Origin of the sequence: Moorena sp. SIO1G6, from assembly GCF_010672795.1 — a bacterium.
GTDB lineage: Bacteria > Cyanobacteriota > Cyanobacteriia > Cyanobacteriales > Coleofasciculaceae > Moorena > Moorena producens.
The window spans coordinates 52,867-100,426 of record NZ_JAAHFZ010000014.1 but is presented as its reverse complement, the minus strand read 5'-3'; the positions used below and the strand labels follow the sequence as shown (position 1 = coordinate 100,426).

Below are 47,560 nucleotides of genomic sequence, written 5' to 3'. Positions count from 1 at the left end.
TCCTTGTCATCGCGGAAGTATACACTTCCGGAGAATCCGGCGCCAATGATGTTAGTTTCTTCCTTAACAACTTCGAGGTGATTTAGGTCAGAAATATTCATGGTTGGTCTGCTCTTTTGTTAGTTTTGTTTTACTTAACAACTTGGTTGTTGTTAGTTTTATTCTACCGCTTCTTATTCAATTTGTCTGACTTGTCAAGCCAATTTGGCGGAAACTTTAATTAAATAAATTAGTTAGGTAGCTAAAAACAACTTGGTTGTTGTTATTTTTAACCTACCGCTCTTAATTTAATTTGTCTCACTTGTCAAGCCAATTTGGCGGAAACTTTAGCTCGATCCTTGATTAAGTTAGGTAGGTAGCTAACAACAACTTTGGTTTTTGTTGTTGTTATTTTCATCCTACCGCTCTTAATTTAATTTGTCTCACTTGTCAAGCCAATTTGGCGGAAACTTTAGATCGACCCTTGATTAAGTTAGGTAGGTAGCTAACAACAACTTTGGTTTTTGTTGTTGTTATTTTCATCCTACCGCTCTTAGTTGAATTTGTCTCACTTGTCACGCCAATTTGGCGGAAACTTTAGCTCGATCCTTGATTAAGTTAGGTAGGTAGCTAACAACAATGGTTTTGTTGTTGTTATTTTTAACCTACCGTTATTAATTTAATTTGTCTCACTTGTCAAGCCAATTTGGCGGTCAAGTTTTAGGGAGAGTTTAATGTTACAAATTGTTATGAAAAATGCCCAAGTTATGGAAAAATAACTTGGGAGTATTAATGCAATTTATGCAGTATCAAAAAATTAATAAAAAACAAAATATAGCAGTCGCCAGGGCAGTTAGGACATGACAAAAGTCTCAAACCTAAGTAAGCGCAAGAGTTTGACTTCTGACTTCTGACTTCTGACTTCTGACTTCTGACTTCTGCTATAAATTCAGCGATTGGGGGACTGTCAGCATTGAGCTATCAGCCCTGGTGAGGTGTAAGCATTCAGAATTCAGCACTCAGCACTCAGCAGTCAGCAGTCAGCCTAATCCTGAAGTAACAGAGATTAAAGCAATGCTTACCTGTTTTATTCAGATGTAACTCAGCATTATTCCAATGCTTACCTGTTGTCTTGATGCAAAGCGCGAGTGGGGGAAACCACGGCAGACCGCGAGTGGGGGAAACCACGGCAGACCGCGAGTGGGGGAAACCACGGCAGTCGCTCATGGGGGAGACCCCCAAGACCGCGCTGCCTCCCCAAGACCGCACTGCCTCCCCAAGACCGTAATGGTGCGTTTGACCCGTAATTTAATTCGCCACGGGTCGCACCTCTGCATCGCTTATTCAAAAGCATCTCAAGTAGCACCATCTGTAGGGCATTAGCTGATGACTGATAGCTGATAGCTGATGGCTGATGGCTGATGGCTGATAGCTGAATACTTACGGTGAGATTACCAGTCCCTAGAAAAACCTTACATTCCTAGTAGTTGAGTAGAATTTTTGCAATTTGTGGTTAAACCACTGTTCTTTAGAGCCCCCTTGAACTAGTTGGCTTCTGCTGTCAAGGGGCTTTGCATAGTCGAGATCTTTAATGTTCCTTAAGCACTTCTGAGCATCTTCCCTATCCTGCTTAAGGCTGTCGGTTGTAGCTGGATTGAGTGAGTCCATTTTCTCGTTATCCCGTCGCAATCGGCAGTAGGTTCGCGACGGTATGTATTCTAAGGGGTTAAGACCCAAATAACGCAGCATCAAAACACAAGCCCAGGAATACTTGCGATCGCGAATTGCTTCTTCAATCAAACTAATCTTTTCAGGATCTAGGGTTTTGCCCAGTGGGCGATTAGAACGACGAAGCATGGAGTAACTCATGATGATTTCTTTTTGATCTGAAGGTCAACGAATTGGATTTGCAGGATTTACGCTTGAACTCTACCTCTAGTTTCAATAGTCAGTGATTCTGGTTGGTCAATTAAGCGAAGAGTTAGAGTACTGATCTAACCATCTGATTTGAGTTGTGAAACCTGCGAAGATGGCTTGATCGGGTGATCGGGTGATCGGGTGATCTCGAATAATCTCTTACCAATCAATAACGATTGATAGATCAGGATTCTCTTCTTCTAAATCTCCATCAATCATCCCCATTTTGGACAACACCAGATTCTTCCCCCCTTGCCCCTAGTTGACTGACAAACCTCTAAAACTTGGAACACTCTCAGTAAAGACTATTTTGAACAAAGCTTTATGAAAATTCTGATCAGATTTCGTGAACATTTGGATCAGATTTTGTGAAAAGACTGTGAAATCCTTTATCCATAGGTAATTCAAACCGCTTTTCCCTGACCGTGCTCAATGCTACCTCTGAGCAGAAATTTCCCTAACTGGGCAAAGCCCACGACTTGTCAGTCAATCCCTTTTCCTCCCTTGTACTCCTCTTCCCTGACTGGTTGTGCCATCAGGGTTAATCGACCTGGATTTAGTACCACCCCCATTACCCTACAGACAGTATGTCGATGGCTAAATTGCGTTAGTCCTGCTATAGATTGACACCACCTTTTTGCAGCTGTCGGATCGGATCTAACAAGAAATCCACAATCCGACGGCGGCGGATAATGATGTCAGCTTTGGCTGTCTGACCAGCTTTGAATCGGATCATTTGATCGTCTTCTGTAACGTAGTCACGGTTTAGGGAAACTTCCACCTCATAAACCGAACCAAATTGTTGATCAGTTTTGGCATCGGCAGAAAGGGAAGTGACTTTCCCTTTGATGATGCCGTATTCCTGATAGGGATAGGCATCAAGCTTGATTTGCACCGGCATTCCTTCTTTGATAAAGCCTGCCTCCTGATTAGGTAAACTAGCTGATAACACCAGGGGCGCATCTTGGGGCGCTACTTCGGCAATGGTTTGACCGGGTTGAAAGACTTCACCAATATTGGCAACATTGAGGGAGGAAACTACTCCATCCACCGGTGCATAGAGAAACTTTTGTTTGAGCCTAGCTTTCGCACTAGTGAGCAGATTGCGGTTTTCAGCAATTTTGGCATTTAGTTGAGTCAGTTCGATCTCCAACTGCTGAAGTTTCTGCTTGGTCTCTAGCTGAGTCCGATGCACTTCGGCTTGCTTCTGAGTTAGACCTGCTTGAAGTCGTTGGATTTCTGCTAAGGTCTGGTTGAGATCGCTCTGAGTGAGGGTGATGGCGCTGTTGCGATCGCGTATACTCTGCTGGGCTTGATAAATCTGGTCTTGGTTACTGGCTGCTTCTTGCAGTTGGGTTTGGGTAATCACCCGCTGACTCGCTCGTAGGCTATGTTCTGCTTGAAATACTTGTTCTTTTGAGATTGCCCCTGATGCTAACAGGGGTTTGAGATTCTCTAGGCGTTCCTTAAGGGCAAATGCATCATCCTGTCGTTGCTGGAGCAGTGCTTGGGTAGTCGCCTTGAGCCGTTTTAGGCGTTCTAGTCTGTCCTGACTGGCGACGTTTGCCTGCTGATGTTGGATCAGTTGTTCTCGTAAGGCGGCTACTTTAGTCTGTGCCTGAGCGATAGCGGCCTGTTGTGCGTCAATGTCCGCTTTGGCAATTTGCTGACGGGTTTGGGCTTCTTGGTGGATGTTTTCAATCAGCCCTTGCATCTGAATTAATTTGATTTGGTCAGCATTGATCAGTTGCTCCAAACGCTCTACTTCAGTAGCGCCAAGTTCTTTATCCAGTTCCACCAAGACTTGCCCAGCGGTAACCGATTCCCCTTCTTTGACCGCAATCTTGGCGACCTTGCCGGATTGGATCGGATGAATTTTATACACTTCTCCTTTTGGCACTAACTTGCCTGTGGCTTTACCCACTTCGTCAATTTGCCCAAAGGTTGCCCAAACCCCACAGACCATACAGAAGGCGAATCCTCCCAAAAGCAGTCTCTGGGGCAGTACCGATGGTGGCTGATCCAGTAAATTTTGTAGGGCTGTTGACCAGTTTTCAGTGTTGGTAGCCCCTAGTGATGATGTTGGTGTGACCGGATTTTGAACATGATTAGCTGATTGGGGGAGTGGTGGTGCTGATACCGCTGTCCCCCCATAGATCGATCTAATCTCAGCTGAGGTTAGATTAGGGTGAGGGGTTTGTCCCTCAGGGAGTCCCTCTCTAGACGGGATAGATGGTTGTGGTTTGTTCATGGTAGTTCACCCATAATCACTGGTAGTTTTGTGTCTATTGATTTAAACTGAGAACACGAACCTTGGTGAAAGTCAATGTTGAAGACAGTGGGGGATATACTGATCACCCCTGATCACCCCGAGAGCGATTTTTTACAAAAAACATTTACAAACTTTGATAAATGCCAGGGTTAAAGATCTAGCTGCTGCTGGGCTAGGTGGTAGTACAGACCTTTCTCAGCCATGAGTTCGGAGTGGGTACCGCGCTCTGCGATCAGACCTTGGTCGAGGACCAGTATAGAGTCGGCATTGCGCACCGTAGAAAGACGGTGGGCAATGATGAAGGTAGTGCGATCGCGACTAATGCGAGCTAAATTTTGTTGAAAACGTCGCTCGGATTCTGTATCTAGGGAGCTAGTCGCTTCATCGAGAATCAGAATCTTGGGGTTACCCAGCAAGGCTCGGGCGATCGCAATCCGTTGCCGTTGTCCCCCAGACAGGTTAGACCCTCGCTCCCCAACCTTGGTGTTGTATCCCAGGGGCAGGTTTTGAATAAACACATGAGCTTCAGCCAATTTGGCAACTTCTACCCCTTGTTCGAGGCTATACTCAGGTTTGTATAAGGTGATGTTCTCTAAAATCGTCCCTGAAAACAAAAAGCATTCTTGAGGTACCACACCTAATTGAGAGCGCAAAGACTGGGGAGAAACATGTCGGATGTCGTGGCTATCAATCAAAATACGGCCTGTAGTTGGGTGATAGAGTCCTTGGAGCAGCTTGACCAAGGTACTTTTGCCCGAGCCACTGCGTCCGACAATGGCTATGGTCTTTCCAGGGGCAACCTCGAAGGAAATGTTTTGAAGGGTGTATTGTTCATCATCCTCACTATAGCGAAAGCTGACATTGTCAAACTGGACATGCCCCGCGATCGCAGGCAATGGCATCAGGGGTTTTTGGGTATTCTCTTCTGGCTGGGTGGTCAAGACATCATCGAGCCGTTCCACCGATACCAAGATTTCCTGGAACTCATCCCAAAGTCCCACCAAAGACAAAATCGGGCTAATCACCCGACCAATGAGCATATTGAATGCCACAAATTGACCAATCGTGAGCTGTTCCTGAATTACCAGACTTGCCCCGAACCACAGTAAAGCCGTGCCGCTGAGGTTATTAATCAACCCACTGACTGACCCTAAGCCGTTGGCCAAGTTCTGTCCTTTGAATACCATATTCAACTGACCCGTGAGGCGGTCTTCCCAGCGCCAGCGCACCTCTTGTTCAGAGGCTGCTGCTTTGACAGTTGCTACTCCCGACATCATTTCTACTAACAGGGAGTTTTGTGCTGCTGTTTCTTTAAAGATTTCCCTGGACACTTGGCGTAGAAATGGACTGGCAACTATGGTCAAAATCGCAATCGGTACAATCGTTGCCAGGACCAGCAAGGTTAGGTGCCAGTTGTAGTAGAGCATCAGCCCCACATAGACAAACATCATTACCACATCCAGCCAAGTAGCAATGGCTTGCTGAGTCAGGAACGCCTGAATTTTCCCAGTTTCCTGGACTCGGGTCAGGATGTCCCCCACCTGGCGGGATTCAAAAAACTTCAGGGGTAGTGTGAGGGTATGCTTAATAAAACCACTGACAAAGGTAAGACTGAGTCGATTGGAAAAGTAATCCAGCAGGTAGCGTCTGGTGACACTCAAGCCTATGCTCCAAAGGCCAAAGATGACTAGACCAATTGCAAACACATTGAGGGTAACAACACTTTTGTTAACCACCACCCGATCCAAAATGATTTGGGTAAACAGGGGGGTAATCAGACCAAAAACCTGGAGCAGTAGGGAAGCTAGGATAATTTGCAACAGGACTATGCGATGGGGCCATAGCAATCCCCAAAAGCGATTCAGAGAAATCTTTTGATTGGGAGTCCCTGCTAGCTGGGGAGTAGGATTCAACAGCAGCGCATATCCTGTCCAACCCTCTAGAAATTGTTGTCGAGAAAGCGTCCGCTTTCCCACAGCTGGATCCGCAACAAGTACCTTCTCCCCTTTGACCGAATAGACAACTATATAATGATCACCTTGCCAGTGAGCAATCCAGGGGTTACTCCGATCCGCTAGGCGAGCTAAAGACGCTCTAACTGGAGTAGCTTGAAATCCCAAGGTTTCTGATGCTCTGGCTAACCCTTTCAGGGATGACCCAGAACGCCCCACCCCTGCCAGATTCCGTAGGGAATTCAAGCTAAATCGTTTGCCCCAGTAGCGTCCAATCATTGCCAAGCAAGCAGCGCCACAATCTGAAGAGGATTGCTGTTCAATGAAGGGATAGCGTTGCCACAACCCCTGAATAAAAGGTCGCTTCGTCGGTACGGGAAATGGTATCAGTTTAGACTCAGCCTGGGTCGAGTTACTTTGTGTTTCAGCATTTCCATTGGTAGGGAGGTTGGATGGAATTAGCGGTACTCTGTGACCGGGCTGAGTACGGACTGGGTGGACTATGGCGCTAGTCGCCCCTGATTTCTGGTGTCCATTTTCAGAGGTTTGACCCGTCTGTGGACTCAACTTTGCCAGCACCGGTGCCATCATTTGGGCAGTTTCCCAATGTTCCTTTGGTAGATGGGTTACCCATAAATCGCTTTGAGCAATCCAATCTTCCGGCACTGGCTGAGGATAGCCCCAACTTTCGCCCCTTGCAATAGTTAGTGGGCAATTCTCTTGAACTCCGCCCCTTTCAATCTGACCACTACGTAGCCAGTAACGACCAACTTGGCCAGACTTAACTAAGGACTCCCCAGCGGAAATCCGTGTGTCTACCAGGTAGGGCAACAATTGCTGTAGAGTGATGCTGTCAAGCGATCGCAATGCTGTTAAGGTCTTGAAGAAAATCAAGCGTTGCCGGTGCTGAGCTTGTTGCTGTAGGTGTTCGAGCCACTCCGGTAGCTGTTCTAACCAAGGTTGCAGTTCAGCTAAGGACATCCGAGCAATCTGTCCTGAACTCGCTGCGATCGCTTGGTAAGGATAAGATAGGTTGCACAACAGTTCCTCAGCCCCAAAGGTTGCCCCCTCTTCAAGAACCTGTACGGATACGTCCCGCTGTTTTTCACCATCAAAGCTTAGCAGCCGCACCCGCCCGCAACAGACCACGTAAAAATACTTATTTGGTTCATTTTGAACATAATTTTGGCTTAACTCCCGTCTAGGATAGGGTATAATTTCATCACCTAGATCAAAGTTATGAATTTGGAAGGATTGACTAAATTCTGGTAATAGTGTATTTGATAGGGTCTTATCCAACCAGTTCGCGATTAGGTGTTCAATAACCTCGGAAGATTTCTGGGTCGGGTATTGGCCAAGGGAATCTGGTGGTTGCCCTGATTTTTCTAAACCGACCGTTTTCTGATGCATTAGGTAGAACCCCTTCTTTAGTTAGTTTTACCTTGTATTGACTAGCGCCATGGTTAGGTGGAGTCTTCGGATCCATTTGATTGGCACCAGTATTGATTGTTCAAACAGTACTCTGGGTAGTCACATAGACTCTGGTCTCCCTTTTTCCCTAGTGATAGTCCCAGTAGTGTTCCCTGGGGTTGAATTAGGATTTGACTTAGGAGTACTGTGGCATTCAACAACTGTTTGCCGTTTGATGCCACCTAAGCAATCCCAGCTAATCGAGGTAATAAGTAATAATTTGATGTTCACCCTTGCTCCGGGAGGCTGATCGCCCTTTTTTAGGTAACTTCATGAAAAGCTTGTGAAATTAATTATGAGTTTTTTCCCCTGAAAACTCAATATACTTACATATTTCTTAAAACTTCAAATCTTTTCTACATATTCCTTACCAGTAACCCCAAGGACAATCTCCGGAATCATCCTATGTGAAGTTAATCGGCGCTGTCAAGTTGTTTTCACGATCAATTCACGGTTTTGACAATAGCTTAAATAAAAGTTTATCAAATCTTATTGAAGTTAAGTGGCCAGATTGAAGTTAACCAGCTAGATAGAGTTGTCAAGTTTTCATAACATTTTCACTAAACTAACTATTCATATAATCAGTTTAGTAGTTATCAATAGTTTCACAATTACTTTACTTTCTCTTGATAAAATCTTGTTATAAACTTTAAACAAAATTCACAAGTACAGCAATGTCTCAGCTCCTAGAGAAGCTTTGTGATCCCTGATAGTGTGATCCGGTTTGTCAATTACCCTAGGGGTTATACCCCTCAATAATTCGCCAACTTAAATTCGCCAGCTTACAGACCACCATACTCCCTATCTGGTCGTCATATCATCGACCCTTAAATACTAATGATTAAAACTGATCGGGAGATGGGGAGAAGTAAGGGGAAGCAAAAACGCGGATATTGTTAATCATCACTCATCCTCAGGACTTGAGATCAATTAATCAACAGTTAACTTACCTATTTTTATGGCTCTTCCGTACTTGTTATGCTAAATTAACACTTTGCCAAAGGGACTGAGGCCGTAGGCCACGCGGGGCGCGTTCGGAGCAGGGACTTCGGAGCAGGAGGAAGAGGCAGCTATATGGGAAAAATTTATGGTTAAATAGCCTCATAACCCTTACACAGTAAGCTTTTCGGGGGGGGGGTAAACTATAAATTTAGCATAGTAGGTACTGAAGAACCGAAACTATTGAGTTAATATCTCTTTTAAAGAAAAAACAAGCAACTAATTTTTGTAACTATCTAGAAAGTCATCGAACTCGAATTATTAATTATAGTTACTATAAACTTCAGGAAATTTGCTCCATTGCCTGGGATCGTGTATGAATCTACAGTAAAGCAAATTGATCGAAGACTAAAAATTTCTGGGCGAGAGTGGAACTCGGAAAATGTTCCTCAAGTTCTTAAACATAGATGTGCTGATCTAAACAACTGTCTTTAGTGGCAGTCAAAAAGTGGCAGTCAAAAAGTAATTAAAATTCCTACCGCCTGTTTATTTTGAGGCTGGCTATTTGGGTCGCTCTCCCCTGTTTTTTGGGTTGCTCCCCCATGTTTATTTTGAGACTGGAGTTGTACTATTATATGCATTAGATTTTGGTAAGCATTCAGCAGTCAGCCGTCAGCCGTTGGCCACAGACCCAAAGCTGATAGCACCTCAAGTAGCGTGGTCACAGGCCCAAACCTGATAGCTAAATGCTTACTCAAGACAAGGTCAAAAACGGTAATTATTTTGTATAATTGATTTAGAAATGCTATAGGTAAACTACTTACTATAAGAAGCATAGCAAGAGGATGAACTTCTGCTATAAATTCTGCCACTCTAGTCTCTTTTGACAGTAACCTCTTGAATAATGGTTGCTTCATCCCCAGAGGCAGTTGCTGTACTTTCGGCTTGGACTACAACCGTACCATCTGCTGAAACTATCCATTTTCTGATTGTCTGGGAACGTCTCATGGTTACATCACTCTAGTTAGTAATTTTCGTTAGTTATTTTAGTTATGAGGTAAATTAAATTTACTTACCCCTGCTCTCTGCTCCGAAGCTCCCTGCTCTCTAAAACCATTAATAGCATTGGGATTATTCCCCAGTATTGATGGTACTAATTTCACTATGGATCATATAGTTAACTTCACTATTGAGCCACTCTTGAAACATACTCTGTAAAATTTCTTTAGACTTTTCTTCGGTTAATTCAGCTGGAATAAATTCTTCAACTAAGAAAAGATGATATCCTTGTTCGGTTTGCAGGGGATGAGTCACTTCTCCTGGCTGAACACTAAAGATAAGGGCAGCTATCTCAGGCTTAAAACTCCAACGAGGCAACTTTCCTTCATAGCCACACCGTCGCTGCCTTTCTGGGTCTATATCATAGAAATGAGCAGCTTCATAAAAACTGATTTCTCCTTCCTCAATCTGATAGAAAAGCTCCTGAGCAATTTCCTCAGAATCCACCAGAATTTGATAAACCAAAACTTGCTCAAAGTCCAGTCGATTTTGAGCAAAGCTTTTTTCCACATCTTTATAAAATAAGGACTCAGCAAGCTTTTGGGCAAGCAAGCGATCGCTAATTCCCGCTTCCCAATCCTCTGCTGTCACCATCTGATCTGCCAGCCAGGCCAATGTTTCTGCTGCCTTTTCCAAACGATTGGCATAACGGATCTCATCCGCCTGAGCTTGCACGTCTTCTGGTGTGACTGTTATCCCTCTTTCTTGAGCCGCTTTATTGATAACTCGTTGATACAAAACTTTTTGACAGATGCCCTTCAGATGCATCTCCTTTTTCAAGGAGTACATAATTTCCTCTGGAGTCACCGATGCTTTGGAAAGGTCAACCATTACACCCGATTATGAACTATAACTGGAACTACTTACAGTCTTGGTCAGAGTCAGCTGAGTTAACTGTCTGACTCTTATCATCATACAAAAAGCAATTCCTAAATTTTGCCAATTTGCCAAATTGAGGGCGGAGTATTTGCCAGCAAAAATCAAAGTTGAGACTTATCCCTCAATCAAAACACCTCGCCCCTCAATCCCCGTTTTGAAGCCAGCACACAGAAACTAGATTTTATTAAGCTGATAGCTTTAGAAGTATCTGCTAAAAAAGTTAGTCCTCGTGAAAAAAGCTTCCTGAATATCAGGTACTGAGAAGTTATCAGTACCAGCCCTAGCTTCAACAATACCCGCAGTGTTTGTGGCTTTATTAGCAGATGCTTGCACTGCACTCGTAGCCATGTTTCCCTTAGGATCCATGCTCATGGCATTACTCATAGTACTTGCTGCCTCAGAATTTACTTCCGATACAGATATAATTGCAGAATGACTACCGTTCATGGTTGTAAATGAGCCAGGTAACTCCCATAACCGAAAGTGATCAAACATAATCGTTAAACTCCTTTGTTACTAATGGAACGAGTTAAAAACATTTTAATTATTGAAAAATTCACTAATTTTTTTGCATAAATCGGGAACTTCGGATCAGGAATATTCGGATCGGGTAACTTGGAATCAGTGGACGATAATTGACAAAAACATTATCAGAAAAGCGATGGAGCCCTTAAAACCCTTGTTACTATTGCTAGCTTACCTATTGCTAGCTTGCCTATTGCCTTAAAAGGATAAGCAAAGTACCTCACCGAATTGATAACTGCTATATATTTGTTGAGTTATCCAATCAAACGATAAATCCCAAAGGGATCATGGACAGAATAACCCCAGTAATGACGATCCCTAGCCCTAGCCTCAGCTTTTGCCCTAGCTTCAGAAAAGAACTCGTCTACATGGATAAAGCTTTCTACGGAAGTATCGGTATGCTGAGCTAACGCATCGGCCTGAGCATTAGTGGCACCAATGCCAGGACCAGCGAAGGCTTCAGCAGTAGTAAAAACAAAACCACCTAAAATAGGGTGGTCTGTTGCCTGTAGCTCAAAATATTCTAATTGAGCAATTTTCATGAATGATTCTCCTGGTCAAATTAGGTAATAGTTAATTGTGATCGGGAGCATCTAAAAGCAACTAAATATAAAAGCAACTAAAAATGATAAATTGGGAGCACCGTTTTCTGTAAGTACCGAGCAAGATGCTCCCACTACCAATTACGTCCTTATTTTACTAACCACAAGCAAAATGCTTCCACTACCAATTCACAAAAATGGGATGCTCCCATTGTGATTAATGCTGCGGAAAGATGTTACTGATTTTTGCTTCATCTTTCCGCAGCATTGATAGCCTTAAGTCTCAAGGATTACTCTAAGCCGTTTTAGTAATAATGCTTCTTATTCTTAGAAGAACTAACAGATATTGTACTTAGGGTAGATTGAGAACCATGCTCAGTAGTGGTAGTACTGCCAGTGACGTTAGTGAAGGTCTTCTCACCAAAGGCTTGTGCGCGGCCATCAATCGTAGCTACGTTCTCTTCAATGTCAATACCGACGTTGATAAATTTGTTAAATCCGAAAGGGAAGTAAGGTTGGTAGTAGCCATATCCACCCACAACTTTGGGGTCTTCAGCAATAGTTTCTAAATGATTTAGATCAGAAATAATCATTATTTATTTCTCTCCTTTTTGTTTTTTAATAAAACTGCTTGTTTGACACTTCAATTAAACTATCAAAGTTCAAAATGTTTGTCTCGCTAATTTGGCAATTAACCTATTGAGTTCCGGTTTGATATAACTACTGATACTTTAGTATTTTGAAGTCATCAAAATGAATGACTTACACCTAAAAATGAGTGCAATAATCTTGATATAGAATTGAATTTAATGCATTATATTAGGATATGAATACACCCAGGTTTACAAATTACTTAATCACAAAAAGTTCCTGATTAAGTACTAACGGCTGATAGCAGAGAAGCCAATACCTACAGACTTGGAACCAGTTACTCCACCTTGCTCAATAGTGATGAAGACGCTTTCTTGCTTAGTAGCAACGTTATTACCTTTATCGCTAGAAGCTTCAGATGTAACACCACCTGAAGCGGTAATACCATTAATGTCTACACGAGAGATAATGCTGGTATTGAAAACTTCAGTTTCGGTGATGGTGCTGGTGGTGTTGAAAACGCTGGTGACATTGTTGTTGAATGTGATTCCAGCAATAGTAGTACCACCTTGAACTTGGCTAGCGTCAACGGATTCTAGATGGTTTAGATCAGAAATAAGCATTGATTTTCTCCTTTTTTATTGTTAATAATGGGCAAACCCATCTAAATTATAGAAACGTTACTCAGAAAAGATTTCAAACTTAATAAGTTAAAATACTTATCATATGAATCTCATATCCAGTAGGCATTTCAAAATAAGATGCGTTTACCCTGAATAATGAATCGAGGTTTACAAATTACTTAATTAGTAACTTGTCCTGATTAATTAATGACGGCTGATTCCAGAGAAGCCAATACCTACGGACTTGGAACCAGTTACTCCACCTTGCTCAATAGTGATGAAGACGCTTTCTTGCTTAGTAGCAACGTTATTACCTGCATCGCTAGAACCTTCAGATGTAGTACCACCTGAAGCGGTAATACCATTAATGTCTACGCTAGAGGTAATGCTGGTATCGAAAACTTCAGTTTCGGTGATGGTGCTGGTGGTGTTGAAAACGCTGGTGACATTGTTGTTGAATGTGATTCCAGCAATAGTAGTACCACCTTGAACTTGGCTAGCCTCAACGGATTCTAGATGATTTAAGTCAGAAATAAGCATTGATTTTCTCCTTGTTGGTTGTTGATGATGAATCGAGGTTTAGAAACTAATTAATCAGAAACTTTTCGTGATTAATTACTAACGGCTGATTCCAGAGAAGCCAAGACCTACAGACTTGGAACCAGTTACGCCACCTTGCTCAATAGTGATGAAGACGCTTTCTTGCTTAGTAGCAACGTTATTACCTTGATCGCTAGAACCTTCAGATGTAGTACCACCTGAAGCGGTAATACCATTAATGTCTACGCTAGAAGTAATGCTGGTATTGAAAACTTCAGTTTCGGTGATGGTGCTGGTGGTGTTGAAAACGCTGGTGACATTGTTGTCGAATTGGATTCCAGCAATAGTAGTACCACCTTGAACTTGGCTAGCCTCAACGGATTCTAGATGGTTTAAGTCAGAAATAAGCATTGATTTTCTCCTTCTTTGTTGTTGATTTTATTTCTGTGGAGCAGCTTTGTTTTAGCTGTTGATATAACTATATCCATATTCCCCTAGGCATGTCTCGCCAATTTGGCTTCAAGCTTTTATTTTTTGAAAATCACTGGATTTACTAAAAGGATGTAGTCAGCAGTAACCAATTCTGGATTAGTTCAAATAGATTGGTAATATTTCTGGGGTTTTAGTCAAGTAAATTCTTAGGAATAAACTGGTCATTATATCTAATATAAAAAAAAATGAACGCCACTTTGGCTTGAGATTGATGCTTGACTCCTCCCACAACTAAAGAGTGACTAGTAACCGATTCTGAATTAGTTCAAAGAGATGGGTAAGGTTGATGGGGTTTTAGTGAAGTAAATTATTAGTAATGAACCGGTTATTATATCAAATCTAATTAAAAATATGAACGCCACTTTGGCTTGAGATTGATGGTTGAATCCTCCCACAACTAAAGTAAGTGCTAAAGTCCGTGCTATGTCCAGTCATTAGTTAATAGCAAAGGGAACAGCGGATCACCGGAACAGGGAGCAGGGAGCAGGGAGTGTGGGAAGTGTGAGGAGAGGGGGCGTGTGGGGAGATCGGGAGATGGGGAGATGGGGAGATGGGGAGATGAAATTAATAATGTGTAGCCCTGTGAGGGCTAAGAATTGGTATAACCTGAGTTCGATATAAGCGATCGCTTGAGGAAAGACTAAGGAATACAAGGGTTGGGCAACTAGGCTAGATTAAGGCTTTCAGGGTTACGTCGAACTTAGGTTAACTAGGGATTAGCCACGCTTAAACCCTTAGATTAGGCCCGCTTAACCATTAACCGTGCCACCTAGCCCTCACCCTCAAAACTAAATTGACAGATTACTAGGGCTGTTTTTACTAGGGCTGTTTCATTCCGGTCTGTGATCAGATAAAAAAACGCCTCGTCCATCAACAGGTGCGACCCGTGGCGAATTAAATTCGCCAACGGAAAGCGCACCTAATGGACAAGGCGGTTATTAATGAATTACTTTGACCACAGGCTTAGTCTGATCTGGTGTGGTGGTAAGCAGTGGCTGGTAATGACAATGAGGATGGGTAGGAAAATGATTATACCTGCTCACCACAGGGAAACCAAACAGTCTTGCCGTAAATAATCGGTTAACTTCTTGAGGATGGATTCCTCTTCTTCCAGTTCAGTGATTAAGCACTGTTCTTGATCGCCACCGTGGACCTGTGAAGTTTTCTTGCCAAGGGTCTCTACATAAGCCAGATCTTTGATCTGGCTCAAACGCTGCCGTGCATTCAAGACTTTATTGCTATTGGTCATCATACTAGCTTGCTTCTGTAAGATCATGTCCCGGTTTTGTTTGAGCAAGCGGCTGTAGGTTCTAGAAGGCATGTAGTCTAGGGGGTTATGGCCTGCCAAGCGTAGCATTAACACACAAGCCCAAGAATATTTGCCATCAAGGATGGCTTCCTCGATCTCGCTAAACTTATCAATATCCATCATTTTGTTGAGCTTGGTATTGGCAGAAGGAATACGATAGGTCATGGTTATTTCTTATCCTGTAAGTCTAAAGGTCAATAGTTTATAAGCTGGGGTGCAGTTAACTTGCAGATTTCAAGGAATTACTAGCAAGTTGACTACTAAGCATTAACGGTTAACTGTTAACCGTCAACGGAAAACGATCAGTCAGTGATGAAAGTGATTTGAGAACAGAGCACTATAGATCGATGCCGCTTTTTTGCAGTTGTCGCATCGGATCCAATAAGAAATCGATAATCCGACGGCGGCGGATGATGATGTCAGCATTGGCGGTTTGACCAGCCTTAAACCGGATGATTTCATCCTCTTCAATCACATAGTCACGGTCGAGGGACACTTTCACCTTATAGACTGAACCCATTACTTGATCGGCTTTAGCATCGGAAGAGATGGAAATCACCGTGCCTTTGATGATGCCGTAATCCTGATAGGGATAGGCATCAAATTTCACTTGCACCGCCATTCCTTCGTTAATAAACCCTGCCTCGCGAGTAGGCAAACTTGCGGATAGCACTAAGGGGGCACCTTGAGGAGCGATTTCGGCGATGCTACGTCCCGGTTGCACGACTTCACCAGCATTACCAATGTTGAGGGAAGATATTATCCCATCCACTGGCGCTTTGAGAAACTTCTGTTTGAGCCTGGTTTTAGCAGTAGTAACCAGGGTTTCATTTTCAGAAATTCTAGCTTTGATTTGGGTCAGTTCCACTTCCAACTGTTGAATTTTCTGCTGTGCTTCCAGGCGAGTGGTGCGTCCCGTTGCTTGCCGATGCTCTAATTCTGCCTCTAGTCGCTTAATTTCTGCTAAAGTTTGTTGTAGCTCACCTCGGCTTTGGCTAGTCGCCGCTTCGCGATCGCGTATACTTTGCTGAGCTTGAAAGATCTGTTCGCGAGTACTCAAACCCTCTTGCAGTTTGCTTTCGGTAACAGCACTTTGGCTAGCACGAAAGCTTTGTTCTGCTTGAAATACCTGTTCTTTCGAGATTGCTCCTTCTGCCAACAGAGGCTTAAGGTTATCGAGTCGTTCCTTGAGAGCCACTACATTAGCCCGCCGTTGCTGGAGCAGTTCTTGGGCTGTCGCCTGCACCAGCTTCATCCGTTGTAATCGTTCGCGATTAGCAGCTTTAGCTAACTGATGTTGAATGATTTGTTGTCTAATTGCCGATGCACTAGCCTGTGCTCGTGCGATCGAAGCTTGTTGTGCTTGAACTTCTGCTTGGGTAATCTGCTCACGAGTTTCTGCTTCCAGACGGGTTCTTTCAAGCAGTCCTTGCATCTGAACTAACCTAATCCGGTCTGCATTAAGCACTTTCTCTAAACGCTCTACTTCCTGAGTGGCAAGCTCTGTATCCAGTTCCACCAAGACTTCCCCAGCTTTAACCGCTTGCCCTTCTTTGACCTTAATACTAGCAATCTTGCCTGGCTCAATCGGGTCAACTTTATAAACGTCGCCTTTTGGTACTAAGCTTCCATGAGCTTTACCGACTTCATCAATCTGCCCAAACGTTGCCCAAGCCACAAATATCGTACAGAAGCTTAACCCACCTAACATCAGCAACCGGGGAAGGTTCGCCGGAGGCTGGTCGAGGGTAGTTTGTATCGAGGTTGACCATTTGGACGTATTAGAAGCATGGGCAGTATTGGTTCCTACCTCTGTGCTAGGTGAGGCTACAGCCTCTTGGTCATAATCAGGTCTCAGGCGACCTGATGGCATTAAAACGACGTTACCCTGACGACTCGTAGCCGCCTCAGGTGGGGAGTTGATTGGTTTTGCTTGTGTCATGGTGGTAGATCACGCTAAATTAACATTTTAGGGAAATGACCAATGTTTTGGGAAAGTCAGCGACCAATTCTCTTGCTGCCCTTAGCTTAGAGGGGCGAGTTTGGTATTGTTGGGCAGACCGAAATCTTTGGCATTACCTGACTCTACTTGCCCCTTTTTGAGATAGCTTAAATGCACCCCGAGATCAGAACTTAAACCCTTCCCCTTTAAGTAGCCGTCGGTCGGTCAAACCGCTTGGCTGAGCATGCTGTGAGGTGTGGACTTGAGCAGGACTGACCCTAGAGTTAGGCTCTCCAAGTTATCTCCGTCTCACCTTTAGTGGGGTGCATGGGAATGAATTAAACAAAGGAATTGGAATTAAACTCTCCGGTGAGTGTGCGTCATGGGGGATTGTCAGGGGATTCTAAATGGTTGTTACGAAATGGGTGTGGAGCCATATCTGAACACGTTTTCATCCCCTTCTATTCACACAGGGCTTTTCCACTTTTCTGATAAAAGATCAATTTCATCTGAGTATGTTGCTAAATTGGCAGATTTTTGGCAGCTTTTTACAAAGCTTGACATAGTGATAGCTAGCTTCAAATTTCATTTGTCCTTAGTCATTAGTCCTTTTCACATCACTGTGTTGCCAAATTGGCAAATTTTCACATAGTTTGATATAGTGATAAATAGGTTCAATTTTTCTTAGTCATTAGTCCTTTGTGACTAACCAGGGTCTATGGGGATTTACAAATGACTAATGACTAAATAACTAATAACTAATAACTAATGACTAATGAGCACTTGTTAACGATCTATTAAAGATCTAGCTGCTGCTGTGCTAGATGATAGTAAAGACCTTGACGATCCATGAGTTCCTGATGGTTGCCTTTCTCGACCAGAACACCTCGGTCTAGGACAAGGATGCAGTCAGCATTGCGCACTGTAGAGAGGCGGTGGGCGATGATGAAGGTAGTGCGATCGCGACTAATGCGAGCTAAGTTTTGTTGAAAGCGGCGCTCGGATTCTGTATCTAGGGAGCTAGTCGCTTCATCCAGAATCAGAATCTTGGGGTTGCCCAATAGGGCTCGGGCTATGGCAATCCTTTGTCGCTGTCCACCAGAAAGGGTAGAGCCTCGCTCTCCTACTTTTGTATTATATCCCAAAGTCATACCTTGAATAAAAGCATGAGCTTCTGCTAGTTTGGCTACCTCTACGGCTTCATCCAGGCTGAAATCCGGTCGGTAGAGAGTGATATTTTCGACAATTGTCCCCGAGAACAAGAAACATTCTTGGGGTACCACACCCATTTGAGAACGCAAAGATTGGGGGGAAATATGGCGGATATCGTGTCCATCTATCAAAATACGACCATTAGTCGGATGATAGAGACCTTGCAGTAGCTTCACCAAGGTACTCTTGCCAGAGCCACTGCGCCCCACTAGAGCAATGGTTTCTCCAGCCCTAATCTGTAGGGAAATATTCTGTAGGATATTGCGATCCTCATCCTCGGAGTATCGGAAGGTAACATCTTCCAATATTACATCACCCTTAATCTCAGGTAGAACCAACATTGGTTCTTGAGGATTCTCCTCTGGCTTAGCAGATAAGACATCATTAAGCCGTTCTACAGACACCAAGATTTCTTGAAACTCATCCCAAAGATTCACTAGAGCCAAAATCGGACCAGTGACTCGGCCAATGAGCATATTAAACGCGACATACTGACCGATAGTAAGCTGCTCATTAATTACTAAGCTAGCGCCAAACCAAAGCAAAGCGGTGCTGCTGAGAGTATTAATTAGAGAACTAATTGACCCTAACCCGTTAGCCAGGTTTCTACCTTTAAATTGTACATTCAACTGATTGGTGAGGCGATCTTCCCAGCGCCAGCGCACTTCTTGTTCCGAAGCCGCCGTTTTCACAGTAGCAACCCCTGACATCATTTCCACTAACATAGAATTTTGTTGGGCTGCTTCTTTAAAGATTTCCCTGGACACCTGGCGTAGAAAGGGACTGGCAATCACAGTCAAGATGGCGATGGGGAAAATCGTTGCCAGCACCAGCAAGGTTAAGCGCCAATTGTAGTAGAGCATTAGTCCAATATAGACAAACACCATCACCACATCTAGCCAAGTCGCAATCGCTTGCTGAGTTATAAAACCCTGAATTTTTCCAGTTTCCTGAATTCGGGTCAGGATATCCCCCACCTGGCGGGATTCAAAAAACTTCAGGGGTAAGGTCAGGGTATGGTTAATGAAGCCACTGACGAAGGTGAGACTAAGCCGATTGGAAAAGTAGTCCAGCAAGTAGCGTCTGGTGAGACTAACCCCAATCGTCCAAAGGCCAAAGATGATTAGACCAATGGAGAAGACATTGAGAGTGACAAGGCTTCTGTTAATAATCACCCGGTCAAGAATGATCTGGGTAAATAAGGGAGTAATCAGACCAAAAACCTGAAGGATGAGGGTAGCCAAGATAATTTGCAGCAGGACTGAGCGATGGGGCCATAGCAATCCCCAAAACGGCCCTAAAGAACGTTTGTCGCTGGGAGTAATTGCTAGTTGGGGAGTTGGATCCAATAGCATGGCATACCCAGTCCAACTTTGGAGAAAGTCTTTGCGAGCAAGCGATCGCTTCCCCACTGCTGGATCGGCAACGAGTACCTTATTACCCTTTACCTGGTAGACAACAATATAGTGATCTCCTTGCCAGTGAGCAATCCAAGGATTACTCCGATCCGCTAAGCGACCTAAAGAAGCCCTGACTGGACTAGCTTGAAACCCTAAACTTTCCGCTGCTTTAGCTAAACCTTTGAGGGATGAACCAGAACGACCCACTCCCGCCAGTTCCCGCAGGGAGTTGAGAGCAAAGCGTTTGCCCCAATACTGCCCAATCATGGCTAAGCAGGCAGCACCACAATCAGAAGAAGCTTGCTGCTCAATAAAAGGATAGCGCTGCCAAAACCTTAGGAATCTCCCACCCGGCTTTGCTGGTTTGGGAAAATCAAAGCTTTCTGACTGACTGGGTTCAAGGGGCGTTTGTTGCTTAGGAGTTTCTAAAACTCGCCGAGTCGGTCGTGCTCTAGTCTGGTTTGCATGTGGTGACGGAGTATGGGTCTTGTTAACTACGCCTTGATCCGATGGAGATTTACCGTCACCATTTTTAGCACTTTGCCTGTTCTCCTGATCCGGTGACTCGGTGGAGTTAGCCAAAACTGGTGCGATCGCGCAAGCCGCTTGCCAATGCTCTTGAGGCAGCTGGTAAAGCAATACATCAGTTTGGGCAATCCAATCTGTGGGTACTGGCATCGGATATCCCCAACTTTCTCCGATGCTAGGAAATGGAGCAGAGGAATTTGCCTCTGTTCCTTCTGGCGTTCCCATTTGACCACTACGTAGCCAGCAATGACCAGCTTGGGAAGAGGACACCAGAGACTCCCCAGCCTCAATGCGTGTTTCTACGATGTAGGGCAACAGTTGATTTAGGGTAACACCGTTAAGCGATCGCAAATTGGTCAAAGTCTTGAAGAAAATTAGGCATTGCCGGTGCTGGGCTTGTTTCCCCAGGATTTCCGACCACTTTGGCAACCGTTCCAACCAAGGCAAGAGTTGATTTAGGGAAATACGAGCAACTTGTCCTGAACTCGCTGCGATCGCTCTGTAAGGATAGGATAGACTACCTAAGAGATCATAGGCACCAAAAGTTTCCCCTTCTTCGAGTACCTGTATGGAAACCTCCCGCTGTTTTTCAGCATCAAAGCCTAGTAGTCGTACCCGACCCTGACAAACTAGGTAAAGATATTGGTGATCTTGTTCAATCTCAACAGAATCTTGGGATAGCTCTGGTTTAGTATAGGCAAGGATTTTATCCCCTAGCTGGAAGTGATCAAGGTCAAATGATTGACTAAATTCGTAGTTGAGCTTTGGATCGACTGAGTCTAGGGTCAAGCTTTGAAGCACCACTGATAAATTGCTAGCAGGGTCTGGGTTGATAGAAGACGGTGGTTTACTAGGCTCTGCTGAATCCCTGATTATATTCTTCATATGTTAAACATTGAAAATTGATTTTTAACAATTAACCATTTACAATTAACCATTTATAATGAACTACATTTAGTTATCTAATAACTTAGTTTTTGTCAAGTCATTAACCGGCTAGTTACCAATAATTAACAAAAAATTCACAAATACTTTAAGTAAACTTCATCGAAACTTTAAATTCCCCCTAGAGCATCTGGTGTAAAGTAAACCCATAAGGGTTGGGGAAAGGGAGATAGGAGGTCAAGTCATCAGCCAGCTCATCAAGCCAATAGATGTCAGCTAGATCTAAGCAGATAGTGCGGTTGATGCGAGTGCAGTTCAACAGATTAAACGGGAAGACGTTGAAAACTAGGCTCTGCATCAATAATCAATCAAACTGACCTAGGCAGGTGGTTAACTTCAGACTTGATGAATCTCCCAACTTTCCCTAACCCTGACTAGACCTTACTAACAACCTGTGATTGTGAGACAGGGGTTTTGCCAACTGGATGCTTACCAGATTGACTATTTTCTTTGATTAAGCGATTGTAGGTTCGGTAAGGGATGTAATGGAGGGGGTTGTAACCAGAAAAACGCAGAACTAACACACAAGCCCAAGAATACTTGCCCGCGATGATAGCTTCTACGACCTGGTTAAGCTGCTCATTATTCATGACTTGTTCAGAGCTCGTAGAGGTTGACGTTGGTTGAGATGTTCTACTAGTTGATGGTCTACTAGTTATTGAGAGTAATTTTTTGGCCATGGTAGTCACCCAGAATTAACGACATCATGTAATGGTCTATACCCAACTGGCAAAGGGAAGTTGCCAGTTCACCGGGGTAATAATTAAGCCTTGGAACAGGTTTTGGATTATTGCAATTGAACCACGTAGCTGACTATGGGCTTTTAGCTCATAGTTGTTTGTCTAAACTTTGTATAAACACGCTTTGTATAAACACTTAAGCTACTACAAACTAGCGTGGGGGACAATAACAAACTCTCAACCCAAGGATTAATCGGTGGAATATGTTGAGGCTCACTCACTCAACATATTCCACCATGATCATTGGCCACAATCGATTTAACAACTGCTGGAGTAGAACCGACTTGAGTTTGAGATCGATTACCAATCTAAATACTTGCCAGTGGGGTTGAGTTTTCCCAATCAGCCCCATATGAGTCCCTTGTAATGTGGGCAGCTCAGTGATTGCAGTTATGTCACAAAATACTTTCAGGAGATTGAACATCCCTTGCAGTAAGCTGATTGCCCCCTTTTTTGCTCCCACCGAGACTGATACGTTTGACGATAGCACATCATTCCGGAAGCTGCTATCGTGTTCAATGCCTTCAGTGCCAACACCAGTGTCGGAGGTGTCAGATGTAAGAACCCTCAGCAATCGGTTCGAGATAGTTAACCCACAGCACTGCCAGCTATGGCTAGGGTCGTCAGTGGGATTTAAACCTACTGCTTTTAGGTTCAATTTGCTAAGCACCCCTGAAAACCTCTTAGTAAAAAGCTGGATTAGAGAACGCGGCGATGGCTTCCGCTTTCCTAATGGTATGTTCATGAGTCTGTCGGATGATTTTTTCAAAGTTGATGCTGTTGTGACACCTAATGTTACACCTAATTTTTCACAATACCAGAGGCTTGCCTACATAGAGTAAGCGCAGATGAGCGTGAAATATTGATCCTATTTCAGGCCAGTTACAACAACAAAAAATACAAACCCTCTTTAAATTCCTCTGTCTTTAGACAGAAAAATTTTATGTTGTCTGGAGTAAATCCCCAAACACCTAGACACCGAAACAGATGAGCACCTGAATTTACCAATATTATAGAGTTTTTATCTAGAGTTTCTGTGTGGCTAACTGCTGAGCTGAACGATTTGAGTATATCTACTCAGCCTTAGCTCCATAACGGCGATGGCGTCTAACCTGAAGTAGTTACAAGTTCTATTCAAAAAGCTGGCCGAGTGAGCTGAAACAATAAAATCAAGCTTCTTGAGCATAGTTACCCTCTTTGATTCTTTCAAAAAAGACAAATCCAAAATTGGATTGGTTTGGCTGTCAGGTTGATGAAGTTATATTTCACGCCGATGATCTTGAACCTGAAACTTTGTTCATCTACAAAAGGAAATCTAGTAAATTCAAGGGGTAATTGTCAAGCGAAAACTCACATTTCTTTTCTACATTCACATTTTGTTCATATTTTCTTCACAAAATTACCAAATTTACGCAAATTTCACACAATCTTCACGTAATCTTGAGTAAGCTGAGAAGGAAATCTAGGACCTATATGTCACCCTGCTCAACTTAAAGATAACTTTAATCAAATCTTTACTATATGTTTACTAAATCTTGCTCCACCCCCAATGTAAATTTTTGTGACAAATATCATGGTCAATCTGCCCCCTCTGTCCCCTCTTCGGGTCTATTCTCCCTCTAGGGTTACTGAACTAAGGAACTCCGTCAAGTGTAGTCGGGTCAGTGACCAATTCCCAATTCCCAATTCCCAATTACCCTCAATCATTGCATGAATCAGCAACGCCCTCCCTCTTGCCGATCGTCTTGGCTTTATGACGTCATAGAGATTGTGATAGTTGAACAAGGGGGGTGGCATCAGGGTAAGCGCAAGAATCAATAAGCTGTAGCTTATTGAGAAAAAACTGGGTTCATTATCAACTATTAAACTCTATTGAGAATCAAGTTCTACGAGATTATAGGGGTTTCGAGCCACGATCAACCGATATCCAGCCAATGCACATTATGGGCAATTTTTTCTGGCGCTTACCCTGGGGGTGGCATCAGGGAAAGGCAACCACAACATTGACTCATCTGTTCCGTTTATACCCCGTCGAAGTGTTAAAATCAACCATCATCTGTATTTTTACTAACCTATTCCTATGAGGCGGTTAAGACAACTCTTCCAAAAACTTAGAAATGCAGGCAAAGATGAGAATTTTTTATACGGGCTAAATCTGTTCGAGGGTTTTGTTTCCAAAGTTCTCTCTTTGGTGATGGTGGTGGTAATATTGGTTGCACTTAGAAGCCTAGTTATCTCACTAGTTAAAGAAATAACCAATCCAGAAGCAATAGTTTTGAGCAAAACACTTTTCAAAATATTTGGACTGTTTCTAAATATTCTCATTGCACTAGAAATTTTAGAGAATATAACCGCTTATCTGCGAAAACATGTTATTCAACTTGAGTTAGTTGTTGTTACGTCTTTAATTGCCGTTGCCCGTAAAATCATTATTCTTGACCTGGAAAAAACTTCTGGAAGCCAGGTAATTGGATTAGCAATTGCCATTATATCTCTATCAATTAGTTACTGGATTATCCGCAGTACTAGCACAAGAAAACTTCATTAATGAATAAGATTGAGAAGACTATGACTAATTTTTTCCAATTTGAAACGGATTTTGTGGATTCTTTACGGTGCATTCCTATGCAAGTGCGGATGAAATTAGATACTTGCGGCATCAAACTTAACCTGAGCCACTGGCATCAGTTTAATCAACACGAGCGTCAACAACTGGTAGAGATACCCTGCACTACGACTGAGTCAATCCAAAAGTATGGAGACTATGTTCAACACCTAGTTATAAACTATACAGGAAAACCGGCTTCTAATTTACCTGTTGACCCCCAAGCTCCCTGGATGAATTCTCAGGTAATTCCATCTACCGTGGCGGAAAAAGCTATGGAATTTGGAGTTGTAGTAACTACTCAACAGTGGGCAGCACTAACTCCTATCCAACGTTTTGCCCTGATTAAACTGACGCGCCCTAGTCATGAAAACAAAAACTTTTTACCAGCACTAAAGGAATTCCAATTAGTTTTTGTTAACCGTTAACCTACCCAACAAGGGACGCCTACGGCGAACACCCTTCAACAAATTCAGACCAAGTCAAATATGCCCCTTAAATCTGGATTAGCTTAACTGCTAGAAGTACCTAGCTGATCTACCAAGACCTGATCCTGACAAGACTGGTTTTGGGCTTTCTGTATTAGCTCTCGCATTTTATCAAGATTATCTAAGGCTGACTTAAGCTGGCTTTGACGTAATTCTGATGATAGGGTAGAGTGGTCAGCTAGGTTTTCTAGAATAGCTTGAATAGTGTTGAGCAGGATACACAGTTGATAATCTTGAGTGGTACCCAATTTACTTTTGGGGTATTTGAAAGCCTCACACTGTTGGGAAGTATTTAATGCTTGACCCTCTATGGGTTGTGACAAAATCACTGTTAGTTCTCTGTTTTGGTCTGTGTTTTGGTCTGTGTTGGGTGGCTCTGATTTATGATTAAACCTATCTCCTGATAAAGCGATCGCATTTTCTGCCACCTCCCCAGATTCTTCACCAGGGGGAATGGCTTTGTGGGATTTGTTCACGGATTCTTTGGCTGGGTCTAATTGCTCAACGGTTTGCTGCAATGTCTCCACAATCCCATACATTTCCATTGGGTCAAACACTCGCAGCAGGGTTGTTTGGGTGACAATACCAATTTCTTTACCCCAATTCCAAGACACCACCAATCGCCGCACACGACGCTTTTGCATTTCCTGATGAGCTGTCCATAGAGAATCCTCAGGACTCAGCAGAAATAGAGGTGTACTCATCACATCCTGAGCCTGGACTTTAGACAAATTCAGCTTCAGAGACTGAAATTGGACAATATCCCGCTCTGTGACAATCCCCACTGGCATACAGTTATCCTCTCCATGGTCGGAGGTAATGACCACACAACTAACTCGGTGCTTATTCATGAGTCGGGCTAAACTCAATACTGAGACAGTTGGAAGGGCATTAACCACCTGGGGGGTCATCACTTCTGATACCCGCCGTAACTTGAGCAGATTGGCTGGTCGCAATACCTGGCGAATTCGCTCTGGTGAGACAACACCCACTAGCTGACCATGATCATCCACAATTGGTAAGTGGCGAATCCGAAACCGACGAAATATAAATAAGGCGGCAAAGATATCCCGACAAGCAGTTTGAGGAAACGTAATCACCGGCTGTGCCATGACCTCAGCTACTGTTACCTCTTGAAAGTTAATGCCATTAGCCGTCAGCCGGACAATATCGCGCTCAGTAAAGATTCCCAGCAACTGGTCTGAGTCCATTACCAAAACGCAGCTAGACCGTGGCTCACGAATGCTGAGCTGGTCTGATGGTGAGTGGAAATTGGGCAATGAACAACTTTTGCCTCGCTCCTGACTCATCAAAGCAATTATGTCGATTAGAAGGGTGTCAGGAGCAACGATCAAAGGCTGATGGTCAATTGCTTCTTCTAGGGTTGGGGCGCAGATAAGTCGATCGTTAAGTTGCATAGTTAATTTGATGGGTGAACTTCCATGACCTACGACCGCCGCCAACCGCTTAAAACTATGGCGCTGGTGTATTTACTGAGCCTGGGTTTTTTTAGAGGGATGTTACGGAAAAATCCCGCAAATATAGAAATAATATGCACATAACTTGTATAAAGGTCTATAATAAATAGATGTTACAGCAAAATCATCTTTAACCCTTATATGACATAGCTTTTGGCTTTCAGAGGTTGCCAGGTTACCTGGGACTTTAACCATGTGGGCTTAGGGGCAAATAATTAGGCATTGCTGACCTAGCTTGGCAATTGTCCGATGGGATTGTCCGATGGAATTGTCCGATGGAATTGTCCGATGGAATTGTCCGATCAGGTTCTCTGGCTTATCTAACTTTGTGTTGAAGGTGTTCTAACTACTTTACCAGCTTGGAGCTTACTCTTTTAAGTTTCCTTGACTGGGGTTTTGAGGCAAACTAGACACCCTAGGGGTTCTACCGTATAGCCGGTCTAAAACCCGCTTAACCGAGATCCGTTTCCACTGCTGACCACGCTTGGTTGTATAGCCATGCTGATTGAGCCAGTTAGCGATTTGTTGTAATGACTTACCCGATTTATGGTGACGGCGAATTAACTCAATTACATGCTGTTCTTGGGGATCATCCACCAACTCACCATTTAGGGCCCGTTGACCGAAGGCCGGTGAACCATAACCTGCATAGCCACCCATAGTTGCCTTCGCTTGTCTACCTTGGTTTAGCCTTTCGATCAGGCTATCCCTTTCTAATTCCTCAGCAGCCATAACTTAATGCATCAAGCAACTTCATACAACTATGGTAAACCAAACTATAGCCTTAGCCATCCTGGTTATTACAGCTATTCAAACCGATTAACCGCCCCTCTTTTTAAGGGAAGATAAAAGTGGTAACTATGTTGATCATTGACCGTTGATCCTTGACTATAAGTTTGTGGTAGTTTTCAAAAATTTAAGGAGTATATCATGAGTACAGTGCCTTACATCAAAGACAGTGAATTTGATTCAATTTTAACCTATGAAGGGCCAGTAGTCGTGGATTTTACAGCCCCTTGGTGTGGTCCATGTCGTAAGATTAGTCCTTTCATGGAACAACTTGCTGAAGACTACAAAGATCGCGTTCAGGTCGTAAAAATCGATATTGATGCCGACAAAGCTACTGCCAAAAAATACAGGATACGCAGTATTCCTGCTGTGCTGATTTTTAAGGGCGGTGAGGTGGTAGAAAATATTGTAGGAGTTGTTCCCTATGAAAAATTTACTGCCGCCCTTGAAAAGCAACTTCAGGGTTAATTAAAAACAGAAAAATTTAAAAAACTTTCTGAATTATGAGTTAAATTCTGACTTATTTCCTTCAAGCAATGACATGTAAATGAGGAGAATCGGCAATGGAGACAACTCAATCAGTGCGATGTCCAAACTGTGGGAATATGGCTCAACGTCACTACTTAATCGGTTCTCAAGCATCACATTATGCTTGTGCTGGAGATCAGGTCACCAAAACTGAATGCCCAGTTTGTGACTATTTAATGGTGATGTGTGCTGTGAGCGGTAATGTGATTGAAGCTTACGCACCAGGTAGACAAGTTATGGCTAATTCCGGCAAATTTACCGAAGTAGTGAACAGAGAAAGGCCTGCTATGATAGAAGTAGGAATGAATCGCCGCAACAGGTTAGTGGCTAGTAGAAAATATCAATTAACTACTGTAGGGTAAAACAGGTAAGCTATCAGCTATTAGCTGATAGCTTAAGGCAAAAGGACACTGGGATATATCTTCTTTATTTGATTTCAATAATAGACAGTTGAAAGGCACAACAGCTTATCGAGTATATTGCTGAATTTTGGCTTGAGCTCTGGCATAGGCGGAGGTACCTTCAGGAATTTGTCTCAAATAATCCAAAGCCTTAGTGTAGTTGTTCAAAACAGCTTGATTATCAGCCATCTTTAATAGATAGTTAGCCCTAATTTCTTGCTTAGCGGTATAGTCAACAATTTTTGACTGAGCCTTAGCATAGGCATCGGTATGTTTAGGAATTTTTTTCAAATATACCAATGCACCGGTAAAGTCTTGCTGAGCGGCTCGATTGTAAGCCTGCTGAAGAAGAAAGTTCGCTTTGATGTTTCGCTTTTGAGTGTACTCAGGAACTTTTTCTTGAATTGTAGCGTAGGCTTTTGTTCCCTTTGGGATTTGTTTAAATGTGTTGAGTGCACCAGTAAAGTCTCTCTCGATAGCCTGGTTGTAAGCTTGCTCTAGTAACTGGTAAGCTTCCTTCTCAAGATTGGCTTGAGCTTGGCTGACCATAGGTTCTATTTGCTGTTGCCAGAAGACAATATTAGGAATCTGACTAGCCTGCTCAACTACCTCTAGCCACTTCTGTTGGTCAAAGGCGGTTTTGATGAGGGGGAATAGGGCTTTGGCATCTTTCCAATCCTTTTGCCACTGAGCGATCGCATTTTGAGCATCCTGATAGTCTTCACTATCTTCCGGAATCGATTTTACCAGGTTCAGTGCTGCTTCTAAATCTCCTTCCTGGTACTTTTGCTCAGCCTGTGCTAGCTTAGTTTCTGCCTGGTTGGGAGTCTTGAGTAAAAAGTAGCCTCCAGCTACGACTAATAAGGCTAGATATGTGGAAACTCCGATTGCGGTGAGATTAAGTCCACTAGCCCTTCTTTTAGGAATAGTAGGCACAGAGGGAAAATAAGTTTCCTCTGTTTCCTCTGTTTCCTCTGTTTCCTCTGTTTCCTCGGTTTGAAGAGTCTCTGGTTCAATTGGCTCAAGCAGAGTATCGTCAGTTTTTTCTTTGTAGGGGTTTGGGGATGTTGGTGGTGCTGGGGACATTGGTAAGTTTATAGATGGTTTAGAACTAGTTAAGGAATGGAGTGCCTCCAAAACCTGATCAGCAGACTGGTAACGGTCTTTGAAGTAATAGCGCACCATCTGCTGAATAATGGCAGCGAAATCTTTAGTGACTGTGGCGTAGTCCTGCCAAAGGGCTTCTCCGGTTAATGGGTCTTCTTCTAGCTGTATGGGTTTGAGTCCTGTGAGTGCCTCAATGCCAATCATCCCTACAGCATATAGGTCACTACAGGGACGAGGTTTACCCAGAACCTGCTCTGTTGGTATATACCCGAATGCGCCCAAAGCCGCTATGGCACTAAATTGAACACCAACTAATGGTGTCCGCACCTGCTTAATACCGCTAAAGTCAGTTAAAACTAACTTGCTATCGTCTGATCGTCGGATCAGATTGTCTGGCTTGATATCACCATGAATCACCCCTTGGCGATGGACAAATGCCAAAATTTCTAAAACCTCTTGTAGCAGAGTAATCAATCTGCTTTCACTCCAAGGTTGATTGAGTTCCTCACTCAGGGGTCGTCCAGGGATGAAATCTTGAACTATGTAGAAGCTATGGTCAATTTCTAGGCAATCTAAAATTTGGGCAACTTGGTCATGCTGACAGATAATCTCCAAAATTTTAGTTTCACGACGAAATATATCTTTTGCAGCTTGCCAGCAGTCAGGGTCATCACTAACAGGACGGAATTGTCTAACAATACATTGGGGATTTCCCGGTCGGTAAGTGTCTACCGCAATATAAGTTTGACCCCAGCTCACACGGTTAAGGATGTCAATAACTTGATAACGTCCATTGATTAACTGTTCTGGTCCTGCCCCTGGGCTAAACGCTAGTCTAGACATACGCTTCTTACTAACCGCTTACGTTAATGTTTCCTGTGAAAGTGTTATTCATGGTGCTTCACAGCAAGGAGAGGAATAGGCCGAAGGTGGCGAAGAATGGAACAATGGAAGAATAAAGTATTTCTGATCTCCGTGATCTGAGCTATTTCCCCTATCTGCCCATTAGACTAGATACTATTGAGCAGATTAAACAGCCCTAAGGGGGGACAGAGAGTAGAGACGGTAGAATTTGCCAATAGTTTCAGATCAGCCATCACGAATACCTCAGTACCGTTAGACACTCCTCAAGGAAAGTTACACTTAATCTATTCTTCAGCCATCAGCTGCTCGATCCGGATGCTCATAAACAAGCTCTGTGCAAAGGGGTGATGGAATAATGGAATAATGGGATAATGGGATAATAGGGTGATATGTAGTATTCTTTTTTGGATTTCATATTACTGTTGGCCCTTTTGCCTTTATGCTGGAAAAGGGGCGATAGTAAGACAAGTATGACCATTCATCAAAAACAATCAATCCAAATTGCTGTTGTTGGAGACATTCATCAACTGTGGGAAGCGGAAGATGCTATAGCTCTTGAGCAGTTGGGTGTGGATCTGGTCTTATTTGTCGGGGATTTCGGCAATGAGGCGGTGGATATAGTCCAGATGATTGCTGCTATTGACCTACCCAAGGCAGTGATTATGGGAAACCATGATGCTTGGTATACTGCCTCGGAATGGGGAAGGAAAAAGTGTCCTTATGACCATGAAGTAGAAGATAGGGTACAGCAACAGTTGAACCTACTGGGGTCAACCCATGTGGGTTATGGTTACCTTGACTTCCCAGATTTAAATCTCTCTGTAGTTGGTGCTCGCCCTTACAGTTGGGGCGGGCAGAGTTGGCGGAATAAGAAGTTTTACAGGGAACAGTATGGAATTAATAGCTTTTCTGAATCAGTGGAGCGCATTTTAGCAGCAGTGCGTAGTGCGGCTTACGAAACGGTAATCTTGATCGGTCATAATGGTCCGACGGGACTAGGTGATCAAGCAGAAGCTCCCTGTGGGAAAGACTGGTATCCTACTGGTGGTGATCATGGGGACCCGGATTTGGAAGATGCGATCGCAAAAACCTATTCCTTGGGTAAAAACATTCCCTTAGTCACCTTTGGTCATATGCACCACATCCTAAAGCACACCAAAGACCGACTACGAACAATGATTGTTACTAGTCCGGAAGGGACTGTATACTTAAATGCAGCCAGTGTGCCTCGAATTATCGAAACTGATACAGACCGATTGCGGAATTTTTCGATAGTGTCTCTCAAAGGCGGTATAGTGGATCAAGTCTCCCTGGTCTGGGTGGGTAAGGATTACTCAGTAGTATCTAAAGAATTGCTTTACCAGTCTTCTGAAGCTTTGCTGGTATAAAGCTTAGTTATATAACTTTTTTATATAACTTTGTAGATATAGTCGCCATCCGAGCCCACGGATTGTTAATATAGATTTGCCAGGAGAGGTGGCAGAGTGGTCGATTGCACTCGACTTGAAATCGAGCGAGCCGAAAGGCTCCGGGAGTTCGAATCTCCCCCTCTCCGTTTTATAGATTATATTTGTTCAAAGTTGAGACTTGAGGGTTGAGGGTCAACCCTCAAATTTTTTCTTTCTTGATGCAAAGGGCGAGTCAGAAAGTAGGTTTAAGTTGATGTAGGGTGGGCAGTGCATCAGACAGATAATGAAGCTTGCCAAGGGGGTTGGTAGGCACTGCCCACCCTAGGATTCTTGATGCAGTAGCCAATGGGGAAAGTAGGTTTAAGTTGATGTAGGGTGGGCAGTGCATCAGACAGATAATGAAGCTTGCCAAGGGGGTTGGTAGGCACTGCCCACCCTAGGATTCTACGATTCATGACAATGCTGCAAGATCTCAGTTTAAGTAGGTTTAGTTTGCTCCATTGCCAATAAATCCCATTACTAGGCTGTCCGGAGCCAGGAAATGACCCAAATGATAAGCTCGCTCTTCAGTCTTGAGCAAGATTTTCTCATAGAGATAGCGGGTGGCACGATCGCCCAGGCTTTCTGCTTGAGCGGCTTGACTGCGTACTAACTGAATGATTGACTGCTCAGCTGCTAAGTCATGCTCTACCATCTGGCGAGAGTTGTAAACTCCATCAGATTCAGGAGTGAAGCAGCACAATTCAGCTAATTTGGCAAAACTAGCGGCTGGAATTCCTCCTAGTCCATTCAAACGCTCTCCTAGGTCATGGACATGATCCTCAGCATCCTCGTAGCTTTCTTCAAAGAATTTATGCAAGGAGTAAAATTCTGATCCTTCCACAACAAAGTGGTGTTTTTGATATTGCAGATACAATCCTTGGAAGCTGGCTAACGCAATGTTTAATCCTTCACAAACTGGGGTAGTAACGTTTTTTTCCAGCAAAATTGGATTGTCAGCAATTTCACCAAAGGAGCGTAGTAGACCCTGAGTTGTAGACATAATAGTGTTCTCCTATCGTTTTCATTAAGTGTGGCTTATTGCCATGCTTTTAAGTAGGCTAACACATATCATTTTATTTAACCTAGACTCTGAAATGTCCCTAATAACACAATTTTTAACTTTTTCAGAACCTCTATTGAGGATAATTTGTGATAGATTAGTTGAGAGAGATTTTCTATTAGTCACGACTCCGTGAACGGGATTTGTCTTGGTTAAATCGGCTTAAACCCAGCAAATTATAAAGATTCAGTCCACAAAAATGGCCATTTTTAAGGTTGATTAAAGAAAAACAGTGTTCCTAGAGGTAAATAACTATGTCTAAGTTTAAAGAGCCAGTCTCAGAGTTTAGTGTAGTAGGACAGTTATTAGACTTTGTCATTAAGGATGGCTATAAAATCAAGTATTTAAGAATTAATGTTTCAAATATCGAATATTGGATTAAGTTATCTAAACCTCTGAGAAAGAGCTTGGATCCAGCCATTATCCCTGGGGCTTGGATTGAGGTGAGTGGCACCAGCAAACTAAAGCGAAAAACTGGGAAACTTAAACTGAAAGCCTATGAGGTGAGCCTTGCTGCTCACCCCCACCAGCAGCCAACAACTGTTTTGGTTCCCAAAACTCCGACCCGGAAAGCGAGTATTTTAGTTTGTCAGAAATCCAGTTGTCGGAAACGGGGGGGTCAAGCGGTCTGTAATGCGATCGCATCGAGTTTAAAGGACCATGGTTTAGAAGACCAAGTCAAAATTAAAGAAACTGGCTGTCTCAAACAGTGCAAACATGGCCCCAACCTGGTGATGATGCCAGACAAAGCTCGCTACAGCGAAGTGGCTCCCCAGCAAATTCCCACCCTGATCGAACGACACTTTGTCTGAAGTTAGCCCATCAGTGGACTGCCGTGATGATGGACCAGGTACCAAGAGCCAGCCATAAGCTCAAACATATTGCTTGCTATGGATTCTGCCTCAATCCTTCTACCCTTGCTAACTTGCAACACTTTTTCTAGCACAACAACGTAGGCAAGAGTGTCCCTGACTTCAGTAGCAATAATCTCTGGTTCAATTTCCAGGTATTGGGTATTCTTGAATATCGCTTCCCAAGATGAGCTAATGTCCCGCCAACCTTTGATTACATCACGTCCAGGGTGAATACAAAGACTACCAGTGCCTTGAGACCAGACCTTACTCATGGCTTCAATGTCCTTTTTCTCAAAAGCTCGATAAAATGCTGTGTTGGCAGCTAAAACCTCTGTGCGATCGCTACTCATAATTTTTTGTTAAGTTTCACAATTGTGAATAGATTTAATTATATATAGTTCAATAGGATTAATCACATCTAAGCATTCAGCAGTCAGTGGTCAGCATTCAGCAGTCAGCAGTCAGCAGTCAGCAGTCAGTGGTCAGTGGTCAGTGGTCAGCCGTTGGCCAATAGACATCTCCAGAAACTCGGTTTTGACCCAGGCAGTGCAAGGGTTTGAGGTTAATTTTTGGAGATGTCTATTGGCCACTCAAGTATCGTGGCACAGGCTTCTAGCCTGTGAGGTAACCCATAGGGCATAAGCTGTTCAAGTACCGTGCGCTATGGGCATAAACTCATAGCTAATAGCACCTCAAGTAGCGTGCCCGTAGGGCATTAGCTGATAACTGATAGCTGACCGCTGATAGCTGACCGCTGATAGCTGATAGCTGATAGCTGATAGCTGACGGATTACGCTCTTGGAGCCGTATCATAAATATGGGTGAGATTATCTTAATGGTGGCATGGAAACAATTTGGGAACTCGATTTTTACTCCCGCCCAATTTTGGACGACAATCAGAAGAAACTTTGGGAAGTCTTAATTTGCGAGAGTCCTTTGGACATCAATCTCTCACCTGAGACACTGTTTCAATACGCCAGTTGGTGTCCCAACCAGCAGGTGAATTCAATTTGGTTGGGGCAGGCTTTGGCAGATGCGATCGCAAAAGCTCAACAGCCACCAAGCAAGATTCGCTTCTTTCGGCGTCAGATGAACAATATGATTACCAAAGCCTGTAATGAGCTGAATATTCCAGCTCAACCCAGCCGTCGCACCTATGCTTTGGAGCGATGGTTAAAACAAAGGATAGAAGACTTTTATCCCAATCAACCAGGCTATGACCCCGCAGCCGCTGCTTCCTCATTTGTCCGTTATCAATCCCCCATCCCTAAACCATTACCCGATGCTTTGCAGGGACAAAAGTGGGCAGTTGTAAGTCTACAAGCCGCTGCCTTTGAGGAAATGAACGAGTGGGAGATTGACTTTGGTGAAGCCTTCCCAGTCTCGATCATGGACATTGCCCCAGAAACGCCCATTCCCGGTGTGATTATATTTTCCCAACGAGCCAAACCCCTAGCAGCATGGATGTCAGGTTTGGAGCTATCCTTTGTCAGACTTGACACTACTGATGATAAGCCAAAGTTGTTACTGGAAACTGGTGCCAATGATAGCTGGATTCTCGCTAACTTGACCAAATCCCAAATTCTGGCAGAGGCAAAAAGCTTTGAAGAAGCAAAGCAGAACGCTAATCTTGTCCATTTTCTGGCCGTACAATCGAGTCCAACTTCAGAACAGTTTGCTGGATTTTGGCTATGCCGGGAGTTATAAGACAAGGCAACAGGCAACAGGCAACAGGCAACAGGCAGAAGCTAAAAATAAATTGTGAGTAATTTTTCTTACCTGCTCCCGACTCCCGACTCCCGACTCCCTACTCCCTACTCCCTTGGCAATATGAGTGCTGAAACTAGACCGCAAGAGCTGCAAGCCGAACAACTGTTAGACTTAGCAGCTAAATCAGGAGCGACTAGTGCAGAGGTTTATCAGTCGCGATCGCTTTCTCGTCCTGTGTTTTTTGAAGCTAATCGACTCAAACAAATCGAAAGTAGTCAATCGGAAGGGACAGCGCTACGGTTATGGCGAGACGGACGTCCAGGACTAGCAGTTGGCTATGGAGCAGTGGCAGCACAAGATTTAGTAGACCGGGCAATGGCCATGACTGCACTCAATGAACCGGAATCTATAGAACTGGCTGATGGCCCTAGCGCTAACTATTCCGACTCACCAGAAACTATACCGATAGAAGAACTAGTAGCAATCGGCTCGGATGCGATCGCATTAATTCGCGATGCCTACCCAGAAGTATTGTGTAGCGCTGAGTCGGAATGGGAGTTAGAAACCACTAGCTTAATTAACTCTGAAGGATTACATTGCTCTTACACTGACACAACCCTCAGTTATTTCCTTGGGGTAGAGTGGGTTAGGGGTGAAGACTTTTTAAGTGTTGGTGATGGTACACAAATTCGATTAAGCCCATCTGAGCCTAAAGAAAGCCTAAACACTAACAAAGTCCTAGACCAAATCTTACAACGCCTCAACTGGGCAACGGAAAATGTCTCTACTCCCAGTGGTCGTGTGCCAATTTTGTTGACGTCTAAAGCAGCGGATTTGCTATGGGGCACTGTGGAAGCAGCCTTAAATGGAAAACGGGTACTTGAAAAAGCCACCCCCTGGAGTGATAGTCTAGGTCAGGTGGTTACCTCAAAAAACCTGACCCTGTTTCAACAACCAAATCCTGAATTTCCTTACAGTTGCCCCTTTGATGATGAAGGCACCCCTACCCAATCCCTCGTATTTATCAGTGAAGGGCAATTGCAACAGTTTTTTTGCGATCGCACTACCGGTCGCTTACTGGGAACTGGCACAACTGGCAATGGATTTCGCCCTAGCCTAGGCAGCTACCCAACCCCTGATCTCGTCAACTTACTGATTAAACCAGGCCAAGGGTCACTCAATGACTTAATTGGAAAATTAGACGAAGGATTAGTCATAGACCAGATTCTCGGCGGTAGTGCTGGCATCTCCGGTGACTTTTCCGTCAATGTTGAGTTAGGCTATCGAGTCCAACAAGGCAATATTATTGGTCGAGTCAAAGACACCATGGTAGCTGGGAATGTTTACAACACCCTTAAGCAGTTAGTAATACTGGGTGATGATGCTGAGTGGCAGGATAGCATCTACACACCCTCTCTAATTGTGGAAGGACTATCGGTAACCTCTAGTGATTAGTGGGTCAGTGCTCAGTGCTCGGTGCTTGGTGCTTATTTCTTTGTAACTACAGAAATTCTCCTGGTATTTACAAAGCACCCACGAATAATCACTAATGGAAATTAACCCATGATCAATCAATGATCAATCCCATTACCCAATGGCTGATCCCCAAAAGAAGTCTTGCCCTTGCCGAAGCCTGTCTGATTGGATTGGTCTCAGGACTTTCAGCAGTATTACTAAAACACAGTATTGGCTGGTTAGGGAGGTGGCGGCTTCAAGCCGCTCTGATACTACCCCCTAGCTTTGCCCTACCGGCTTTTGGACTCTGCTTAGGATTACTGTGCGGATTCCTGATTGAGTTTGTAGCATCAGAGGCAACAGGTAGTGGCGTACCTCAGATCAAAGGTGCCCTTGCCCGGTTTCCTATCGCGATGAATTTACGGGTGGCTGTAGTCAAGTTAGTTAGTACTATCCTATCTCTGGCGGCGGGAATGACTATGGGACGGCAAGGCCCAACCGTTCATATTGGGGCAGCTTTGGCAGCTCAATTGACTCGCTGGGTACCCACCTCTCCTGATCACCGACGTCAAATGATCGCCGCTGGGGCTGGGGCTGGATTAGCCGCTGGGTTTAATGCTCCCCTGGCTAGTGTAGCCTTTATCTTTGAGGAACTGTTACCAGATTTATCTAGTATAACTCTGGGTAGTGCTATTCTAGCATCCTTTATTGGTGCGGTGGTTTCCCGGCTCTTGGGTGGAGGTACCCTAGATCTGAATCGGGAACTAAGCAATTTTTCCAGCACCTTTTCCGCTCTTGAGATTCCCTTCTATTTGTTGTTAGGGGTGTTGGCTGGATTGCTAGCAGCTTTGTTTAATCAGGGAATTCTGTCCAGTCTGAACTTTTACGACCGTCTCAAGCTCAGCTTACCATTGCGGATTGGTATAGCTGGGATGCTGGGTGGGTGTATTGTAGCACTGCTACCGGATCAGTTCCATAACAACAGTGGTTTGCGGGAGTTGTTGCTCACTGGTGATATCGGCTGGGAATTTACTTGCCTCGCTTTTGTGGTCTACTTCTTACTGACCATAATTGCCTATGGTTCGGGAGCACCAGGGGGGTTGTTTCATCCCTCCCTAGTATTGGGTTCCGCATTAGGCTATTTAGTTGGCATCGGTGAGTATCACCTGCTCGGATTAGGTTATCCGATTACCTACGCCTTGGCAGGGATGGGAGCATTTTTTAGTGCCGTTTCCAAGGTACCGATCACAGCGATTGTGATCGTGTTTGAGATGACAACGGACTTTAATCTAGTCCTACCTTTAATGATCACCTGTGTGGTTTCCTACCTAGTTGCCGATCAATTAGCCAAAGGGTCTCTCTATCAACGTTTGTTGGAGAGGAAAGGCTACAGCTTGCCTAAAGTAAAGGTGGACAAAAGAACCTTAGCTGGTTTGAAAGCATCTGACATTATGCAGCGCCGGGTAGAAACCCTAGGGAGTCAGATGACTTTAGATCAAGCCATTCAGACCTTTAGTAACTCTAGTCATCGGGGCTTTCCAGTAGTTGCTCAGGGGAAATTGGTCGGGATTATTACTCAAGAAGACATTGCCAAGAACCGAGACCGACTGCCTGGGAATACGCCTATAAAAGAGGTGATGACTCCACAACCGATCACAGTTAGACACAATGACACCTTAAGCCACGTTCTCTACATTCTTAATCGTTATCACCTCAATCGGTTACCTGTTCTAGAAAACAGAAAGTTAGTTGGAATCATTACCTTTAGTGATATTATTCGTGCCGAAGCTAACCAACTCAGTGGGGAAAAAGAGCAACTAGGACCGAGTCCTGATCCCTCCTATGGCGTCTATTATACTCGCGCTCCAGCTACCGGCAGTGGACGGATGTTGGTTCCCTTAGCTAATCCCCAATCAGCACCAGTATTGTTGGAAATAGCTACTGCTATTGGCCAGGTACAGGACTATGAAATCGAGTGTTTGCAGGTAATACCTATCTCCCGTAGCAATAGTCCTGCTCAGACAGGAGTTGATACTACTAAAAGTCGCAGATTGCTAAGGCAAGCGGAAAGGCTAGGGCGACGGTGGGAAATGCCAGTTCACACCCAAATCAGGATATCCCACGATACCGCTCAAGCAATTCTAGAAACTATTAAACAACGACATATTAATCTAATTTTGATGGGATGGAAAGGAGCACCATCTAATAGTTCTAATCAGATTTTTGGTAATATTATCGATACCTTAATTCGACAAGCTCCCTGTGATTTAGTCTTGCTGAAATTACCCCAAGGCAAGGAAGTAGCACAAGATGTTAAATCTGCTAAATACGGTTCACTAGCTAAGACCTGGAAGCGTTGGTTAATCCCCATTGCTGGTGGACCGAATTCTAGCCGTGCCCTACAATTAATTCCGATACTAGCAACCCTTGCTAAAGCAGAGCAAATCGTAGTAACTCAGGTTTTTAACCCTCAAGCTGGAGAACCTGTAATGACTAGCTTGGAAAAAGCTACCTATTTCCTCAAACAGCAACTCAAAGGTATGTGTGATGTGGTATCAATTCCAATCCGTTCCTATTCTGTTTCTGATGCTTTGATTCGTTTAGCTAACGCTCACAAGTATGATGTAGTCGTGATCGGAGCTAGTCGAGAGGGATTATTGGAGCAGGCGATCCATGGCAATATTCCAGAAGCGATCGCACGGGGTGTTGATAGTACTGTGATTTTGGTTAGGGAAGCCCTTCATTAATTAGGGAGTAGGGAATCGGGAGTAGGGAACAGTGGTAATTCTTCAGCTGTCAGCTTATGTGCTACGCACACGCGATCGCGTTCAGCTTATGTGCTACGCACACGCGATCGCGTTCAGCTTATGTGCTACGCACACGCGATCGCGTTCAGCTATCAGCTTTTATTTATCAGCTATCAGCTAAAGGCTGACCGCTGACAGCTGACCACTGACCGCTAATAACTGACATTTTATAATTCTATCTTCATTCTAAATTCTTTTGAGCAAACTTCCGCAGTTTAGGATCGGGGTCATGCTTTGCTCTATCCTGCAATAAAGACCTGCTTTGGGAATGGTTAGGATAGTATTTGAGAATGGCTTTAAGGGCTACTTGTCTAGGATTTTCATGCCACTTTTCCTTACGCTCAAAGGGGTCATTGACAGTGCGATCGCATAAAAATTCCCATAACCAAGGCTGATCGTGCCAAACTTCAGCTAACTGTTCAATTGCTTTACCTCGCACCGACGAATTTTTATCAGAGCGAGCCGATTTTTTAAGTAGGGGCAAGGTATCTCGGTGGTCTTTGTAACCTTGAGCTAACTGTTTAATTGCTGTAATTCGCACCGACAAATCAGTATCAGAGCGAGCCGAGGCTTGAAGTAGGGGTAAAGCATCTGGGTGGTTAGGATAATATTTGAGGATAGCCTTAAGGGCTACTTGTCGAGGATTATCTATGTCTATTGGGAAAAAGAACACATCTTTTTTCTCATGCTCAAAGGGGTCATGGAGAGTGCGATCGCATAAAAATTCAAATAACCAAGGCTGATTGGCCGTAGGCCACGCTTCGCGATCGTGCCAACCTTGAACTAACTGTTCAATTGCTGTACTTCGCACCCACCAATGCTGATCAGAGCGAGCCAATTCTTGAAGTATGGCTAAGGTATTTATGTGGTATTTGTAACCTTGAGCTAACTGTTCTATTGCTATAACTCGCACCGAGCAATCTTTATCAGAGCGAGCCCATTCTTGAAGTAAGGGTAAGGTATCTGGGTGGTCTTTGTAACCTTGAGCTAACTGTTCAATTGCTATAACTCGCACCGACGAATTTTTATCAGAGCGAGCCGATTTTTTAAGTAGGGGCAAGGTATCTCGGTGGTCTTTGTAACCTTGAGCTAACTGTTTAATTGCTGTAATTCGCACCGACAAATCAGTATCAGAGCGAGCCCATGCTTGAAGTAGGGGTAAAGTATCTGGATGGTCTTGGCAATGGGTGGCTACTGCTACAACAGCTTGACTATGAATATCATCGAGTAAATTGCCCTCATATGCATACTGCTCATAATCATCATTTAGATCATCAAAAATTAAGTCTTTGAAGCGATTCAGTAATCGACTATATGTTGATTTAATTTCATACCGCTTCCTGACCTCAGATAAACAATATGCTGCCATCAATAAATGGTCAATCTCATAATTTTTCCCATTTTTTGTCATAAAATACTCAATAATCTCGCCAGCTTTCTTAGAATCAATCATGCCCACAATCAACCTGAGCACTTCATGCCAATATTCATCCTGCCAGTGTTTACCAAATACTTCGGTTTGTAACTGTTCTAGGGACATCTCCTGGGTTTTCTCAAATTTCCTGACAAATTCCCAAGCACAGAAATATTCCAAAAATGTCCGATGCACAAAAGCGTAATAATCGGCTCCCATGAAACACAAGATAAAATTGCGGGTGCGCAACTGATTAATCATTACCTTAGCAACGTCTCTGGGATTAGTAACCTCCCGTAATTTCAGCTCATCTTTGATAATCCGTTCTAAATCCTCTCCACTAATCAGATTTCCCGCTAATCCCCCTTGATTGCCCTGCATAAAATATGCCACTTTTCCTAGCATCTGTTGCTTATCTTGATAATCAATAGTCTTCGGGTCAACACGATTATCTTCTAGTAATGCTCGTTCCACATCCCATTGATGGAGCAGTAACCGAGAGGATTGGTTATAGAGTTCAGACCGGTCACGAGGCAATTCTTGATTGCGATTCAGAATTGCCATCATGGTTATTAATAGGGGATTTTGCGCCAGTTGTCGAATCGGGGAAGATGTCTCAATGGCTTTTTGTAAGCGCTCCCTTTTCCTAACTTTATCGGCTTGATCAGTATCACTAAAGGTTAGATTATGCCAGTCCTCGATAAATGTTTGAATTTGTTCCGACTCCAAGTCTTGGAGCATGACATGACGAAATTCAGCATCCCGTAGCCGTTGGGGTTTATAACCAATTACCCGAGATGTTACAATTACTCTTACTTTAGGATACTTATTGGTAAAGCGATGAATATCAGTAATTACATCTTCTCGTTTCCCTGGCTCAAACACTTCATCCAAGCCATCAAACATCACTAATGCCTTACCATCGTTTAACTGCTGATCAAGGTGATGTTGATTCAGATGACATATCGCTCCACTGCTTTGATGGCAGAATTCCAAGAAATCCTTACACTGTCCACTATCCCGATTCCGGATATAGGTGCGTAATTCAATTAGTAAGGGAATCCCTAGAGAAAGGGCAGTAGTTAGATCAGTTCTTGCCCAATCCAATGCTAAATATTGCAGCAACGTAGATTTACCAGAGCCTGGGTCTCCTAAAACCACCAAATACCGATAGTCTTGAGAGTCCTTAATTACATCCAATATTGATTTTATCGGCTGTTGATAGTAACGCTTTTTAGCTCGTTGCAACTCTTCTTGGTCAATTTCCTTGTCTAGTTGACCACTCTCGCGCAGTTTTTGATAATAATCCTTAGGCAGTTCATGAATCGCCTCTGGCATCAAGTCATGAACCTCTCGCACATTTTGGGGGATAAATATATTCCAGAGTTTTAGTTCGTTATAAGCACAGCCACTAGTATCTAAACTATCCAATTTGAGATTACCGTAGCTCTCTAGGAGTGCTTCCTGATATTCCCTTAAGTCAAAATCTGGGATAATTCCTGGTTTAGTGTTTTCTGCGATCGCTTCCAAAGTTTGGGAATCTCGGATAGGCCGTAATTCATCGGATTCCCGAATAATCGTTTTTACTTCCTTGACATACCGTTTACCAATATAGTGCCAATCAAATCCTTCCGGTAATTCTAATAAGTTAAGCTCAATCCAAGTCTGGGCTAAGGTATCGGTATCTATTCGTTTACAGCCATACTTGAAGGCACTACCCAGGATAGCTTTAATGGATTGATGTTTAATATACTGCTTGAGGGGTTTAGTATACTGTTTTACGTCTTGCTTAGATAAATCCGCATCTTCCAATTCTTCTTCCACTAAAGCCACAAATTCTTTTAAGGCTTTACCCAAGAGTTTTTTCTGGATATTTTGATCCGATAGTCCAGTATAGTCTTTGATAGACTCTTTGAAAAACTCTTTAGTGTAGTCTTCTAGAGCTTCTTTCGCCAAAGGACCAATTACTTCCTTGGCCAGATAGCCACCGGCACTAGAAATTCCCCAAACTGCTAACCAATCCAGCATGATGTTGGTAGTTGTTTTTCGGTTTATTTATCATTATATACGAAAGGCAATCAGTTTGACCTGATAGTGCGTTACGGGACGGACTTTCTCAACACTGGCTAAGGATAACATGAGGGCGAGCCTGGTGCATCTCAATGCATGCTATTTGACGCGGTGGTGCGTTACGGGCAACAACCTAACACTTGCTATGGCTTGCGTCTTGGCGAGCCCGTCCCTAACACACCCTACGCCTTAATTCTAAATTCTAAATTCTAAATTCTTCATTCTAAATTCTAAATTCTACATTCTAAATTATCCTTAGCAAACTTCCGCAGTTCAGGATCGGAGTCATGCTCTGCTCTATCCTGTAATAAGGATCGGGTTTGGGAATGGTTAGGATAATATTTGAGGATGGCCTCAAGAGCTATTTTTCGAGGATTGTATGTCCTTTGTCCCTTATGCTCAAAGGGGTCATTGACAGTGCGATCGCATAAAAATTCCCATAACCAAGGCTGGTCTTGCCCAGCTTCAGGTAACTGTTCAAATGAATAGTGATAACAGCCAGCCCATTCTTGAAGTAGGGGTAAGATATATGGGTGGTCTTTCCAACCTTGAGCTAACTGTTTAATTGCTGTAGCTCGCAGCCTCGAATCAGGATCAGAGCGAGCCCATTCTTGAAGTAGGGCTAAGGTATCGCGATGGTCTTGCCAACCTTGAATTAACTGTTCAATTACTTGATCTCGCAGATCTGAATCAGTATCAGAGCGAGCCCATTCTTGAAGTAGGGTTATGCTATCGCGATGGTTTTGCCAACCTAGAGTTAACTGTTCCAGTACTTTAAGTCGCACCCTCGAATCAGTATCAGAGCGAGCCGATTGCTGAAGTAGGCGTAAGGCATCTCGATGGTCTTGCCAAGCTTGAGCTAACTGTTCCATTGCTGTAGCTCGCATATCTGAATCAGTATCACAGCGAGCCGATTGTTGAAGTAGGGCTAAGGTAGGGTGCATCTCGCTTTTGCAAAAACACTCAGGAAAACAGAAGGCTAATGTCATGTTATGACAATTAGCCTTAATATAAATCTCCTCCATCTCCCGCTATTCTCTATCTCCTTACTCCCGACTCCCTTTACCTATAATTTGGTTAATTCCTCCTGAGCAAACTCCCGCAGTTTAGGATCGGGGTCATGCTCTGCTCTATCTTGCAATAAAGATCGGGTTTGGGAATGGTTAGGATAATATTCGAGGATGGCCTCAAGGGCTACTTGTCGAGGATTTTCTATCCAGCTTTCCTTACGCTCAAAGGGATCATGGAGAGTGCGATCGCATAAAAATTCCCATAACCAAGACTGATTGGCCGTAGGCCACGCTACGCGATCGTGCCAAACTTCAGCTAACTGTTCAATTGCTTTACCTCGCACATCCGAATAAAAAGCAGAGCAAGCCGATTGTTGAAGTAGGGCTAAGGTATCTGGGTGGTCTTTGTAAGCTTTAACTAACTGTTCAATTGCTCTACCTCGCACGAACGAATCTTTATCAGAGTGAGCCGATTGTTGAAGTAGGGCTAAGGTATCTGGGTGGTCTTTGTAACCTTGAGCTAACTGTTCAATTGCTGTATCTCGCACCTCCCAATCAAGATCAGAGCGAGCCGATTGTTGAAGTAAGGCTAAGGTATCTGGGTGGTCTTTGTAACCTTGAGCTAACTGTTCAATTGCTGTAGCTCGCACTTCCCAATTGAGATCAGAGCGAGCCGATTGTTGAAGTAGGGCTAAGGTATCTGGGTGGTCTTGGTAACCTTGAGCTAGCTGTACAATTGCTGTAACTTGCACCTCCCAATCAATATTAGAGCGAGCCGATGCTTGAAGTATGCCTAAGGTATCTCGATGGTCTTTCCAACCTTGAGCTAACTGTTCAATTGCTGTACGTCGCACCTTCAAATCAAGATCAGAGCGAGCCCATTTTTGAAGTAGGGGTAAGGTATCTCGATGGTCTTGCCAATGGGTGGCTACTGCTACAACAGCTTGCCTGCGAATATCACTGACTAAGCCTGTGAGATATCGAGACTTTTTAGAATCATAATTATGATCATAATAAATTAAGTCTTTGAAGCAATTCAATAATTCAGTATCCGTTGATTTAATTTCATACCGATTCCTAACCTCAGACAAACAATCTGCTGCCATAAATAAATTCCCAAACTTATCCGCTGCTCCATCTTGTGCCATCAAATACTCAATAATCTCTCCAGATTTCTTAGAACTAATTGCCATCAAATACTCAATAATCTCGCCAGCTTTCTTAGAATCAACCATACCCACAATCAACCTCAGCACTTCATGCCAAGATTGATCCCGCCAGTGCTTACCAAATACTTCAGTTTTCAACTGTTCCAGGTCAATATCCTGCTTTTTATCAAATTTCCTGACAAATTCCCAAGCACAGAAATATTCCAAAAATGTCCGATGCACAAAAGCGTAATAATCAGCTCCCATGAAACACAAGATAAAATTGCGGGTGCGCAACTGATTAATCATTACCTTAGCAACGTCTCTGGGATTATTAACCTCCCGTAGTTTCAGCTCATCTTTGATAATTCGTTCTAAATCCTCTCCACTAATCAGATTTCCCGCTAATCCTGCTTGATTGCCCTGCATGAAATCTGCTACTTTTGCTAGCATCTGTTGCTTATCTTGATAATCAATCGTCTTCGGGTCAACACGATTATCTTCTAGTAATGCTCGTTCGATATCCCATTGATGGAGCAGTAATCGAGAGGATTGGTTATAGAGTTCAGAGCGGTCACGAGGCAATTCTTGATTGCGATTCAGGATTGCCATCATCGTTAGTAATAGGGGATTTTGCGCCAGTTGTCTAATCGGGGAGGATGTCTCAATTGCGTTTTGTAAGCGCTCCCGTTTCCTAACTTTATCCCCTTGATCCGTAAAGGTTAATTCATGCCACTGCTCAATAAAGCTTTGAATTTGTTCCGACTCCAAGTCTTGGAGCATTACATGACGAAATTCAGCATCCCGTAGCCGTTGAGGTTTATAACCAATTACCCGAGATGTTACAATTGCTCTTACTTTAGGATAGCGATTGGTAAAGCTATGAATCTCCGTAATTACATCTATTCGTTTCCCTGGATCAAACACTTCATCCAAGCCATCAAACATAACTAACACCTTACCATCTTTTAACTCCTGATCAAGGTGATGTTGATTGAGATGACATATCGCTCCAATGCTTTGATGGCAGAATTCCAAGAAGTTATTACACTGTCCACTATCGCAATTCCGGATATAGGTGCGTAATTCAATCAGTAAGGGAATTGATAGAGAACTGTCAGTAGTTAGATCGGTTTTTGCCCACTCCAATGCTAAATATTGCAGCAACGTAGATTTACCAGAGCCTGGGTCTCCTAAAACCACCAAATACCGATAGCTTTGAGAGTCCTCAATTACATCCAATACGGATTTTATCGGTTGTTGATAATAACGCTCTTTAGCTCGTTTCAACTCCTCTTTGTCAATTTCCCTTTCTAGTTGACCACTCTCGCGCAGTTTTTGAGAATAATCCTTAGGAAGTTCATGAATCGCCTCCGGCATCAAGTCATGAACTTCTCGGACATTTTGAGGGATAAATATCTTCCAGAGTTTTAGTTCGTTATAGTAACAGCCACTAGTATCTAAAATATCTAATTTAACATTACCATAGCTCTCTATAAGTGCTTCCTGATATTCCCTTAAGTCAAAATCTGGGATAATTCCTGGTTTAGTGTTTTCTGCGATCGCTTCCAAGGTTTGGGAATCCCGAATAGGCCGTAAATCATCGGATTCCCGAATAATCGTTTTTACTTCCTTGACATACTGTTTACCAATATAGTGCCAATCAAATCCTTCCGGTAATGGTAATAAGTCAAGCTCAATCCAAGTGTGGGCTAAGGTATCGGGATCGATTCGTTTACAGCCATACTTAAAGGCACTGCCCAGGATAGCTTTAATGGATTTATCCTTAATATACTGCTTGAGGGGTTTAGTATATTGTTTTACGTCTTGCTTAGATAAATCAGCATCTTCCAATTCTTCTTCCACTAAAGCCACAAATTCTTTTAAGGCTTTACCGAAGAGTTTTTTCTGGGTATTTTGATCGGATAGTCCCGTATAATCTTTAATAGACTCTTTGAAAAACTCTTTAGTGTAGTCTTCTAGAGCTTCTTTCGCCAAAGGACCAATTACTTCCTTTGCCAGATAGCCACCGGCACTAGAAATTCCCCAAATTGCTAACCAATCCAGCATCTTATTGGTAGTTGTTTTTCGGTTTATTTATCATTATATACGAAAGGCAATCAGTTTGACCTGATAGTGCGTTACGGGACGGACTTTCTCAACACTGGCTAAGGATAACATGAGGGCGAGCCTGGTGCATCTCAATGCATGCTATTTGACGCGGTGGTGCGTTACGGGCAACAACCTAACACTTGCTATGGCTTGCGTCTTGGCGAGCCCGTCCCTAACACACCCTACGCCTTAATTCTAAATTCTAAATTCTAAATTCTTCATTCTAAATTCTAAATTCTACATTCTAAATTATCCTTAGCAAACTTCCGCAGTTCAGGATCGGAGTCATGCTCTGCTCTATCCTGTAATAAGGATCGGGTTTGGGAATGGTTAGGATAATATTTGAGGATGGC

Annotated in this window: 37 protein-coding genes, 1 tRNA gene and 3 pseudogenes; 13 read left to right on the top strand and 28 right to left on the bottom strand. The window is 43.5% G+C overall.

Features of this window, described 5'->3' with window-relative positions; all coding sequences use genetic code 11:
- Positions 1-1,179: 1,179 nt before the first annotated feature.
- A complete protein-coding gene (locus F6K63_RS15920; RefSeq protein WP_287312659.1) occupies positions 1,180-1,362 on the top strand; it encodes a hypothetical protein in 183 nt (60 codons plus the stop codon).
- 78 nt (positions 1,363-1,440) lie between these two features.
- Here the strand turns inward: F6K63_RS15920 and F6K63_RS15915 are convergent, their stop codons facing one another.
- From F6K63_RS15915 to F6K63_RS15900, 4 genes are all read right to left on the bottom strand, one after another.
- Positions 1,441-1,848: a HetP family heterocyst commitment protein gene (locus F6K63_RS15915; protein WP_287312657.1), complete on the bottom strand. Its 408-nt coding sequence runs from the start codon at positions 1,846-1,848 to the stop codon at positions 1,441-1,443.
- Positions 1,849-2,512: 664 nt separating this feature from the next.
- Positions 2,513-4,147 carry a beta-barrel domain-containing protein gene (locus tag F6K63_RS15910; RefSeq protein ID WP_287312655.1) on the bottom strand — a complete coding sequence of 545 codons (1,635 nt, stop codon included), beginning with the start codon at positions 4,145-4,147 and terminating at the stop codon, positions 2,513-2,515.
- Between the two features lie 170 nt (positions 4,148-4,317).
- The gene (locus F6K63_RS15905) at positions 4,318-7,530 is read right to left on the bottom strand and encodes an ABC transporter transmembrane domain-containing protein (protein WP_287312654.1); all 3,213 of its coding nucleotides are present in this window, start codon (positions 7,528-7,530) and stop codon (positions 4,318-4,320) included.
- A gap of 53 nt (positions 7,531-7,583) precedes the next feature.
- On the bottom strand, positions 7,584-7,772 hold the full coding sequence (locus F6K63_RS15900; RefSeq protein ID WP_131826828.1) for a hypothetical protein: 189 nt from the start codon (positions 7,770-7,772) through the stop codon (positions 7,584-7,586).
- Between the two features lie 993 nt (positions 7,773-8,765).
- On the opposite strand from F6K63_RS15900, the pseudogene F6K63_RS15895 reads away from it, so the two are divergent.
- Positions 8,766-9,024, top strand: a pseudogene (locus tag F6K63_RS15895) (ISKra4 family transposase); the annotation flags it as partial.
- Between the two features lie 378 nt (positions 9,025-9,402).
- Here the strand turns inward: F6K63_RS15895 and F6K63_RS15890 are convergent.
- The 15 genes and pseudogenes from F6K63_RS15890 to F6K63_RS15820 form a co-directional block, all read right to left on the bottom strand.
- The gene (locus tag F6K63_RS15890; protein WP_008191076.1) at positions 9,403-9,537 is read right to left on the bottom strand and encodes a hypothetical protein; all 135 of its coding nucleotides are present in this window, start codon (positions 9,535-9,537) and stop codon (positions 9,403-9,405) included.
- A gap of 123 nt (positions 9,538-9,660) precedes the next feature.
- Positions 9,661-10,419 carry a foldase protein PrsA gene (locus F6K63_RS15885; RefSeq protein ID WP_008191078.1) on the bottom strand — a complete coding sequence of 253 codons (759 nt, stop codon included), beginning with the start codon at positions 10,417-10,419 and terminating at the stop codon, positions 9,661-9,663.
- A gap of 246 nt (positions 10,420-10,665) precedes the next feature.
- Positions 10,666-10,962: a hypothetical protein gene (locus F6K63_RS15880; RefSeq protein WP_008191080.1), complete on the bottom strand. Its 297-nt coding sequence runs from the start codon at positions 10,960-10,962 to the stop codon at positions 10,666-10,668.
- 284 nt (positions 10,963-11,246) lie between these two features.
- Positions 11,247-11,534 (bottom strand): hypothetical protein, encoded by a 288-nt coding sequence (locus F6K63_RS15875; RefSeq protein ID WP_008191083.1) that lies wholly within the window; start codon positions 11,532-11,534, stop codon positions 11,247-11,249.
- Between the two features lie 305 nt (positions 11,535-11,839).
- The gene (locus tag F6K63_RS15870) at positions 11,840-12,127 is read right to left on the bottom strand and encodes a hypothetical protein (protein ID WP_008191084.1); all 288 of its coding nucleotides are present in this window, start codon (positions 12,125-12,127) and stop codon (positions 11,840-11,842) included.
- 288 nt (positions 12,128-12,415) lie between these two features.
- The gene (locus tag F6K63_RS15865) at positions 12,416-12,748 is read right to left on the bottom strand and encodes a hypothetical protein (protein ID WP_008191086.1); all 333 of its coding nucleotides are present in this window, start codon (positions 12,746-12,748) and stop codon (positions 12,416-12,418) included.
- A gap of 204 nt (positions 12,749-12,952) precedes the next feature.
- Complete coding sequence (locus F6K63_RS15860; protein ID WP_008191088.1) at positions 12,953-13,288, bottom strand: hypothetical protein; 336 nt, start codon at positions 13,286-13,288, stop codon at positions 12,953-12,955.
- 78 nt (positions 13,289-13,366) lie between these two features.
- Positions 13,367-13,699, bottom strand: a complete 333-nt coding sequence (locus tag F6K63_RS15855) for a hypothetical protein (protein WP_008191090.1) — start codon at positions 13,697-13,699, stop codon at positions 13,367-13,369.
- A gap of 850 nt (positions 13,700-14,549) precedes the next feature.
- Entirely contained in the window at positions 14,550-14,687 is a 138-nt protein-coding gene (locus tag F6K63_RS15850) for a hypothetical protein (RefSeq protein WP_287312653.1), read from the bottom strand.
- Positions 14,688-14,819: 132 nt separating this feature from the next.
- Complete coding sequence (locus F6K63_RS15845) at positions 14,820-15,254, bottom strand: HetP family heterocyst commitment protein (RefSeq protein WP_287312652.1); 435 nt, start codon at positions 15,252-15,254, stop codon at positions 14,820-14,822.
- Positions 15,255-15,426: 172 nt separating this feature from the next.
- Positions 15,427-17,031 carry a beta-barrel domain-containing protein gene (locus F6K63_RS15840; protein WP_287312651.1) on the bottom strand — a complete coding sequence of 535 codons (1,605 nt, stop codon included), beginning with the start codon at positions 17,029-17,031 and terminating at the stop codon, positions 15,427-15,429.
- Between the two features lie 797 nt (positions 17,032-17,828).
- On the bottom strand, positions 17,829-21,056 hold the full coding sequence (locus F6K63_RS15835) for a peptide cleavage/export ABC transporter (protein ID WP_287248996.1): 3,228 nt from the start codon (positions 21,054-21,056) through the stop codon (positions 17,829-17,831).
- A gap of 181 nt (positions 21,057-21,237) precedes the next feature.
- Positions 21,238-21,414 (bottom strand): hypothetical protein, encoded by a 177-nt coding sequence (locus F6K63_RS15830; protein WP_008191101.1) that lies wholly within the window; start codon positions 21,412-21,414, stop codon positions 21,238-21,240.
- Between the two features lie 139 nt (positions 21,415-21,553).
- A pseudogene (locus F6K63_RS37850) lies at positions 21,554-21,706 on the bottom strand (HetP family heterocyst commitment protein); the annotation flags it as partial.
- A gap of 367 nt (positions 21,707-22,073) precedes the next feature.
- Positions 22,074-22,526: a hypothetical protein gene (locus tag F6K63_RS15820; RefSeq protein ID WP_008191104.1), complete on the bottom strand. Its 453-nt coding sequence runs from the start codon at positions 22,524-22,526 to the stop codon at positions 22,074-22,076.
- 1,410 nt (positions 22,527-23,936) lie between these two features.
- On the opposite strand from F6K63_RS15820, the gene F6K63_RS15815 reads away from it, so the two are divergent.
- Positions 23,937-24,404, top strand: coding sequence for a phosphate-starvation-inducible PsiE family protein (locus F6K63_RS15815; RefSeq protein ID WP_008191106.1), 468 nt, complete (start codon positions 23,937-23,939; stop codon positions 24,402-24,404).
- Between the two features lie 20 nt (positions 24,405-24,424).
- The gene (locus F6K63_RS15810) at positions 24,425-24,889 is read left to right on the top strand and encodes a nitrate reductase associated protein (RefSeq protein ID WP_044495739.1); all 465 of its coding nucleotides are present in this window, start codon (positions 24,425-24,427) and stop codon (positions 24,887-24,889) included.
- Positions 24,890-25,341: 452 nt separating this feature from the next.
- On the opposite strand, the pseudogene F6K63_RS15805 reads toward F6K63_RS15810, so the two are convergent.
- Both F6K63_RS15805 and F6K63_RS15800 read right to left on the bottom strand, forming a co-directional pair.
- Positions 25,342-26,367, bottom strand: a pseudogene (locus F6K63_RS15805) (CBS domain-containing protein); the annotation flags it as partial.
- 426 nt (positions 26,368-26,793) lie between these two features.
- The gene (locus tag F6K63_RS15800; protein ID WP_287265053.1) at positions 26,794-27,159 is read right to left on the bottom strand and encodes a recombinase family protein; all 366 of its coding nucleotides are present in this window, start codon (positions 27,157-27,159) and stop codon (positions 26,794-26,796) included.
- 198 nt (positions 27,160-27,357) lie between these two features.
- Between F6K63_RS15800 and trxA the strand changes: the two genes are divergently transcribed.
- Both trxA and F6K63_RS37265 read left to right on the top strand, forming a co-directional pair.
- A complete protein-coding gene (trxA, locus tag F6K63_RS15795) occupies positions 27,358-27,684 on the top strand; it encodes a thioredoxin (RefSeq protein WP_008191112.1) in 327 nt (108 codons plus the stop codon).
- A 95-nt stretch (positions 27,685-27,779) separates the two neighbouring features.
- Positions 27,780-28,106, top strand: coding sequence for a hypothetical protein (locus tag F6K63_RS37265; RefSeq protein ID WP_063747961.1), 327 nt, complete (start codon positions 27,780-27,782; stop codon positions 28,104-28,106).
- 105 nt (positions 28,107-28,211) lie between these two features.
- Here the strand turns inward: F6K63_RS37265 and F6K63_RS15785 are convergent, their stop codons facing one another.
- Positions 28,212-30,095: a protein kinase domain-containing protein gene (locus F6K63_RS15785; protein ID WP_008191116.1), complete on the bottom strand. Its 1,884-nt coding sequence runs from the start codon at positions 30,093-30,095 to the stop codon at positions 28,212-28,214.
- A gap of 491 nt (positions 30,096-30,586) precedes the next feature.
- Here F6K63_RS15785 and F6K63_RS15780 point away from each other — a divergent pair, with 491 nt between their 5' ends.
- A complete protein-coding gene (locus tag F6K63_RS15780; protein WP_287312650.1) occupies positions 30,587-31,504 on the top strand; it encodes a TIGR04168 family protein in 918 nt (305 codons plus the stop codon).
- Between the two features lie 82 nt (positions 31,505-31,586).
- Positions 31,587-31,671, top strand: a tRNA-Ser gene (locus tag F6K63_RS15775).
- A 126-nt stretch (positions 31,672-31,797) separates the two neighbouring features.
- Here F6K63_RS15775 and F6K63_RS15770 read toward each other — a convergent pair.
- Positions 31,798-31,980 (bottom strand): hypothetical protein, encoded by a 183-nt coding sequence (locus F6K63_RS15770; protein ID WP_287248980.1) that lies wholly within the window; start codon positions 31,978-31,980, stop codon positions 31,798-31,800.
- A 32-nt stretch (positions 31,981-32,012) separates the two neighbouring features.
- Positions 32,013-32,567, bottom strand: a complete 555-nt coding sequence (dpsA, locus tag F6K63_RS15765; protein WP_287312649.1) for a DNA starvation/stress protection protein DpsA — start codon at positions 32,565-32,567, stop codon at positions 32,013-32,015.
- A gap of 314 nt (positions 32,568-32,881) precedes the next feature.
- Here dpsA and F6K63_RS15760 point away from each other — a divergent pair, with 314 nt between their 5' ends.
- Positions 32,882-33,439 carry a (2Fe-2S) ferredoxin domain-containing protein gene (locus tag F6K63_RS15760; protein WP_287312647.1) on the top strand — a complete coding sequence of 186 codons (558 nt, stop codon included), beginning with the start codon at positions 32,882-32,884 and terminating at the stop codon, positions 33,437-33,439.
- A 2-nt stretch (positions 33,440-33,441) separates the two neighbouring features.
- Here the strand turns inward: F6K63_RS15760 and F6K63_RS15755 are convergent, their stop codons facing one another.
- Complete coding sequence (locus tag F6K63_RS15755) at positions 33,442-33,831, bottom strand: nuclear transport factor 2 family protein (RefSeq protein ID WP_287312646.1); 390 nt, start codon at positions 33,829-33,831, stop codon at positions 33,442-33,444.
- A gap of 493 nt (positions 33,832-34,324) precedes the next feature.
- Here F6K63_RS15755 and F6K63_RS15750 point away from each other — a divergent pair, with 493 nt between their 5' ends.
- The 4 genes from F6K63_RS15750 (at position 34,325) to F6K63_RS15735 (ending at position 39,581) form a co-directional block, all read left to right on the top strand.
- Positions 34,325-35,188, top strand: coding sequence for a Tab2/Atab2 family RNA-binding protein (locus F6K63_RS15750; RefSeq protein WP_287312644.1), 864 nt, complete (start codon positions 34,325-34,327; stop codon positions 35,186-35,188).
- Between the two features lie 123 nt (positions 35,189-35,311).
- Positions 35,312-36,646, top strand: a complete 1,335-nt coding sequence (locus tag F6K63_RS15745) for a TldD/PmbA family protein (RefSeq protein WP_287312701.1) — start codon at positions 35,312-35,314, stop codon at positions 36,644-36,646.
- Positions 36,647-36,765: 119 nt separating this feature from the next.
- A complete protein-coding gene (locus tag F6K63_RS15740) occupies positions 36,766-39,393 on the top strand; it encodes a chloride channel protein (RefSeq protein ID WP_287312643.1) in 2,628 nt (875 codons plus the stop codon).
- A 56-nt stretch (positions 39,394-39,449) separates the two neighbouring features.
- Positions 39,450-39,581, top strand: a complete 132-nt coding sequence (locus tag F6K63_RS15735; RefSeq protein WP_287312642.1) for a hypothetical protein — start codon at positions 39,450-39,452, stop codon at positions 39,579-39,581.
- Between the two features lie 53 nt (positions 39,582-39,634).
- On the opposite strand, the gene F6K63_RS15730 is transcribed toward F6K63_RS15735, so the two are convergent.
- The 3 genes from F6K63_RS15730 to F6K63_RS15720 all read right to left on the bottom strand — a co-directional run bounded on the left by F6K63_RS15730 (position 39,635) and on the right by F6K63_RS15720 (position 47,165).
- Positions 39,635-42,895 (bottom strand): NACHT domain-containing protein, encoded by a 3,261-nt coding sequence (locus F6K63_RS15730; protein WP_287312640.1) that lies wholly within the window; start codon positions 42,893-42,895, stop codon positions 39,635-39,637.
- A 272-nt stretch (positions 42,896-43,167) separates the two neighbouring features.
- Positions 43,168-43,962, bottom strand: coding sequence for a HEAT repeat domain-containing protein (locus F6K63_RS15725; protein ID WP_287312639.1), 795 nt, complete (start codon positions 43,960-43,962; stop codon positions 43,168-43,170).
- A gap of 41 nt (positions 43,963-44,003) precedes the next feature.
- Positions 44,004-47,165: an NACHT domain-containing protein gene (locus tag F6K63_RS15720; RefSeq protein ID WP_287312637.1), complete on the bottom strand. Its 3,162-nt coding sequence runs from the start codon at positions 47,163-47,165 to the stop codon at positions 44,004-44,006.
- Positions 47,166-47,560 lie beyond the last annotated feature (395 nt).

Bases quoted from the DNA above. Each gene is read 5' to 3' on its own strand.
- F6K63_RS15835 (WP_287248996.1), bottom strand. From the start codon at position 21,056: ATGAAGAATATAATCAGGGATTCAGCAGAGCCTAGTAAACCACCGTCT.
- F6K63_RS15745 (WP_287312701.1), top strand. From the start codon at position 35,312: ATGAGTGCTGAAACTAGACCGCAAGAGCTGCAAGCCGAACAACTGTTA.
- F6K63_RS15875 (WP_008191083.1), bottom strand. From the start codon at position 11,534: ATGAAAATTGCTCAATTAGAATATTTTGAGCTACAGGCAACAGACCAC.
- F6K63_RS15750 (WP_287312644.1), top strand. From the start codon at position 34,325: ATGGAAACAATTTGGGAACTCGATTTTTACTCCCGCCCAATTTTGGAC.
- F6K63_RS15770 (WP_287248980.1), bottom strand. From the start codon at position 31,980: ATGAATCGTAGAATCCTAGGGTGGGCAGTGCCTACCAACCCCCTTGGC.
- F6K63_RS15860 (WP_008191088.1), bottom strand. From the start codon at position 13,288: ATGCTTATTTCTGACTTAAATCATCTAGAATCCGTTGAGGCTAGCCAA.
- F6K63_RS15725 (WP_287312639.1), bottom strand. From the start codon at position 43,962: ATGGAGGAGATTTATATTAAGGCTAATTGTCATAACATGACATTAGCC.
- F6K63_RS15740 (WP_287312643.1), top strand. From the start codon at position 36,766: ATGATCAATCCCATTACCCAATGGCTGATCCCCAAAAGAAGTCTTGCC.
- F6K63_RS15785 (WP_008191116.1), bottom strand. From the start codon at position 30,095: ATGTCTAGACTAGCGTTTAGCCCAGGGGCAGGACCAGAACAGTTAATC.
- F6K63_RS15830 (WP_008191101.1), bottom strand. From the start codon at position 21,414: ATGCAGAGCCTAGTTTTCAACGTCTTCCCGTTTAATCTGTTGAACTGC.
- F6K63_RS15865 (WP_008191086.1), bottom strand. From the start codon at position 12,748: ATGCTTATTTCTGATCTAAACCATCTAGAATCCGTTGACGCTAGCCAA.
- F6K63_RS15815 (WP_008191106.1), top strand. From the start codon at position 23,937: ATGAGGCGGTTAAGACAACTCTTCCAAAAACTTAGAAATGCAGGCAAA.
- trxA (WP_008191112.1), top strand. From the start codon at position 27,358: ATGAGTACAGTGCCTTACATCAAAGACAGTGAATTTGATTCAATTTTA.
- F6K63_RS15735 (WP_287312642.1), top strand. From the start codon at position 39,450: ATGTGCTACGCACACGCGATCGCGTTCAGCTTATGTGCTACGCACACG.
- dpsA (WP_287312649.1), bottom strand. From the start codon at position 32,567: ATGTCTACAACTCAGGGTCTACTACGCTCCTTTGGTGAAATTGCTGAC.
- F6K63_RS15760 (WP_287312647.1), top strand. From the start codon at position 32,882: ATGTCTAAGTTTAAAGAGCCAGTCTCAGAGTTTAGTGTAGTAGGACAG.
- F6K63_RS15905 (WP_287312654.1), bottom strand. From the start codon at position 7,530: ATGCATCAGAAAACGGTCGGTTTAGAAAAATCAGGGCAACCACCAGAT.
- F6K63_RS15880 (WP_008191080.1), bottom strand. From the start codon at position 10,962: ATGTTTGATCACTTTCGGTTATGGGAGTTACCTGGCTCATTTACAACC.
- F6K63_RS15730 (WP_287312640.1), bottom strand. From the start codon at position 42,895: ATGCTGGATTGGTTAGCAGTTTGGGGAATTTCTAGTGCCGGTGGCTAT.
- F6K63_RS15720 (WP_287312637.1), bottom strand. From the start codon at position 47,165: ATGCTGGATTGGTTAGCAATTTGGGGAATTTCTAGTGCCGGTGGCTAT.
- F6K63_RS15800 (WP_287265053.1), bottom strand. From the start codon at position 27,159: ATGGCTGCTGAGGAATTAGAAAGGGATAGCCTGATCGAAAGGCTAAAC.
- F6K63_RS15810 (WP_044495739.1), top strand. From the start codon at position 24,425: ATGACTAATTTTTTCCAATTTGAAACGGATTTTGTGGATTCTTTACGG.
- F6K63_RS15870 (WP_008191084.1), bottom strand. From the start codon at position 12,127: ATGATTATTTCTGATCTAAATCATTTAGAAACTATTGCTGAAGACCCC.
- F6K63_RS15755 (WP_287312646.1), bottom strand. From the start codon at position 33,831: ATGAGTAGCGATCGCACAGAGGTTTTAGCTGCCAACACAGCATTTTAT.
- F6K63_RS15845 (WP_287312652.1), bottom strand. From the start codon at position 15,254: ATGACCTATCGTATTCCTTCTGCCAATACCAAGCTCAACAAAATGATG.
- F6K63_RS15780 (WP_287312650.1), top strand. From the start codon at position 30,587: ATGACCATTCATCAAAAACAATCAATCCAAATTGCTGTTGTTGGAGAC.
- F6K63_RS15915 (WP_287312657.1), bottom strand. From the start codon at position 1,848: ATGAGTTACTCCATGCTTCGTCGTTCTAATCGCCCACTGGGCAAAACC.
- F6K63_RS15890 (WP_008191076.1), bottom strand. From the start codon at position 9,537: ATGAGACGTTCCCAGACAATCAGAAAATGGATAGTTTCAGCAGATGGT.
- F6K63_RS15855 (WP_008191090.1), bottom strand. From the start codon at position 13,699: ATGCTTATTTCTGACTTAAACCATCTAGAATCCGTTGAGGCTAGCCAA.
- F6K63_RS15885 (WP_008191078.1), bottom strand. From the start codon at position 10,419: ATGGTTGACCTTTCCAAAGCATCGGTGACTCCAGAGGAAATTATGTAC.
- F6K63_RS37265 (WP_063747961.1), top strand. From the start codon at position 27,780: ATGGAGACAACTCAATCAGTGCGATGTCCAAACTGTGGGAATATGGCT.
- F6K63_RS15910 (WP_287312655.1), bottom strand. From the start codon at position 4,147: ATGAACAAACCACAACCATCTATCCCGTCTAGAGAGGGACTCCCTGAG.
- F6K63_RS15840 (WP_287312651.1), bottom strand. From the start codon at position 17,031: ATGACACAAGCAAAACCAATCAACTCCCCACCTGAGGCGGCTACGAGT.